This window comes from Rhizobium arsenicireducens, assembly GCF_964021225.1.
Genome location: NZ_CAXHYK020000001.1, coordinates 1,907,634 through 1,964,068 on the forward strand (window position 1 = coordinate 1,907,634; position 56,435 = coordinate 1,964,068).

Annotated in this window: 54 protein-coding genes, 1 tRNA gene and 1 pseudogene (2 of these 56 cut by a window edge); 27 read left to right on the forward strand and 29 right to left on the reverse strand. The window is 61.2% G+C overall.

The annotated features are described in order from the left end of the window. Positions 1–134, reverse strand: partial view of a cupin domain-containing protein gene (locus tag ACWPVA_RS09440; RefSeq protein WP_454287434.1) — the 5' portion only. The gene continues 211 nt to the left of window position 1, outside the view; the window shows 134 of its 345 coding nt (coding positions 1–134); its start codon is at positions 132–134; the stop codon falls past the left edge of the window. A gap of 56 nt (positions 135–190) precedes the next feature. Then, on the reverse strand, positions 191–1,474 hold the full coding sequence (locus ACWPVA_RS09445; protein WP_454287435.1) for an O-acetylhomoserine aminocarboxypropyltransferase: 1,284 nt from the start codon (positions 1,472–1,474) through the stop codon (positions 191–193). A 115-nt stretch (positions 1,475–1,589) separates the two neighbouring features. Here ACWPVA_RS09445 and ACWPVA_RS09450 point away from each other — a divergent pair, with 115 nt between their 5' ends. Next, a complete protein-coding gene (locus tag ACWPVA_RS09450) occupies positions 1,590–2,072 on the forward strand; it encodes a DUF6455 family protein (RefSeq protein ID WP_454287436.1) in 483 nt (160 codons plus the stop codon). Positions 2,073–2,090: 18 nt separating this feature from the next. Here the strand turns inward: ACWPVA_RS09450 and ACWPVA_RS09455 are convergent, their stop codons facing one another. Further along, positions 2,091–2,519 (reverse strand): CoA-binding protein, encoded by a 429-nt coding sequence (locus ACWPVA_RS09455; RefSeq protein WP_454289560.1) that lies wholly within the window; start codon positions 2,517–2,519, stop codon positions 2,091–2,093. A gap of 140 nt (positions 2,520–2,659) precedes the next feature. Here ACWPVA_RS09455 and ACWPVA_RS09460 point away from each other — a divergent pair, with 140 nt between their 5' ends. After that, a complete protein-coding gene (locus ACWPVA_RS09460) occupies positions 2,660–3,004 on the forward strand; it encodes a hypothetical protein (protein ID WP_454287437.1) in 345 nt (114 codons plus the stop codon). Positions 3,005–3,156: 152 nt separating this feature from the next. Here ACWPVA_RS09460 and ACWPVA_RS09465 read toward each other — a convergent pair whose 3' ends face one another. After that, positions 3,157–3,588 carry a VOC family protein gene (locus tag ACWPVA_RS09465; RefSeq protein ID WP_454287438.1) on the reverse strand — a complete coding sequence of 144 codons (432 nt, stop codon included), beginning with the start codon at positions 3,586–3,588 and terminating at the stop codon, positions 3,157–3,159. A gap of 176 nt (positions 3,589–3,764) precedes the next feature. Then, positions 3,765–4,595 (reverse strand): enoyl-CoA hydratase, encoded by an 831-nt coding sequence (locus ACWPVA_RS09470; protein WP_454287439.1) that lies wholly within the window; start codon positions 4,593–4,595, stop codon positions 3,765–3,767. A 90-nt stretch (positions 4,596–4,685) separates the two neighbouring features. On the opposite strand from ACWPVA_RS09470, the gene ACWPVA_RS09475 reads away from it, so the two are divergent. The 5 genes from ACWPVA_RS09475 (at position 4,686) to argC (ending at position 8,544) form a co-directional block, all read left to right on the forward strand. After that, the gene (locus ACWPVA_RS09475; RefSeq protein ID WP_454287440.1) at positions 4,686–5,111 is read left to right on the forward strand and encodes a PaaI family thioesterase; all 426 of its coding nucleotides are present in this window, start codon (positions 4,686–4,688) and stop codon (positions 5,109–5,111) included. 291 nt (positions 5,112–5,402) lie between these two features. Then, entirely contained in the window at positions 5,403–5,867 is a 465-nt protein-coding gene (gene rplM / locus ACWPVA_RS09480; protein ID WP_454287441.1) for a 50S ribosomal protein L13, read from the forward strand. After that, entirely contained in the window at positions 5,867–6,337 is a 471-nt protein-coding gene (rpsI, locus tag ACWPVA_RS09485) for a 30S ribosomal protein S9 (RefSeq protein WP_454287442.1), read from the forward strand. The genes rplM and rpsI overlap by 1 nt, the downstream gene beginning before the upstream one ends. Before the next feature lie 248 nt (positions 6,338–6,585). Next, on the forward strand, positions 6,586–7,539 hold the full coding sequence (gene speB / locus ACWPVA_RS09490; RefSeq protein ID WP_454287443.1) for an agmatinase: 954 nt from the start codon (positions 6,586–6,588) through the stop codon (positions 7,537–7,539). A gap of 69 nt (positions 7,540–7,608) precedes the next feature. Next, the gene (gene argC, locus ACWPVA_RS09495; RefSeq protein ID WP_454287444.1) at positions 7,609–8,544 is read left to right on the forward strand and encodes an N-acetyl-gamma-glutamyl-phosphate reductase; all 936 of its coding nucleotides are present in this window, start codon (positions 7,609–7,611) and stop codon (positions 8,542–8,544) included. A gap of 92 nt (positions 8,545–8,636) precedes the next feature. On the opposite strand, the gene ACWPVA_RS09500 is transcribed toward argC, so the two are convergent. Then, the gene (locus ACWPVA_RS09500; protein ID WP_454287445.1) at positions 8,637–9,740 is read right to left on the reverse strand and encodes a COX15/CtaA family protein; all 1,104 of its coding nucleotides are present in this window, start codon (positions 9,738–9,740) and stop codon (positions 8,637–8,639) included. A gap of 130 nt (positions 9,741–9,870) precedes the next feature. Here ACWPVA_RS09500 and ACWPVA_RS09505 point away from each other — a divergent pair, with 130 nt between their 5' ends. Beyond that, positions 9,871–10,080, forward strand: coding sequence for a DUF2842 domain-containing protein (locus ACWPVA_RS09505; RefSeq protein ID WP_454287446.1), 210 nt, complete (start codon positions 9,871–9,873; stop codon positions 10,078–10,080). Between the two features lie 243 nt (positions 10,081–10,323). Then, positions 10,324–11,502 (forward strand): GNAT family N-acetyltransferase, encoded by a 1,179-nt coding sequence (locus ACWPVA_RS09510; RefSeq protein ID WP_454287447.1) that lies wholly within the window; start codon positions 10,324–10,326, stop codon positions 11,500–11,502. Here ACWPVA_RS09510 and ACWPVA_RS09515 read toward each other — a convergent pair. Continuing rightward, a pseudogene (locus ACWPVA_RS09515) lies at positions 11,503–13,759 on the reverse strand (exopolysaccharide transport family protein). Between the two features lie 250 nt (positions 13,760–14,009). On the opposite strand from ACWPVA_RS09515, the gene ACWPVA_RS09520 reads away from it, so the two are divergent. Together ACWPVA_RS09520 and ACWPVA_RS09525 are read left to right on the forward strand one after the other, a co-directional pair. After that, entirely contained in the window at positions 14,010–14,540 is a 531-nt protein-coding gene (locus tag ACWPVA_RS09520) for a polysaccharide biosynthesis/export family protein (protein ID WP_454289561.1), read from the forward strand. Between the two features lie 3 nt (positions 14,541–14,543). Beyond that, the gene (locus ACWPVA_RS09525; RefSeq protein ID WP_454287448.1) at positions 14,544–15,686 is read left to right on the forward strand and encodes a glycosyltransferase family 4 protein; all 1,143 of its coding nucleotides are present in this window, start codon (positions 14,544–14,546) and stop codon (positions 15,684–15,686) included. 30 nt (positions 15,687–15,716) lie between these two features. On the opposite strand, the gene ftsH is transcribed toward ACWPVA_RS09525, so the two are convergent. Then, on the reverse strand, positions 15,717–17,543 hold the full coding sequence (ftsH, locus tag ACWPVA_RS09530; protein ID WP_454287449.1) for an ATP-dependent zinc metalloprotease FtsH: 1,827 nt from the start codon (positions 17,541–17,543) through the stop codon (positions 15,717–15,719). A gap of 225 nt (positions 17,544–17,768) precedes the next feature. Between ftsH and ACWPVA_RS09535 the strand changes: the two genes are divergently transcribed. From ACWPVA_RS09535 to ACWPVA_RS09555, 5 genes are all read left to right on the forward strand, one after another. Then, on the forward strand, positions 17,769–19,331 hold the full coding sequence (locus ACWPVA_RS09535; RefSeq protein WP_454287450.1) for an undecaprenyl-phosphate glucose phosphotransferase: 1,563 nt from the start codon (positions 17,769–17,771) through the stop codon (positions 19,329–19,331). After that, complete coding sequence (locus tag ACWPVA_RS09540) at positions 19,328–20,578, forward strand: O-antigen ligase family protein (protein WP_454287451.1); 1,251 nt, start codon at positions 19,328–19,330, stop codon at positions 20,576–20,578. Before ACWPVA_RS09535 ends, ACWPVA_RS09540 begins: the two co-directional genes overlap by 4 nt. Before the next feature lie 24 nt (positions 20,579–20,602). Continuing rightward, complete coding sequence (locus ACWPVA_RS09545) at positions 20,603–21,745, forward strand: glycosyltransferase (RefSeq protein WP_454287452.1); 1,143 nt, start codon at positions 20,603–20,605, stop codon at positions 21,743–21,745. Positions 21,746–21,776: 31 nt separating this feature from the next. Further along, positions 21,777–22,073 (forward strand): helix-turn-helix domain-containing protein, encoded by a 297-nt coding sequence (locus ACWPVA_RS09550; RefSeq protein WP_454287453.1) that lies wholly within the window; start codon positions 21,777–21,779, stop codon positions 22,071–22,073. A gap of 68 nt (positions 22,074–22,141) precedes the next feature. Further along, positions 22,142–22,291, forward strand: a complete 150-nt coding sequence (locus ACWPVA_RS09555) for a hypothetical protein (RefSeq protein WP_454287454.1) — start codon at positions 22,142–22,144, stop codon at positions 22,289–22,291. Between the two features lie 113 nt (positions 22,292–22,404). Here ACWPVA_RS09555 and ACWPVA_RS09560 read toward each other — a convergent pair whose 3' ends face one another. The 8 genes from ACWPVA_RS09560 to ACWPVA_RS09595 form a co-directional block, all read right to left on the reverse strand. Next, positions 22,405–23,427: an extracellular catalytic domain type 1 short-chain-length polyhydroxyalkanoate depolymerase gene (locus ACWPVA_RS09560; RefSeq protein WP_454287455.1), complete on the reverse strand. Its 1,023-nt coding sequence runs from the start codon at positions 23,425–23,427 to the stop codon at positions 22,405–22,407. Positions 23,428–23,645: 218 nt separating this feature from the next. Then, positions 23,646–23,722, reverse strand: a tRNA-Pro gene (locus ACWPVA_RS09565). A gap of 90 nt (positions 23,723–23,812) precedes the next feature. Further along, a complete protein-coding gene (locus ACWPVA_RS09570; protein WP_454289562.1) occupies positions 23,813–24,349 on the reverse strand; it encodes a MerR family transcriptional regulator in 537 nt (178 codons plus the stop codon). A 124-nt stretch (positions 24,350–24,473) separates the two neighbouring features. Next, positions 24,474–24,812, reverse strand: a complete 339-nt coding sequence (locus ACWPVA_RS09575; protein WP_454287456.1) for an integration host factor subunit alpha — start codon at positions 24,810–24,812, stop codon at positions 24,474–24,476. 108 nt (positions 24,813–24,920) lie between these two features. Continuing rightward, positions 24,921–25,892, reverse strand: a complete 972-nt coding sequence (locus tag ACWPVA_RS09580) for a beta-ketoacyl-ACP synthase III (RefSeq protein WP_454287457.1) — start codon at positions 25,890–25,892, stop codon at positions 24,921–24,923. 20 nt (positions 25,893–25,912) lie between these two features. Continuing rightward, complete coding sequence (gene plsX / locus ACWPVA_RS09585) at positions 25,913–26,959, reverse strand: phosphate acyltransferase PlsX (protein ID WP_454287458.1); 1,047 nt, start codon at positions 26,957–26,959, stop codon at positions 25,913–25,915. A 99-nt stretch (positions 26,960–27,058) separates the two neighbouring features. Continuing rightward, on the reverse strand, positions 27,059–27,622 hold the full coding sequence (locus tag ACWPVA_RS09590; RefSeq protein ID WP_454287459.1) for a YceD family protein: 564 nt from the start codon (positions 27,620–27,622) through the stop codon (positions 27,059–27,061). 1 nt (position 27,623) lies between these two features. Continuing rightward, positions 27,624–28,169, reverse strand: coding sequence for a ubiquinol-cytochrome C chaperone family protein (locus tag ACWPVA_RS09595; protein WP_454287460.1), 546 nt, complete (start codon positions 28,167–28,169; stop codon positions 27,624–27,626). Positions 28,170–28,434: 265 nt separating this feature from the next. On the opposite strand from ACWPVA_RS09595, the gene ACWPVA_RS09600 reads away from it, so the two are divergent. Next, the gene (locus tag ACWPVA_RS09600; protein WP_454287461.1) at positions 28,435–28,932 is read left to right on the forward strand and encodes an outer membrane protein assembly factor BamE; all 498 of its coding nucleotides are present in this window, start codon (positions 28,435–28,437) and stop codon (positions 28,930–28,932) included. An 81-nt stretch (positions 28,933–29,013) separates the two neighbouring features. On the opposite strand, the gene ACWPVA_RS09605 is transcribed toward ACWPVA_RS09600, so the two are convergent. The 4 genes from ACWPVA_RS09605 to ACWPVA_RS09620 all read right to left on the reverse strand — a co-directional run bounded on the left by ACWPVA_RS09605 (position 29,014) and on the right by ACWPVA_RS09620 (position 33,491). Continuing rightward, on the reverse strand, positions 29,014–31,152 hold the full coding sequence (locus ACWPVA_RS09605; protein WP_454287462.1) for a sodium-translocating pyrophosphatase: 2,139 nt from the start codon (positions 31,150–31,152) through the stop codon (positions 29,014–29,016). A 149-nt stretch (positions 31,153–31,301) separates the two neighbouring features. Further along, entirely contained in the window at positions 31,302–32,531 is a 1,230-nt protein-coding gene (locus ACWPVA_RS09610; RefSeq protein WP_454287463.1) for an MFS transporter, read from the reverse strand. Positions 32,532–32,547: 16 nt separating this feature from the next. Next, positions 32,548–33,027 carry a transcription antitermination factor NusB gene (nusB, locus tag ACWPVA_RS09615; RefSeq protein ID WP_454287464.1) on the reverse strand — a complete coding sequence of 160 codons (480 nt, stop codon included), beginning with the start codon at positions 33,025–33,027 and terminating at the stop codon, positions 32,548–32,550. 5 nt (positions 33,028–33,032) lie between these two features. Continuing rightward, the gene (locus ACWPVA_RS09620) at positions 33,033–33,491 is read right to left on the reverse strand and encodes a 6,7-dimethyl-8-ribityllumazine synthase (RefSeq protein WP_454287465.1); all 459 of its coding nucleotides are present in this window, start codon (positions 33,489–33,491) and stop codon (positions 33,033–33,035) included. A gap of 345 nt (positions 33,492–33,836) precedes the next feature. On the opposite strand from ACWPVA_RS09620, the gene ACWPVA_RS09625 reads away from it, so the two are divergent. Next, positions 33,837–34,742, forward strand: coding sequence for a hypothetical protein (locus ACWPVA_RS09625; RefSeq protein ID WP_454287466.1), 906 nt, complete (start codon positions 33,837–33,839; stop codon positions 34,740–34,742). Between the two features lie 68 nt (positions 34,743–34,810). Here the strand turns inward: ACWPVA_RS09625 and ribD are convergent, their stop codons facing one another. The 6 genes from ribD to ACWPVA_RS09655 all read right to left on the reverse strand — a co-directional run bounded on the left by ribD (position 34,811) and on the right by ACWPVA_RS09655 (position 40,721). Further along, positions 34,811–35,929, reverse strand: a complete 1,119-nt coding sequence (ribD, locus tag ACWPVA_RS09630) for a bifunctional diaminohydroxyphosphoribosylaminopyrimidine deaminase/5-amino-6-(5-phosphoribosylamino)uracil reductase RibD (protein WP_454287467.1) — start codon at positions 35,927–35,929, stop codon at positions 34,811–34,813. A gap of 3 nt (positions 35,930–35,932) precedes the next feature. Continuing rightward, on the reverse strand, positions 35,933–36,409 hold the full coding sequence (nrdR, locus tag ACWPVA_RS09635; protein ID WP_454287468.1) for a transcriptional regulator NrdR: 477 nt from the start codon (positions 36,407–36,409) through the stop codon (positions 35,933–35,935). Positions 36,410–36,418: 9 nt separating this feature from the next. Continuing rightward, positions 36,419–37,708 carry a serine hydroxymethyltransferase gene (gene glyA / locus ACWPVA_RS09640; protein WP_454287469.1) on the reverse strand — a complete coding sequence of 430 codons (1,290 nt, stop codon included), beginning with the start codon at positions 37,706–37,708 and terminating at the stop codon, positions 36,419–36,421. Between the two features lie 240 nt (positions 37,709–37,948). Beyond that, a complete protein-coding gene (locus ACWPVA_RS09645) occupies positions 37,949–39,277 on the reverse strand; it encodes a L,D-transpeptidase family protein (RefSeq protein ID WP_454287470.1) in 1,329 nt (442 codons plus the stop codon). Between the two features lie 368 nt (positions 39,278–39,645). After that, the gene (ldtR, locus tag ACWPVA_RS09650) at positions 39,646–40,155 is read right to left on the reverse strand and encodes a transcriptional regulator LdtR (protein ID WP_454287471.1); all 510 of its coding nucleotides are present in this window, start codon (positions 40,153–40,155) and stop codon (positions 39,646–39,648) included. 128 nt (positions 40,156–40,283) lie between these two features. Further along, a complete protein-coding gene (locus tag ACWPVA_RS09655; protein ID WP_454287472.1) occupies positions 40,284–40,721 on the reverse strand; it encodes a DUF6163 family protein in 438 nt (145 codons plus the stop codon). Between the two features lie 132 nt (positions 40,722–40,853). Here ACWPVA_RS09655 and hemB point away from each other — a divergent pair, with 132 nt between their 5' ends. From hemB to ACWPVA_RS09670, 3 genes are all read left to right on the forward strand, one after another. Next, positions 40,854–41,870, forward strand: coding sequence for a porphobilinogen synthase (gene hemB / locus ACWPVA_RS09660; protein WP_454287473.1), 1,017 nt, complete (start codon positions 40,854–40,856; stop codon positions 41,868–41,870). 75 nt (positions 41,871–41,945) lie between these two features. Continuing rightward, positions 41,946–42,404 carry an RDD family protein gene (locus tag ACWPVA_RS09665; protein ID WP_454287474.1) on the forward strand — a complete coding sequence of 153 codons (459 nt, stop codon included), beginning with the start codon at positions 41,946–41,948 and terminating at the stop codon, positions 42,402–42,404. 157 nt (positions 42,405–42,561) lie between these two features. After that, positions 42,562–43,338 carry an arginyltransferase gene (locus tag ACWPVA_RS09670; protein WP_454287475.1) on the forward strand — a complete coding sequence of 259 codons (777 nt, stop codon included), beginning with the start codon at positions 42,562–42,564 and terminating at the stop codon, positions 43,336–43,338. A gap of 38 nt (positions 43,339–43,376) precedes the next feature. Here the strand turns inward: ACWPVA_RS09670 and ACWPVA_RS09675 are convergent, their stop codons facing one another. Both ACWPVA_RS09675 and parC read right to left on the reverse strand, forming a co-directional pair. Next, on the reverse strand, positions 43,377–44,477 hold the full coding sequence (locus ACWPVA_RS09675) for an Acg family FMN-binding oxidoreductase (RefSeq protein ID WP_454287476.1): 1,101 nt from the start codon (positions 44,475–44,477) through the stop codon (positions 43,377–43,379). Between the two features lie 135 nt (positions 44,478–44,612). Further along, positions 44,613–46,889, reverse strand: coding sequence for a DNA topoisomerase IV subunit A (gene parC / locus ACWPVA_RS09680; protein WP_454287477.1), 2,277 nt, complete (start codon positions 46,887–46,889; stop codon positions 44,613–44,615). Positions 46,890–47,096: 207 nt separating this feature from the next. On the opposite strand from parC, the gene ACWPVA_RS09685 reads away from it, so the two are divergent. The 3 genes from ACWPVA_RS09685 (at position 47,097) to ACWPVA_RS09695 (ending at position 50,889) form a co-directional block, all read left to right on the forward strand. Then, complete coding sequence (locus ACWPVA_RS09685) at positions 47,097–48,290, forward strand: hypothetical protein (RefSeq protein ID WP_454287478.1); 1,194 nt, start codon at positions 47,097–47,099, stop codon at positions 48,288–48,290. Between the two features lie 149 nt (positions 48,291–48,439). After that, entirely contained in the window at positions 48,440–49,864 is a 1,425-nt protein-coding gene (locus ACWPVA_RS09690) for a cytochrome P450 (protein WP_454287479.1), read from the forward strand. Continuing rightward, a complete protein-coding gene (locus ACWPVA_RS09695) occupies positions 49,861–50,889 on the forward strand; it encodes a lysophospholipid acyltransferase family protein (protein ID WP_454287480.1) in 1,029 nt (342 codons plus the stop codon). The genes ACWPVA_RS09690 and ACWPVA_RS09695 overlap by 4 nt, the downstream gene beginning before the upstream one ends. A 95-nt stretch (positions 50,890–50,984) precedes the next feature. On the opposite strand, the gene aspS is transcribed toward ACWPVA_RS09695, so the two are convergent. Next, positions 50,985–52,775, reverse strand: a complete 1,791-nt coding sequence (gene aspS, locus ACWPVA_RS09700) for an aspartate--tRNA ligase (RefSeq protein ID WP_454287481.1) — start codon at positions 52,773–52,775, stop codon at positions 50,985–50,987. Positions 52,776–53,036: 261 nt separating this feature from the next. Here aspS and ACWPVA_RS09705 point away from each other — a divergent pair, with 261 nt between their 5' ends. The 3 genes from ACWPVA_RS09705 to rnd form a co-directional block, all read left to right on the forward strand. After that, positions 53,037–54,272 carry an MFS transporter gene (locus tag ACWPVA_RS09705; RefSeq protein ID WP_454287482.1) on the forward strand — a complete coding sequence of 412 codons (1,236 nt, stop codon included), beginning with the start codon at positions 53,037–53,039 and terminating at the stop codon, positions 54,270–54,272. Positions 54,273–54,406: 134 nt separating this feature from the next. After that, on the forward strand, positions 54,407–55,315 hold the full coding sequence (locus tag ACWPVA_RS09710) for an MBL fold metallo-hydrolase (RefSeq protein WP_454287483.1): 909 nt from the start codon (positions 54,407–54,409) through the stop codon (positions 55,313–55,315). Positions 55,316–55,443: 128 nt separating this feature from the next. Further along, positions 55,444–56,435, forward strand: partial view of a ribonuclease D gene (gene rnd, locus ACWPVA_RS09715; RefSeq protein ID WP_454287484.1) — the 5' portion only. It continues 154 nt past the right edge of the window; the window shows 992 of its 1,146 coding nt (coding positions 1–992); its start codon is at positions 55,444–55,446; its stop codon lies beyond the right edge, outside the window.

Consider the following 56,435-nt stretch of genomic DNA (forward strand, 5'->3'; position numbering starts at 1 on the left):
GCATAGATGCCGCCCGGCGCCTCCTCCATGTTCCATGTGGTGAAACGCGGATTGCCGGAGATCAGCCGGTCGGCGGCGGGGGCGCCCTCCTCCGGTTCGACCGTCGCGGGATCGAAATTCAGGTGGTGCAACATGCTCGCTCCTCGGCGCCGCGGCCAAGCGGGGCTGCGGCGCTCGTTCGGTTGACCGATCAGACCTTGGCGAGCGATTGCTCGAGATCGCCGATGATGTCTTCCGGATCCTCGATGCCGATCGACAGGCGGACCACGTCTGGCCCGGCGCCGGCGGCGATCTGCTGGGCCTCGGTCAACTGAGCATGGGTGGTGGAGGCCGGATGGATGACGAGCGAACGGGTATCGCCGATATTGGCGAGGTGGGAGAAGAGCTGCAGACCTTCGACCAGCGCCTTGCCGGCGGCATAGCCGCCCTTGACGCCGAAGGTGAAGACGGCGCCGGCGCCCTTCGGCGAATAGCGCTTTTGCAACGCGTGGTTCGGGTCGCTGTCGAGGCCGGCATAGTTCACCCAGGCGACCTTCGGATGCTGCTTCAGCCAGGTGGCGACCTTAAGCGCATTGTCGCAATGCCGCTGCATCCTGAGCGGCAGCGTTTCGATGCCGGTCAGCAGGAGGAAGGCATTCATCGGCGCAATGGCCGGACCGAGGTCACGCAAGCCCAACACGCGGCAGGCGATGGCGAAGGCGAAATTGCCGAAGGCCTGATGCAGGACAACGCCCGAATATTCCGGCCGCGGTTCGGACAGCATCGGGAACTTGCCAGAGACCGACCAGTCGAAGGTGCCGCCGTCGACGATGATGCCGCCCATGGAATTACCGTGGCCACCGAGGAATTTCGTGGCAGAATGCACGACGATATCGGCGCCATGCTCCAGCGGGCGCAGCAGATAGGGACTTGCCATGGTATTGTCGACGATCAGCGGCAACCCGTGCTGCTTGGCGACTTCGGAAATGGCGGCGATGTCGACGAAGGTGCCGCCCGGATTGGCGAGGCTCTCGATGAAAATGGCGCGGGTCCGGTCATCGATCTGCTCGGCGAAGCTGTCCGGGTCGGCCGGATCGGCCCAGCGCACCTGCCAACCGAAATTCTTGAAGGCGTGACCGAACTGGTTGATCGAGCCGCCATAGAGCTTCTTGGCCGCGACGAAGTTGTCCCCTGGCTGCATCAGCGTGTGGAACACGAGCATCTGCGCAGCATGGCCGGAGGCGACGGCAAGCGCCGCCGTGCCGCCTTCGAGGGCAGCGACACGCTCTTCGAGAACAGCCTGGGTCGGGTTCATGATGCGGGTATAGATATTGCCGAACTGCTTCAGGCCGAAGAGCGCCGCCGCATGGTCCGCATCGTTGAAGACATAGGCCGTCGTCTGGTAGATCGGCGTGGTGCGCGCACCGGTCGTGGGATCAGGTTGGGCTCCGGCATGCACTGACAAAGTCGCGAAACCTGGATTGTTCTTGGACATTCTTTGCCTCCACTCGAATTTTGTTGCAGCGATCATAGCGGCTTAAACAGTTATGTCAGCCCGCTTTTTTGCCGTCGATGTCAGGAGCTGAAGACCGGCGTATTGATCGAAATCAATGCAACGCTTGTGGTTGGCCCGCATTCTTCAAAAAGTGATCTGGAGGATGCTCATGAATACTCTCGTCAACGATCCGGCACGTACCGTGTTTACACGCTTGATGGACTGGTTTGCCAAAGGGTGGCAGAGCAGCGCGGAAGCTGACATGATTGCATCACTCGACGAGTTCACCATTCAAAGTATCGCGCATGATTGCGGGATTTCGCCCGATCATCTGATCGAACTGGCAAAGGCTGGACCACACGCAGCCGACGAAATGATCGAGATGATGAAGGCGCTCAATATTGATCCAGCCGAGGTCGAGTTGCGGTTGCGCAATCAGTTTCGCGACATGCAGATCACCTGCGCGCACTGCGCCTCCAAGGGCGAATGCCGCAAGGATCTGGCGACCGGCGCGGCTTCTGAGAATTTCGCACACTACTGCGGCAATGAGAGCGCACTCAACGCGTTGCGCGCCAATCCCGACTTCCTGCTCGGTTAAACATGCGAACGCCGCGCGCTAGAGGCCCATGCGCGGCATCTCGATGGCAGGGCAACGGTCCATCACGACCTTGATCCCGACAGCTTCGGCCTTCTTCGCGGCGAAGTCGTCGCGGACGGACAGTTGAGACCAGATCGCCTTTGGTCGAGGTTCGAGCGCGATCGCCTCATCGATGACTTCATGAAGGTATTCAGAGGCGCGAAACACATCGACCATGTCAATAGGCTCGGGAATATCCGCAAGATTTGCGTAGACGGTCTGGCCGAGAATTTCCTTTCCCGCCTGCCCGGGGTTCACCGGAATGACACGGAAGCCCTTGGACAGAAGGAACTTCATGACGCCGTAGCTAGGGCGGGCGAGATTGGGCGAGGCGCCGACAACAGCGATGGTTTTGGTTTCCTGCAGGATCCCGGAGAGATAGGCGGCATCATAGCGATCATGGTTGATTGTCATTGGATGGCCTCACGCAATTGAGCTTTTGCTAATAAGGAGTATGCTTGGATAGTTCTGCCTATTTGGGATACCAGGACGCGACTGCAAGTAGACAGGCATTTGAAACCGCAGTATTTCTACGGAAGGGTGCTATCATGAAAATCTTGTTGATTGCTCTGCCGGTGATGCTCGTCGCCACATCGGTCAATGCCATCCCGAAATATACCTCCACCCGAATGAGTTGCGAGCGTGTACAGGCGACCATCCGGCAGCACGGCGCGGTGATCCTGACCTATCCGTCGCTGCGGCAAAGAGGGCAAATGCTCTACGACACCTATGTCGCGAATCGACGCTTTTGTCGTCCCGGCGAGATTGTCGCGCGGGTTACAGTACCGAGTGCCGATCGGCCCTATTGTCCTGTATCGACGTGCAAGCCGGAAGACAGGAGCGGCCGAGACATGGGCAGGGACCGAGGCCCGAACGATCCGACGCGTCCGTGAGGCGTGTGCGGAACTGCGCTTCACACGCGGTTGACTGCAGCTTGGCCCACCCCTGGATTCCATTCTAACGAGCCGGAGGCCTAGGCCTGGAACGCCGCTCCCGCATCAGAAGGGCCAAACTGGTGGGTCGACAGCCCGGATTGCTATGGCGATCATTCCGGCAGCACGACGTGGCCGTGCTCATCCATCGGGAAGAAGGGATTGTGGGCCACCTCCCACAGGTGACCATCCGGGTCGGCAAAGTATCCGGAATAGCCGCCCCAGGACACCTTCTCCGGCGCTTTGACCAGTTTGGCGCCGCAGGAAACGGCAAACTTCATCACGGCATCGACGCCGGTCACACTGGAGACGTTATGGGCAAGGGTGACACCGGAAAATCCGGGCGCGGTGTTTTCGACCTCTGCGTCCCGGGCCAAAGCCTCGCGGCCAAAAAGCGCAAGCACGGTCCCCTTCAACTGGATGAAGGTCACGCCTTCCTGCGAGGCCGCAGATCTCTTCCATCCCAGCCGCTCATAGAATGCAGTGCTTGCCGCCACGTCGGCGACGCCGAGCGTAATGACCGAAATGCGCCGTTCAAGTGACATCGTCTCACCCCTAAAATTAAACAGACATCATGCTTTGTTCCGTGTTTGTATGCTTTTCATTCATGCAAATATTAGTATCGCCTCATGGTTGAGTTACCCAGGCCTGTGTCTACTAAAAAGACGATCGAGGACGGCGGTAGCCTCTACAAGCCCCAACCGGCTTCAGCCGACTGCGCTTACTCGCCGGTCCAAGTCGGATGCCGCTTGTCAAGAAAGGCGCTGATCCCCTCCGATGCGTCGCGGGCCAGCATGTTTTCGACCATGACGCGCGCGGCGTAGTCATAGGCCTCCTCAAGCGGCATTTCGATCTGGCGATAGAAGGCCTCCTTGCCGATCTGCAGCGTCAAGGGCGACTTGGACGCGATCACCGCGGCATATTTGCCAACGACCTGGGCAAGATACTGTTTGGGCACGATGCGGTTGACGAGACCGAAATCCTTTGCCGTCGAGGCATCGATCGTCTCTCCCGTCAGCAGCATCTCCATGGCCTGCTTGCGATGGGCGGCGCGGCTGACGGCGACCATTGGCGTGGAGCAGAACAGCCCGATGTTCACGCCCGGCGTACAGAAGGTCGAGGTGTCCGTGCAGATCGCCAGATCGCAGGACGCAACCAGTTGGCAGCCGGCGGCAGTGGCCAGTCCGTCGACCTCAGCAATCACCGGCTTCGGCAGGTGGGTGATCGCCAGCATCAGGTCGGCGCAGAGGCGCATGGTCTTTTCGAAGAAAGCACGACCGCGGTCCGGATCGGATCGGCGGGCCGTCATTTCCTTGAGGTCGTGGCCGGCGGAAAAGAGCTTTCCGGCGGCCCCCAGCACGATCACGCGCACCTCAGGATCATCGCCAGCCGCGGCGAGTTCGGCCATCAGGGCCTCCATCAGTGCGATGGACAGCACATTAGCGGGCGGATTGTTCAATGTGAGGCGCAACACGCCGTTGTCGAGCGAGGAGAGCACCGGCCCGGTGACCGCGTCACTACCGTCCTTCTTGAAAGATACGACTTCCGCCATTCTCGACCTCCCTGGGCGTTTGCACTTGCCTCAAAGCCTGCCATAAAACGCACACGCTTTGAAAGCCCATTCGAATAGAGACCCGACCTCATGCAACCGATCATGACCGCCGACGAGATCAATGCCTTTCTCGAAACGGACTTCCCTCAGATCCACACCGACGGTCGCGTCTTCCACGTGAGCGAAGTGGCACCCGGTCGCGTGACAATGACCTTCGACCCGGCAGAGCGCCACCTGCGACCGGGCGGCACGGTGTCGGGCCCGGCCATGTTCACGCTCGCGGACGTCGCGGCCTATGCCGCGGTGCTCGCCCATGTCGGCCCGGTGGCGCTTGCCGTCACTACAAGTCTCAACATCAACTTCCTGCGCCTCCCGAAACAGCAAGCGATCCGCTGCGAATGCCGGGTCCTGAAACTCGGCAAGCGGCTCGCCGTGATCGACGCCCTGCTGCTCCAGGCGGCAAGCGAGGAGCCGATTGCCCAGGCAACGGCCACATATTCAATTCCACCGCGCTGACCGATCCCACTCCGCCTCAAGCGCAAGAGGAGGCCTCTTGGTGCAAACCGGGGCGCGATATGATGCGGTAAAATATTACCACACCATCAAGTGGCTGTTTTTATGTAATAATTTCAGGACCCCGCCAGTTGACGCCCTCTTGACCGCAAAATACCCTCGGCTTATAAACCGTGCAGTCTGCGGGCCTTCGGGTCCGCTTTCTCTTTCACGCATTCAAGCGCGCGAAATCAAGCAACAAGAAACGCCCAGTTGGCCTCGTGCCGGTCGGGTCCCAAACGGAAAGTATCACTCATGTCTACCTTCGTTCAGAAGCCTGCAGAGGTGGAGAAGAAGTGGATCATCATCGACGCCGAAGGTCTCGTTGTTGGTCGCCTCGCCTCCCTCATCGCCATGCGCCTGCGTGGCAAGCACAAGGCCACCTACACCCCCCACGTTGACGACGGCGACAACGTCATCGTCATCAATGCCGAGAAGGTCGCGCTGACCGGCAAGAAGTACTCCGACAAGAAGTACTACTGGCACACCGGTTACCCGGGCGGCATCAAGGAGCGCACCGCGCGCCAGATCATCGAAGGCCGCTTCCCGGAGCGCGTCCTCGAGAAGGCCGTCGAGCGCATGATTCCGCGTGGCCCGCTCGGCCGTCGCCAGATGAAGAACCTGCGCGTCTATGCCGGTTCGAACCATCCCCATGAAGCCCAGCAGCCGGTCGCAGTCGACGTGGCCTCGCTGAACAGCAAGAACGTAAGGAGCGCCTGATGGCTGACCTCTCTTCCCTGAAGGATCTCGGCACGGCTGCTCCGGAAGCCTCTGCCCCGGTTCACGTCCGCAAGGTCGACGCTCAAGGCCGCTCCTATGCGACCGGCAAGCGCAAGAACGCCGTTGCCCGCGTCTGGGTCAAGCCCGGCACCGGCAAGATCACCGTCAACGGCCGCGACTTCCCGGTTTATTTCGCCCGTCCGGTGCTGCAGATGATCCTGAAGCAGCCGATCATCGCCGCTGCCCGCGACGGCCAGTTCGACGTCGTGGCCACGGTCACCGGCGGCGGTCTGTCCGGCCAGGCCGGTGCCGTTCGTCATGGCATCTCCAAGGCGCTGACCTATTTCGAGCCAGGCCTGCGCGGCGTGCTCAAGAAGGGCGGCTTCCTCACGCGCGACAGCCGCGTCGTCGAACGCAAGAAGTACGGCAAGGCCAAGGCCCGTCGTTCGTTCCAGTTCTCCAAGCGTTAATCGCTGGATACCGGAAACGGAAATCAAGGCGGGGCTTCGGCTCCGCCTTTTTCGATTCACGGCGCTCACCGGTTCGCGTTCACGCCTTCCATGAGCAGGCAACGCCTCGTACGACCTGACAATACAAGCGCGCCTATCGATCTATGCACGAGGCGTACAGCAGCCGGAAAAACCTCTGGCAATCGGTTGTCGCGGCCGTAATATTGCGCCGCACACCGGCAGCCACTGCTACAGGGGGAGACGATTTTATGGCCGAAAAGACCATCGACCACGCCATCACAGCGACGGACCTAAAATCGGCTGCGACCGATCCCACTCATGCCGGGGTGCTTTCCTTCATGCGGCGCCGCTACACGAAGTCGCTCGAGGGTGTGGACGCGGTGGTGTGGGGCATTCCCTTCGATGCGGCAACGTCCAACCGGCCCGGCGCGCGCTTCGGACCGCAGGCGATCCGACGGGCCTCGGCAATCTTCGACAATGATCCGCAATATCCCTTCGAACGCGACCTGTTTTCGGACATGGCGGTGATCGACTATGGCGATTGCCTGCTCGACTACGGCAATCACTGGCAGACACCGGACACGATCGAGACGGAGGCCGCGAAGATCCTTGCCGCCACAGAATTCCTGCTGACGCTTGGCGGCGACCACTTCGTGACCTGGCCACTGCTCAAGGCCCACGCCGCCAAACACGGACCGCTGGCGCTCGTGCAATTCGACGCGCATCAGGATACCTGGTACGACGACGGCAAGCGCATCGACCACGGCTCCTTCGTCGGCCGCGCGGTGCGCGACGGGTTGATCGACCCGGACCGCTCGATCCAGATCGGTATTCGCACCCATGCGCCTGAGGACTGCGGCATTCGCATCGTCTACGGTCACCAGGTGGAAGACATGCGGGCAGGCGACATCGCATCGCTGATCGTCAGCCATACCGGCGGCCTGCCGACCTATCTCACCTTCGACATCGACTGCCTCGACCCGGCCTTTGCTCCCGGCACCGGCACACCGGTGGCCGGAGGCCCATCAAGCGCGAAAATCCTCTCGGTGCTGCGCAGCCTCTACCAGCTCGACATTCGCGGCGCCGACGTCGTGGAGGTCGCTCCGGCCTACGACCATGCCGACATCACCGCCATTGCCGGAGCAACTGTCGCAATGTATATGCTGGGCCTCCACGCCGAGCGTCGGGCGCGCCAGCGTTGAGACTTTGATTCACCCCTTTGACAATCCGATTCCGAAAATCGACCCAAGCTCCTGACAGGAGAGGATAAAATGGCAGCGAAAATCTTCATCGACGGCGAACACGGCACCACGGGCCTGCAGATCCGCACGCGCATGGCCGGCCGCCGCGACGTCGAGCTGCTGTCGATCCCGGAAGCGGAACGGCGCAATGCCGCTCTGCGCGAAGACATGCTGAACAGCGCCGACATCGCCATTCTCTGCCTTCCCGACGATGCGTCGAAGGAGGCCGTCAAGATGGTTGCCGGCAACAACAAGGTGCGGATCATCGACACTTCGACCGCCTTCCGCGTCGCGCCGGACTGGGCCTATGGCTTTGCCGAAATGGACAAGGCGCAAGGCGACAAGATCCGCTCGGCGCGCTACGTCGCCAATCCCGGCTGCTATCCGACCGGCGCCATCGGGCTCATCCGGCCCCTGAGATCCGCTGGCATCCTGCCGGACGGCTATCCGGTCACGGTCAACGCCGTGTCCGGCTATACCGGCGGCGGCAAGCAACTGATTGCCCAGATGGAAGACACGAGCCATCCGGAGCACCTCGCCGCCAACAACTTCCTCTATGGCCTGACGCTGAAGCACAAGCATGTGCCGGAGATGACGGCCCACGGTCTGCTGGACCGGGCGCCGTTGTTTGCTCCTTCGGTCGGCCGCTTTGCCCAGGGCATGATCGTGCAACTGCCGCTTTTCCTCGAGGAACTCGCGGGTGGACATCAGACCGTCGAGAGCGTGCACGCCGCGCTTGCCACCCATTATGCAGGCCAGTCGATCGTCAGCGTCGTACCGCTTGAGGAAAGCGCCAATCTCGCACGCGTCGATGCCGAGGAACTTGTCGGCCAGGACACGATGAAACTCTACGTTTTCGGCACGCCGGGAGGCGCGCACGTCAATCTGGTTGCCGTGCTCGACAATCTCGGCAAGGGTGCGTCGGGCGCCGCCGTGCAAAATATGGATCTGATGCTCTCGGCCTGAGCACAATCATTGCTGCGAATGAAGACCGCGGAAGGCTCAGCCTTTCGCGGTTCTTTTGTGTCCTGACTTATTTTGGCGCCGTGCCCTCGTTGTCAGTCACGCTCCACGACAACGACTTCCGGCGCATAGGCCCCCAGGAATCCGCGCCAGTGAGCCACGGCAAAACCAAGCACGACAAGCGCGCCACCCTGGTGCGCAAGAGCGGCATGGAGCGGTACCTGCATAATCAAGGTCACGATCCCGAGCGTGGCCTGGAGCACGACCAGCATGAAAAGCAGGACGCTACGTCGGGCGTGGGTGGTACCCGGCGCATCACGCAGGCACTGTATCATGTGCCAGAGTGCCGCGATCAGCAGAACGTAGGCGCCGAGACGATGGACAAATTGTACGGTCTTCGGATTTTCGAACAGATTGAGCCAGGCGGGGCTCTGGACGAACAGGTCGCCCGGCACCAGTGCCCCGTCCATCAGCGGCCAGGTATTGTATGCTAGGCCGGCATCGAGACCGGCGACCAGCGCCCCGAGATAGATCTGGAAGATCGACAGAACGGCAAGCGTCGCCGCCCAACCGCGCGCGGAATTCGACGGAACCGGGTCGTCACTGTGCGGGGCAAGCGCACGCATGATCCACACACAGCCGGCAAAGATCAGGCAGGCGATAACGAGATGCGTGGCCAGCCTGTACTGGCTGACGTCAACGCGCTCGGCGAGGCCTGATGATACCATCCACCAGCCGATGAAGCCCTGGAAACCGCCCAGCGCCAGAAGACCCAGCAATGGCAGCTTGACACGGCTTTCGATCCGACCCGACACCCAGAAATAGAGAAAGGGCAGAGCAAAAACGAGACCGATGCCTCTGGCCAGCAAACGGTGGCCCCACTCCCACCAGAAGATCGTCTTGAACTCCTCGACCGTCATGCCTTTGTTGATCTGCTCGTATTGGGGAATGCGCTGATAAAGGGTGAACTCCTCTTCCCACTCCTGCGCCGAAAGCGGCGGGATCACGCCGTGAATCGGCTTCCATTCGGTGATCGACAGTCCTGATTCTGTCAGGCGCGTCGCTCCGCCGACCAGCACGAGACAGAAGAGGGTCAGCAGCACAACGCCCAGCCAGATACGGATCGCCCGACGGTTTCTCTCGAGGCGGTCAATCTTCTGGCGCAAGGCAAATTCGTCCACGGTCGTCGCACTTGTCATTCGTCATTCCTTGTTTCGGCTGTTGATTTGCATCACATGGCTGTGCAAAACAAGCCCGACTGTTTGCGGCAAGCGGTCGCGTCCCACGCTTGCGAAGTTCCCGCTTGAGCGCGGAGAAGGAAAATAGACGATGCCCCTCAGGTTGCGCAAATTCATCGGCACCATTCTCATCGTTTGTTTGGTCATTCTATACGCGATTCTCGCCACGACGATCGCATCGGCTTTTCTCGGCACGTCGCCTTGGTGGGTACACTTGCTCTATTTCCTGCTTTCCGGTCTGTTGTGGATCCTGCCGGCGATGCTGATCATCAAGTGGATGGCCGGCCCGATACGCAAATGACGGCATCGCCTGCCGGCAGACTTGCATGTCGTTAACCGGGCGATAACCGCATCTTGCAGTCGTCTGATAGTGGGGCTACGCTGCTAACCGATTTCCCGTCTCTTTCCGCTATGCTTTGCGCTCAGTTTCGTCCGTCGGAGAAAGACCGTGCAGACATCGCCGCTGGAATTTCGAAGCTCTGGAAGCGTGCCGACGCGGCTCAGCCGTAGCGACGCACCTGCTGCCAGCCTCAAGGAGGGCGGCATGACGATGGCCCAAGATCTCGAAATCCGTCTCTTCGATCGCATGGAGCCGCTGGAGGCCGATTGGCGCAAGCTCGAAGCTGAACCGGCCAATTCGCTGCATCAGGCCTATGACTGGTGCTGCGCCTGGACGAAGACCCATCACAATCCGCTGGCGATTATCCACGGACGCCGCAACGGCGAAACCGCCTTCATCCTGCCGCTCGAAATCGTCCAGAACAGCATGGTGCGGTGCGCGCAATTCATCGCCGCCCGGTTCAACAACATCAATAGCGGCCTGTTCTCTGCAGCATTTCGCGCCAATGCAGGCGCGACCGAGGCCGAGCAGATCAGGCATGCGCTGGTCACTCTGCTCTCGGGCAAGGCCGACCTTGTCTCGCTGGCCAATGTCGCGTTCGAATGGCGCGGCGAACGCCACCCGCTCTCCACCCTGCCCGCGATCGAGAACCAGAACCGCAGCTTCCAGCTGCCGCTATTGGGCGATTTCGAACTGACACTCGGGCAGCTGAACGCAAGACGACGCCGCAAGAAATTCCGCAGTCAATGCCGCAGGCTCGAAAGCACCGGCGGCTACCAGCACGTGATCGCCCGCACGGCCACCGAGAAGAGCGCGATGCTCAAGACCTTCTTCGAGCAGAAAGCGATCCGCTTTAAGGCGCTCGGTATTCCGAACGTCTTCCAACCGCGCGAAACGCAGGCCTTCTTCCGGATGCTGCTAGAGGTCGACAATAGCAGCCATGATACACCGCTCGAACTCCATGCAATCCAACTAAAAGGTGAGTTCAATGGCAGGATCGTGGCGATCGCCGGCATGTCGCGCAAAGCCGGTCATGTGATCTGCCAGTTCGGGTCGATCGATGATAGCGTCGTGAGCGATGTGAGCCCCGGCGAACTGCTATTCTGGCTGATGATCGAGCAAGGCTCTAACGACGGTGACACGCTATTCGACTTCGGCCTCGGCGACCAGGAGTACAAGCGTCGCTGGTGCACGATCGAAACCGTTCAGCACGACATCCTCATACCGATCAACCTGACCGGCAGGCTCGCGGCGATCGCCCAGCATGGCGTCACCTGGGCCAAGACCGTGATCAAAAGCAATCCGCATCTGTACGCGGTGATTCAACGGCTGAGGGCACGCGCCAACGAAGCGCCGGCCCGCCCGAGCGCCGCAGAAGACTGATCAGGCCGCGTCTCGGTTCGCTTTATCGCGTTCCTTGACCGCGCCGCCGCTCATCAAAACCAGATCTGAGTAGCCGACCCTCTCGAAGGCCGCCATAATGTCCACCAGTTCTTGCTGGTCCGGTTTTGGCGCCGAGAGAATGATCTCGTGGGCACCGTTGCGGCTGAGCCCCGCCACGCTCTCGGCATTGGCCGGTCCACACTCCACCAGCACAACATCGTAGACGTCCGCCAGCGCGTCGGCGATCATCGACAGGCGATCGGCGCCGCGCATGGCTTGGCGCACATCGGATTTCCCCTGCGGAATGACATCAGCGCCAGACAGCCGATCCGGATGGATCGCCTCGGAGAAGGTTACATTTCCGCAAAGCAAGTCCGTGATACCGGGCAGATCCTGGCGCGCGGCCATTAGCCGGGTCGGGCAAGCCGAGCCGGTCATGTCTATCAGTACAACCTTGCGGCCACGTTCATCGAGTTCGCGGACCAGCATCACGGTCGCGGTCGAGCCGTCGTCACCGGATGGGGAGATGGCAAAGGCAATGCGCACCCTGGACTCGATCAGGTAAGCCGCAACCGCTTCGATCGAGAACTCGTCCGGGGCAAGCGAGGGCTCGACCTCCGCCTCCGCCTCCGCCTCCGGCTCCGGCTCCGGCTCCGGCTCCAGTTCGAACGTCTTTTCCATATCGGCCACCAGATCGTCGTCCGCCTCGACGGCCAACAGGTTTGCCGGGATTGCCTTCGTTGCATCGGCCGAGGCAGCACGGGAAGACGGCTCAGCTCGAGCCGGACGCTCGATTGCCACCGCGACTTGACTGTCGCTGCCCGGTTCCAGCCTTGAGCTTGGCACGTTCGGGCCACCCGGGCGCAAAGCGCGACCGCTGAACAGTTCGGCAAGCATGACGATGACCGCACTCAACACCAATGTCGCGAGTGCAGCGACGATGGTGATCGGCAGAACCTTGGGGAAGCTTGGCTCACGCGGATCGACCGCGGTGGAGATGACCCGCGCATCCGCCGGGCTTGCATCCTTGCCGAGACGCGTCGTCGCTTCGCGGTAACGCGCAAGATAGGTCTCGAGCAACTGTCGTTGGGCTGTCGCTTCGCGCTCCAGCGCCTTCAGCTCGACCTCGTCAATGCTTGCCCGTGCACTGTCGGCCTTCATCGCATTCAACTGCTGGATCAACTGTGTCTCGCGCGAACGCGCGACATTGGCATCATTCTCAAGGCCCGCGGCGATCTTGATTGATTCCGACGTGATCTGCTCACGGATACCTACCAATTGTGATCGCAGCGCTACCATCTGCGGATGACGGTCGAGCAGTGTCGTCGACAGACTGGAAATCTGGCCGCGAATCTCCAACTCGCTGGACTTCAGGCGCTGGATCGCCTCGTTGCCGGTAATAGCCGCCAAGGTGTCCGTTGATTTGCCGGCCTTGATGGCATTGCGCACGTTTTCGGCCTTGGCCTCGGCATCCGCGCGCTCGGCGCGCACACGCGCCAGTTCGGCGGAAATGTCACTCAGTTGCTGCGAGGACAAGGTTGTCGTTTCATTGACCTGCATCAGGTCGGCGTTGCCACGGTATTCGGCGACCTTCTTCTCGGCCTCCCTCACCTTTTCCCGCAGATTGGCGATCTCCGGCTCCAGCCAGCGGGCCGCCTCCGTATTGCTGTCCAATTTGGCGCCGCTCTGCAAAGCGCGATAGACATTGGCAATTGCGTTGGGGATCGCGGCGGCGAGCTTCGGGTCCTTGGAGGTAAACTGGATGCCGATCACCCTGGATTTTTCGACCTGGTAGACCTGAAGCTTCTCCTGAAAGGCTTTCAATACCCGGTCTTCAGGCGCCATGTCGAGCGGGTTACTCTTCAACCCCAGCATGACGAGCAGATCAGACACCGGCGAGGGATTGGTGTCGGGATCGAATTCTTCGAAGCTCATAGAGTTTTAGGTCGCGTGCCACCTGCCGTATCAAGTCGATCGACTGCAGGACCTGCACCTGGCTGACGATGTTGAGTTCGTCGGACAGCGGCTCCGTGGGCGTCTGCACGTTCGTTTGCGTCGTGAAAGTCGGCTCGCGCGGCTCGATCAGGATGCGCGTCTCGGCGCTGTACTTGGGCGAAATCATGCTCGCGCCAACGAACGCCAGGCCGCCGACAAGCGCTGTCGCCGCCAGGATACGCACCTTGCGCCTCCACACGGCGTGAAACAGCTGTGCAAGGTCGATATCGACGTCCTGATGACCGTTGCCTACGCTCGACATTTTTAACTCCCGGAACAGTTCTCGCGAGAATCTAAAGGATCATGGTAACCCAAGCGTTAATCGGCCTCGCCACTCGAATAAACACCCGCCTGCGCGGGTAAATTCTACGCAAATGCCAAGCCACCGCCGCGCCTTTACCGACCGTTAACCCTAACTGAACGATAACACATGTTATTAAATTCACGCATTAGGAGCGCAACGGCGCATGTTACTGGTTGCCACAAGGGGAATAAAGTTGTTCGTCGTTGCGATGGTGATCGCGACGATGAGCGGCTGTGGGACCTACCGGCCGGCACCGAAGGCCTTCCACGAAGCAACCGTGCAGCCCTATAGCCTCGACAGCGGCGACAGGCTGCGGATCAGTGTCTTCGAGCAACAGAGCCTCACCAACACTTATACCGTCGACCAGGCCGGCTACATCGCCTTCCCGCTGATCGGTCAAGTGGCGGCACGGGGTTCGACCGTTGCAAAGCTTGAAGGCGTGATCGCCCAGAAGCTGAAGCAAGGCTTCCTCCGCGATCCCGACGTCACCATTGAAATCGACCGCTACCGCTCAATCTTCATCATGGGCGAAGTGGGTCAACCGGGCCAGTATTCCTATGTTCCGGGCATGACCGTGATGAATGCCATCGCCGTATCCGGCGGCTTCACGCCCCGCGCCAACCAGCACGATTTCGACATCACCCGTAACATCAACGGCAACATCCTCACCGGTCGTGTCCTGATCACCGACCCCATCCTGGCCGGCGACACGATCTACGTCCGCGAGCGGTTGTTCTGATCCATGCCCGATGGCACGCCGCTTCGCATCGTCCATTGCTTCCGATCTCCCGTGGGCGGCATTTTTCGCCATGTTCGGGACCTCGCGGAACACCATAGCCGGGCTGGCCACCAGGTTGGCATCCTGTGCGACAGCACGACCGGAGGGGAGCATGAGGATCGGCTGTTCGATCAGATCATGCCCTATCTCTCGCTCGGACTGCACCGCATGCCGATCGCCCGCTCAGTCGGCTTCGGCGATGTGACGGCACTCTACAAGAGTTATAAAGAAATCAAATCTTTGCGGCCGGATATCCTGCACGGTCACGGCGCCAAGGGCGGCGCTGTGGCGCGGATCATCGGCTCAGCCTTGCGGGCGAAAAGGTATCGCGTTGCCCGCTTCTATTCGCCCCACGGGGGCAGCCTGCATTTCAGCGCGACCTCCCTGACCGGCCGCGGGGTCTTCGCGGCGGAGCGGTTACTCGAGCGTCTGACCGATGCCATCGTCTTTGTCTGCAACTATGAGCTTGAGACCTACGCGGCCAAGATCGGAACACCGCACTGCACCCAACAGATGATCTACAACGGCCTCAGCGACCGCGATTTCGCCGTCATCCCGACCCGCTCCGACAGCGTCGATTTCATCTATGTCGGCATGTTGCGTGACCTCAAGGGGCCGGATGTCTTCATCGAAGCCTTTATCCAAACCGAGCGTCTGGTCGGGCATCCCTTGAGCGCGCTGATCATTGGCGACGGTCCCGATCGGGACAAATACCGCGAGACGATCGAGCAGCGCGGTTTCGGCCGGCGCATCGGCCTGCTTCCCGCCATGTCGGTCAAGAAAGCCTTTGCCATGTCCAACATCGTGATCGTGCCGTCCCGCGCCGAGGCTATGCCCTATATCGTGCTCGAGGCGCTTGCCGCCGGAAAATCGCTGATCGCGACGCGTGTCGGCGGCATACCGGAGGTACTGGGCATAGACAGCGATGCACTGGCGGAGCCCGGCGACGCACAGGACTTGGCCCGCGTTATGGCGCGGGCAATCACTACACCGGACTGGCATGGCGCCACCATGCCCGCGGCGGAAGCCTTCAAAGCCAAGTTCTCCTCTTCGACAATGGCAGCCCAGACTGCGGACCTCTACCGGGAACTTCTGGCCAGGCAATAGGCAGCGCGCCGCGCGGCTGCGCCCGAAGCCTTATTCGGCAGCACTCTTCGAAGGCCTCTCCACGCGCTTGAGCGGCGCATAGTCGTCCGGCGTCAGCGTCTCACGCTCCAGAAGCAGCTTTGCGCCCGTCTTCAACTCCTCAATCCGGCCCTCTAGTGCTTTCTTGGCCAGCTGGTAGGCCTCGTCGATCATCTTACGCACCGCGAGGTCGACCTCGCGGGCCGTCTCTTCGGAATAATCCTTCGGCCGCATCCGGAACTGGCCCTCGTCCAGCCATTGCTGCCGCTGAGGCTCGAGCACAGCCTGGCCGACCGATGCATCCATGCCGAAGCGGGTGACGATCTCGCGGGCGATATCGGTTACCTTGGCCAGATCGTCGGCGGCACCGGTCGAGATTTCGCCGAACACCAGATCCTCGGCAGCACGGCCGGCCAAAAGCACCATCATCCGGTCCTTGAGCTCTCCCGAAGTGATCAGAAAGCGATCCTCGGTTGGCCGTTGCAGGGTATAGCCAAGCGCACCGATGGAACGAGGAATGATCGACACCTTCTGCACGGGGTCGGCCGAGGGCAATCCGGCCGCCACGAGTGCATGGCCCATCTCGTGATAGGCGACGCGGCGGCGCTCGTCGGCGTTGAGGATACGACTGCGGCGTTCCGCGCCAGCGATGATGCGCTCGACAGCGGCAACGAAGTCCTCCATCGCCACCGTGCTTCCGCCACGACGTGTGGCAAGGATTGCCGCCTCGTTGATCAGGTTTGCGAGATCGGCTCCGGTGAAGCCGGGGGTCAGGCCGGCAATCTCGTCGACGCTGACGCTCGGCGCAATGGTGACGTCCTTCATGTGAACCTCAAGGATAGCCGCCCTGCCCTTCCGGTCTGGACGGTCTATCACCACCTGGCGGTCGAAACGACCGGCGCGCATCAGCGCCGGGTCGAGGATTTCCGGCCGGTTGGTCGCCGCGAGCAGTACGATGCCGACACGTGGATCGAAACCGTCAAGTTCGGCCAGCAGTTGGTTGAGCGTCTGCTCCTTCTCGTCATTGCCGCCCATGCCGCCGAACGAGTTGCGGGCACGGCCGAGCGCGTCGAGTTCATCGATGAAAATGATGCAGGGTGCTGCCTGACGGGCCTGCTCGAACAGGTCGCGCACGCGGGCTGCGCCGACGCCGACGAACATCTCGACAAATTCGGAACCCGATATCGAGAAGAACGGAACGCCCGCTTCCCCCGCAACGGCACGCGCCATCAAGGTCTTGCCGGTACCTGGCGGACCGACCAGCAGGATCCCCTTCGGGATACGCGCGCCAAGCCGGCCATAGAGGTCCTTGTTCTTGAGGAAGGAGACGATTTCCTGCAGTTCAGCCTCCGCCTCGTCTATGCCGGCGACATCGTCGAAGGTCACGCCCGTCTTGCGTTCGAGATAAATCTTGGCGCGCGACTTGCCGATGTTGATCAAGCCGCCCATGCCCTGCTTTTCGGCAATGCCCCGAAAAAAGAACGACCAGAGGGCGAAGAAGACGATGACCGGCAGAACCCAGGAGAGCAGCGAGGTCAGCCAGTTGCTGTCGGTCGCGCCCGTGATCTTGACACCGGCTTTTTCGAACAGGGCCGCGAATTCGGGGTCGACGCGATTGGCGATGAAATATTTGCGCCCGTCGACCGGTTCCTTGAACTCGCCTTCCACCCTGCTCTCGGTCAGCGTCACGGAAGCGATGCGGCCTTCGCCGACCATGCGCATCATGTCGCTGTAGCTCAGTTGGGTATAGTCGCGATAGCCGATCCAGGCCTGGAAGGCCATCAGGAGCGCGAAGGCGAAAAGGAAATAACTGAAGTTAAAGACGTGTTTCTTTTCCATTTACAAGCACCCTGTTGCGCATTGGCCAATCCGCCAAGCCACTACATGGCGCGATCCGTCTCATGGTTTACTATTCCGTGTCAAACCGGACAACCCGCGCGCACACGGGCTTCTCGTGCGGAATTGAGCCAATCTTGGCCGTCTGCTGCGCCTCGTATCTGAGTTCGCAAACGTTTCTTAGCAAGTTTTACGCTATGCTTTCTTGTCAACGCGTGGTGTATTAGAATGAACCAGATGGAAAAGCCCGAAAAGTTCGATATCGAAGGTTTGCGCCGAAGGCTATCGGAAGGCACCAAAGCCGACAAGGCAGGGTCGCCTGCGGGCGCCGAGGACGCGGAGATGAATCCGCTGGCCAAGCAGATCGCCAGGCAATTTCGCGAGGAAAACTATTCCCCGTCGATCGTTACCGGTCAGTTGCGACTGCTGGAATTCGTCAGTCTGTTCGGCATCGGACTTGCAGTCCACTTCTTCCTGTTGATCGATTCCTCTCCGAGACTATTGGCCGAACTCTTCCTAAGTCTGGCGGGCTCTTCGGTCGCCGTGCTGTTCCTGCAGATCTCCGACGGCTATCAGGTCTCGGCACTGCGCACACCGCTGCGCACGCTGCCGCGCATTGCCGGAAGTTGGACTGCAGCAACGGCGCTGATCGCGGTCGCCCTTTTCTTGTTCCGCCCGGGCGGTTTCGATTTTCGTGACTGGCTCGTCTCTTGGTACGGCTTTGGCCTCGCCTTTCTGTTCGTTGAGCGCAATCTCGTCGGCTTCGGCATCCGAAGATGGGCGCGCAACGGTATCATGGAGCGACGCGCCGTGGTGGTCGGCGGCGGAAAACCGGCCAAGGACCTGATTCGCGCACTCGAACAACAGCCGGACAACGACATCCGCATCTGCGGCATCTTCGACGACCGTGGTTCCGCCCGCTCGCCGGACGTCGTCGCAGGCTATCCGAAGCTCGGGACCATCGCCGAACTCGTCGAGTTCGCCCGGTTTGCCCATATCGACATGCTGATCATTTCGCTGCCGCTCTCTGCGGAGGATCGCATCCTGCACCTCCTCAAGATGCTCTGGGTCTTGCCCGTCGACATCCGGCTCGCGGCCCATTCCAATAGCCTACGCTTCCGTCCGCGCTCCTATTCGCATGTCGGTGCGGTACCGATGCTCGACATCCTCGACAAGCCGATCCGCGATTGGGATTCGGTTGCCAAACGGTGCTTCGACATCTTTTTCAGCATCATCGCGTTGCTATTGCTCTGGCCGGTGTTCATCGCGGCAGCGATCGCCGTCAAGACGACCTCCAAGGGGCCGGTGTTGTTCGTCCAGAAGCGCCATGGCTTCAACAACGAGGTCATCAACGTCCTGAAGTTCCGCTCGATGTATACCGAGATGAGCGACCCGACCGCGCGCCAGGCCGTCACCAAGGGCGATCCACGCGTGACCCCGGTCGGACGTTTCCTCCGCAAGTCCTCGATCGACGAACTACCGCAGATTTTCAACGTGCTGCGTGGCGATCTCTCGCTGGTCGGCCCGCGCCCGCATGCCGTCCTCGCACAGACCCATAACCGCAACTATAGCGAAGTCGTCGAGGGCTATTTCGCCCGCCACCGGGTCAAGCCCGGCGTTACCGGCTGGGCCCAGATCAACGGTTGGCGCGGCGAGATCGACAATGACGACAAGATCAAGTTCCGCACGGCCTACGACCTCTACTACATCGAAAACTGGTCGCTGCTGTTCGATCTGAAGATCCTGTTCCTCACGCCGTTCCGCCTGCTCAATACGGAAAACGCCTATTGAGCACGATCAACTCCCACCAACCGGTGCCCTTCAGGCCGCAGCTCGCGGCCCTGACGCTCTTCGGCTCGGCGCTGGTTGCCATAGGCGTCTTTCTCTCCGGCTTCGTGATGTCCGAGCCGGCACCTTACGAATTGCTGATGGTTGTGCAGGTCGCCGTCTGGTTTCTGCTGGGCCTGAAGATTTCGCGCGCCGTCGCGCCGCTTCTCGCGCTCCTGCTGACCTTCAATGTGGGCGGCATGTTGTCGCTGACCGTGATGAAGGATCTCGGCACGGGACCGATGTATCTGGCGGTCTCCACTTTCCTGGCGCTCACCGCCGTCTTCTTCGCAGCAATCATCGAGGAGCGCCACCAGCGCCTGCGGTTGATCTTCCACGCCTGGGTGGCGGCTGCAATCATCACGGCCCTCCTTGGTGTCCTCGGCTACTTTCAAGCCTTTCCGGGCGCAGAGGTCTTTACCCGCTACGACCGCGCCAAGGGCGCCTTCCAGGACCCCAACGTCTTCGGCCCCTTTCTGATCGCGCCCACTCTTTACCTTATGCATGGACTTCTGACCGGCAGGCTCCGCGAAGCGCCTTTCAAGGTAACGGGACTGCTCATCATCACGCTTGGCGTCTTCCTGTCGTTCTCGCGCGCCGCCTGGGCGCTGTTCCTGTTTTCAACCATCGCGCTCGTCTTGATCCTGCTGCTCAAGGAGCGCACGGGCGCCTTCCGCCTGAAAATCCTTCTCCTGTCGTTGACGGCCCTCGTATTGCTTGTCGTTGCGGTGGTCATCGCCTTGCAGTTCGAACAGGTCCGCAACCTGTTCCTCGACCGCACCACTCTGGTCAAGGAATATGATGCAGGCCCTCTCGGCCGTTTCGCCCGCCATCGCATCGGCTTCCTCATGGCCATGGAGAACCCGCTCGGCATTGGGCCCATGGTGTTTGGCCAGATCTTTTTCGAGGACGAGCACAATATCTGGCTGAAATCTTTGACCACTTATGGCTGGATCGGCTTTGTCTCTTACGTCACAATGATGGTCTGGACGCTGGCGATCGGCTTTCGTTACCTGCTGCGCGACCGGCCCTGGCAACCCTACCTGATGATCGCCTGGATCGTGATCATCGGACACGTGATCATCGGCAATGTCATCGACACCGACCACTGGCGGCATTTCTACCTGCTGCTCGGCATAGTCTGGGGCTGCGGCGCGCTGGAATGGCGCTACCAGCGAGCGCTGCGGCGTACCGTTGCCTCCCCTGCCTGACCCATGGGATCGAGCGAGAGCGCCTTGAGAATTCTGGAAGTCCTGGAACCGAGCGGCGGCGGATCCGGCCGCCATTTCGTCGATCTCTGCGCGGGCTTGAAGGCGCGCGGCCATGCGGTGACGGCGGTCTACTCTCCGGTCCGCGCCGAGGAACGTTTCGTGCGCGAACTCATGGCGCTCGATCTAGCCAAGGTGATCGCCCTGCCGATGCTGCGTGCCGTCGGTCCCAGGGATTACGCCGCCTGGAGAGCACTCGGCCACGTGATCCGTGAAGAGGGACCTTTCGACATCATTCATGGCCACAGTTCGAAGGCCGGCGCGTTGATCCGTCTTCGCCGGCCCGGTCGGCATGTGCCCCGCATCTATACGCCGCACGCCTTCCGCACCATGGACCCGACGCTGTCGTCGAAGGGCCGCCTGGTGTTCGGCCAGATCGAGGGCCTCCTGGGCCGTTACCTAACCGACCGGCTGATCTGTGTGTCCAAGAGCGAATACGACCATGCCCTCAGGCTCGGCATTCCCGAGAACAAGCTCACCGTCGTCGTGAATGGAGTAGGCGCTCCCCCCACGGGCCAGCGACAGGAGATCCGCAACCTCTTCGGCCTTCCCCAGGATGCCCTGGTGTTCGGCTTCATCGGCCGTCTATCCACCCAGAAGGCACCGGAACGCCTCATCGCAGCGTTTGCCGCAGTCGCTCGGAGCGCGCCCGAGGCGCGCCTCCTGATGATCGCAAGCGGAGAACTTGAAGCCGATGTACGCCACCAGATCGAAACCGCCGGCCTCACCGATCGCGTCGTCATCGATGCCGCCTTGCCCGGCTCGGCGGCCCTTCAGGCAATCGACGTGCTCGTCGTGACCAGCCGCTACGAAGCGATGTCCTACGTCATGCTTGAAGCGGCAGCTGCCGGCCTGCCGTTGATCCTCACCGATGTCGGCGGCACATCGAACGTACTCGATCACGACGTCAACGGGTTCATCGTGCCGAATACGGATGACACGGCGGCGCTTACCGCAGCCATGGCGAGGCTCTGCGACACAGCCACGCGAGCGCGCCTTGCCGCCGCAGCGAGCGGGCGCAGCGGTCGCTATGGCGTGGACGCCATGGTGGATCAGACCATCGACGTCTACCGGCAGGTGCTCGCAGGCAGAGGAGCGACGCGCGATTGATTTTTCCCGCGCATTCGTCATATTCCCTACCATGACTACACCAGCACAAATCCGCGCTGCCCGGGCGCTTCTCGGCTTGAGCGTCGACCAGGTTTCGGCAAAGAGCGGCGTATCCGCCTTTATGATCCTGCAGATCGAGGACGAAAAGGCCGACTCGCCCGACCAAGGGACCTTGCTCATGCTTCGGGGCGCCTTCGAGAAGGCCGGAATTGCCTTTCTCGGCGACGGGGATTGTCCACCTGGCGGCATGGGCGTAAGGCTTGTCGCACGCCACGATACCGGCGAAGGCCTGCGGCCGGAAAATCTCAACGCGACCAACGACGGCTGATCCAGCCTTCGCCACGGAACAAAATCGCGTCTGCCGGTTTGTTGCCCGTCACCAGATAGGAGCTACGCATGAATCGGAACAACGGTCTCTACTTCGCCATCGGCGCATTGGTCGTGGTGGTTATCGGCCTCGGTATCTACCTCTACCGTGAAGAGACAAAGCCCAAGGGCATCGAGATGACGATCGGCCGCGACGGTGTAACGATCCAGGAAAACTGAGCGCTCCGTACGGCGGCGATTTCGCCTGCAATGACTGCGAATTAGACATGACAAAGCCCGGTTTTCATCCCGGGCTTTTTTCGTGAAAACCTGGCGGGAAATTGGAAAGCGGTTCACCGCACCGCCATAAACGTCCGGCTGAGATGGCGCGGCGCACTGAGGGCACCTTCCAGCATGAAGGGCATGCTTTCCGCGGACGCCGTGGCGCGCTTCGCAACGACAGGCAGGCCATGGCCGAGGCCATCAAACAGGCAGAATTCTATCAGCGGCTTACCCCCCTCGTCGTGCCAGACTTTCGCGGCATGCCCGTCTATCATGACTTTCTTGCCCGCATCCTCGTCGAGGCCGTAGAGGTCCAGCCATTGCGCCAGTGTGGCACGCGCATTGGCGACGGTCACGACGCGGTCAGCAGTGCCGTGCCAAATCGACACCAACGGTCTCTTCTTGATCTCCGGTGATACTGCGCGCACCAGGTCGCCCCATTCCCGCGAGGAGCGGTTGACGCCGGAGTTCATCACCGAGAGCGCCGACATGGCGTCGCGCGCCGCACCGAACGGCAGGCCGGCGACGATCTGGCCGGCGGCAAACAATTCTGGATAAGTTGCGAGAAGAGCAGACGCCATGGCTCCGCCTGCTGAAAGACCCTGGACATAGATGCGGCTTCGGTCGGCATGATGCCGGTCGCAGGCATTGTCGATCATCTGGCGGACAGACATCAACTCGCCGCGATCGCGCGCGACCGCGCTCGGTCGGAACCAGTTAAAGCAGAGATTTGGATTATTTGACTTGCGTTGTTCGGGATAGAGCAGAACGAAGCCGTCCTTGCGTGCCAGCGCGCTCCAGCCACTGCCCTTATCGAAATCATCGGCAGTTTGCAGGCAGCCATGCAGCACGACGACGAGCGGCGCGCCTTTTCGCGCCTTTGGCGGCACGTATTCGAGCATGCGCAGATGGCCGGGATTCGTCCCGAACCCGGTCACCTCCTGCAAACGCGGGCGTACCGTGCGGGCCTTCTTCTTCCTTGTCGGCTCAGCAAGCGGCAACGGAATAGAAGGTATCGCCTTCAGGATCTTCTTTCGCAGCTTCTTCTGCTGCCCGAGGACGAAGGAAAACGGCATGGGAATCTTGAGGCGCATGAAAAAGGAATTCCTTCTCGAAAACTCGAAGTAGCACTCCCCGTCTAAAGCCCCGCCGCGCGCTCCGGTTCCCATCCGGCGGATTTAAACACCATATAGTGCTGCATTGCAGCATTCATAGGGCAACAAGCGCAGAGACCGCAACAAATCGACAGCCGTGCAGACGGCCGCTCAGGCTGATGTAACTTTATGATTTTGCTGGGATATCAAGAATTAATTGGTCGGGACGGCGTGATTCGAACACGCGACCCCTTGACCCCCAGTCAAGTGCGCTACCGGGCTGCGCTACGCCCCGACCTGCTTTTTCCAAAGCACGTTCTCCTTAATGGCAAGGCCCCGTGCACGCAAGGGGGAAAAGGAATGATTTTGCCAAGACCCTGGTCGCTTACCTTACCTGATCGAGAAGGCGCTTGCATTCCAGGAGATCGAACAGCGTCTCTTGGAGCAGGGCCCGGTCTTCCTTGCCGACTGAACTACCCTTGCCAGCGGAAATTTCCGGCATGTCGTCGTCGCTGCCACCGAATCCGAAGAACCGCCCGCTAGCCTTCACCTTTGGACGACCGACGATTTGATCCTCCTCTGGTAGGCCGAGCTTGGGCTCTTCTGTCTTCGCCGAACCTGCCGCAACGAGAGCCTCCATGGTGGCAATATCGCCGCTTGCCACCGCCATGACGAACTTATTGCCATTGGTCTTCAGAAGCTTCTGCACGCCTTTAATGGTGTAGCCCTGATCGTAGAGAAGGTGGCGGATGCCCTTCAGCAGTTCGATGTCGTCCGGGCGATAGTAGCGGCGACCCCCGCCACGCTTCAGCGGCTTTATCTGAAGAAAGCGCGTTTCCCAGAAGCGCAGCACGTGCTGGGGAAGATCGAGATCGTCCGCAACCTCGCTGATTGTGCGAAAGGCATCCGGGCTCTTTTCCAACTGCATCTTACCGCTCCTGCACAGGCATAGCGCGAACGCCGCAACTCGCGGCTATTTCAACGATTTGCACCGGAAATTTCAAGCTGCCCGAAAGGCTGAGCGAAGCGCTCCACGGTTTTCGTGGTCAGGCGACCGGATTCTGCGGCTTCTGCTTTGCCTTGCGCTGCAGGTGCGAACGCAGAATGCGCTGCTTGAGGACATTCGACGCCTTGAAGGTCATCACCCGCCGTGGCGAGATCGGCACTTCCTCGCCGGTCTTCGGATTGCGGCCGATTCGCTCGTTCTTCTGACGCACCTGGAAGGTCGCAAAAGAGGAAAGCTTGACCATTTCGCCACGCACGATCGCGTTGCAGATTTCATCGATCACCGTCTCGACCAATTCCGCCGACTCGGTTCGAGAGAGGCCCACCTTGCGAAAGACTGATTCCGCCAAATCCGCTCGCGTCACTGTCTTACCGGCCATGGCTCTCGTCCGCTTAAATCAATGATCTTGTTGAATTCGCCAGAGAGTATTGCCCTTGGGCTTGACGGTCAAGCGCTTGTTACAAATCCTCTATTTCGCGTCGTGCGACTACCAGCGTAGGAGTACGGCGCCCCAGGTGAAACCACCACCCATCGCCTCGAGCATAACCAGATCGCCCTTTTTGATGCGCCCGTCGCCAGCCGCAACGGAAAGCGCCAACGGAATGGACGCCGCCGAGGTATTGCCGTGCAGATCGACCGTGACGACGACCTTTTCCAGCGGAATGCCGAGCTTCTTCGCCGAGGCATCGATAATGCGGCGATTGGCCTGGTGCGGGACCAGCCAGTCGATGTCGTCGGCAGTCGTGTCGGTTGCGGTGAAGGCCGCCTCGATCACGTCGGTGATCATGCCGACCGCATGCTTGAAGACCTCACGTCCTTCCATACGCAGATGGCCCGCTGTTCCGGTCGTGGAGGGTCCGCCGTCGACATAGAGCTTGTCCTTGTGGATGCCGTCGGACCGCAACTGTGAACTCAAGACGCCGCGATCGGCGGTCGTTCCTTCGCCCGTGGCCGCTTCCAGAATGACAGCGCCGGCGCCGTCACCAAAGAGCACGCAGGTGGTGCGGTCCGTCCAGTCGAGGATGCGCGAGAAGGTTTCGGCGCCGATCACCAGGACGCGCCGAGCCATGCCGCAACGGATGTGCAGGTCGGCGGTCGAGATGGCGTATACGAAGCCTGAACAGACGGCCTGAATGTCGAAGGCAAAGCCGTGATGCATGCCGAGTCGGTTCTGAATGTTGACGGCGGTCGCCGGGAATGTGTTGTCCGGCGTCGAGGTCGCACAAATGATCAGGTCGATGTCCGCCACCGTGAGGCCCGCATTGTCGAGTGCCTTCTGCGCGGCTTCCGCGCCGAGCGAGGCGGTGGTCTCCCCCTCGCCGGCGACGTAGCGCTGGCGAATGCCCGTACGCTGCACGATCCACTCGTCGGAGGTGTCCACCGTCTCCTCCAATTCGCGATTGGTCACCACCCGCTTCGGGAGCGCCGCCCCAAAACCGCGAACAACAGAACGGATCATTTTCTTCCTAACCCCGTCGATCATGCCGCTTCCGGCCCCGCCGAAGACGGATGCCGTGCATGATAATTCTTCAGATCGTTTTCGATTTTCTGCGTCAGCCCATTGCGGGCCATGTCGTAGCCGACATCAATGGCGGCTGCGAAGCCTTCGGCATCAGTCCCGCCGTGGCTCTTGATGACGATACCGTTGAGACCCAGAAACACTCCGCCGTTCACTTTGCGCGGATCCATCTTCTCGCGCAACTGGTCGAAAGCGCCCTTCGCCAGCAGGTAGCCGATCTTGGCCAGCAGTGTACGAGACATCGCGGCGCGCAGGTATTCGGCAATCTGGCGAGCCGTGCCTTCGGCGGTCTTGAGCGCGATATTGCCGGTGAAGCCTTCGGTCACCACGACATCGACCGTGCCCTTGCCGAGATCGTCGCCCTCGACGAATCCGTAATAATCCATCGTATCGAGACCTGCCTCGCGCAACATGCGTCCAGCTTCCTTGACCTCTTCCTGGCCCTTGATTTCCTCAACCCCGACATTGAGCAGACCGACCAGGGGACGCTCGACTTCAAACAGCGCGCGCGCCATTGCGCCGCCCATCAGCGCGAAATCGAGGAGCTGCTGAGCGTCGGCCCCGATCGTCGCGCCGACGTCGAGCACAATGCTCTCGCCCGACAGCGTCGGCCAGATGGCGGCAATCGCCGGGCGTTCGATCGTTGCCATGGTGCGCAGGCAGAACTTGGCCATCGCCATCAACGCGCCGGTATTGCCTGCGGAGACGACGACATCGGCCTGGCCGGCCTTCACTGCCTCGATCGCGCGCCACATGGATGAGATGTAGCGGCCACGGCGCAGAGCCTGGCTCGGCTTCTCATCCATGCCGACGGCCACATCGCAATGATGGAAAACCGACTTTTCCTTGAGCTTTGGATATTGGGCAAGGAGCGGGAGGCAGCGCTCCTGCTGGCCAAAGAGAACGAACTGGATGTCGGGATGCCGCTCCAGCGCCTTGGCCGCACCGGGAATGACGACTTCGGGGCCGAAGTCGCCCCCCATGACGTCAAGAGAAATTCTGATCACCTATGCCTGGTCCTTCTTATTCGCTGCCCGGCGAAATTTCGGCCAAAATACCGGTTTCGCTGTACCGCACAACCCAATTCGCCGACGTTGTGACTGCGATCAGTCCTTTTTCCAGCCCTTCAGCACGGCAAAAGGCGACGGTGGCCGATCCTTGGCATCATCGCTCTCGATATGACCGGCAAAATGCGCGCCCGGCTTCTTCGGATAAGGATCGATGCCGAGGGCAGCAAATTCCGCGACCACCGCACCCGCGTCGATCGTGTCGCCGACGAAGGTCTCTGGCAGGTCGGGCCCGTCCGGATCGAGAACCATTTCGCCCGCCTCATCCGTGACAATCCGAGCGAGCTTCGAGCCCTCCGGAACGAAAATTTGATCGATCTCCTGCCTGATCTCGGAGACCACCGGCTCAAGCGTCACGACACAAGCCTGCACGATCTCGCCTTCGACCCGGCCCCAAATGCGGATGCCGTCCTTCTTCCAGCGATTGATCTGCAGATCGGCAGTGAGCCTATTGACCGCTTCCACCTGCCACAGTTCTCCGAGCGCAGCGCGCTCGCGCGCATCGGCCTCGACGTGCACCTGCACAGGATTGGCCGAGACATGGCCGACCTTGACCCGGTAGGAAAAAGCCGAGGCATCGGCATCCTTGTTGTGCGAAGTCATTTCAGAGCGAGCCTCCGGGAGGATCGAGCCGGACGGTGCCGGTCTCGACGATCTCCTCATTGAGGGCGTGGAGCCTGCGCTCTACGTCCATCATCCATTCGGCGAGACGGGCCATTTGCGGCGCGTCCTCACCCATCTCGGGATATATATTGCGCCGAAGGGCGGACGCCAACAGGTCAAGGTCAACTTTGTCGAGCGCGGCAGCATAGGACTCCAGCCGGCCGTAGAACATGCCGGCGAGCTTCTTCATCCGCTTCGGTACGCCCTGGTCGCCGATCCCCAGCTCCCTGATGGAATGATCAACGTCCTCGAAGAAGGCGTCGACGATTTCCTGCGCGATTTCCTGGCCGCTGCGTGCCGATTGGCGTGTACGGCGGAAATAGAGAATCAGGACGATCGACAGCATTTCGAAACGGCCCATGACCGTGTCGGGCATGCCGAGTTCGGCGTAAAATACGGGCGTCCGCGCGGTGGCGGTCAATGCCTCGTATTGACGCTCAACGATGAGCCGATTGTGCTTTTTCTGCCGGAAAAACCCGAATAGCATTCATTTCACCAAAAAGAACCGAGCGAACCGGTTCGTCTGCCCTGGGTCGTGTTGCATGATTGCGAAAGCTGGTTTACCGAAGCAGACGTGAATTGCAATGCCGTTTCTGCCGTCTGGCCCGATCCTTTGGGCCATCGCGGGGCAGCCGGCCGCTTCGTCCGGACAAGGTCAAAGCAGCTGAGGCTTCGACCCCGGAAAGGCCACAATGGTATGCGCATCAGATTGCGGCGACCCGGTCGGGTGGCCTCGTAGAGTCATTGGAGACGTGTGGTTGGAAATGCGGTATCTCGGATCGGACAGAAAAGTTCTCGGCTGCACTGCCCTCGCCCTCGCCCTTTCGGTAGCCAGCCTCTCCGGTTGCACCACCTCCGAGGTCTTCCATAACGGATATGTCGTCGACCAGGACGCGCTCGAACTGGTACCGGTCGGCTCAAGCCGCGAGCAGGTACTGCTATCGCTCGGCACCCCGTCGACCACAGCCACCTTCGACGGCGAGGTCTTCTATTACATTTCCCAGAAGCGCACCCGTTCGGTCGCCTTCATGAAACAGAAGCTGGTCGAACAACAGATCCTGGCGATCTATTTCGACAAGGACGGCGTCGTCGCCCAGCGCGCCAACTACACTATGAAGGACGGCAAAGTCTTCGACATGATCTCGCGCACGACGCCCACGGGTGGCAAGGATCTTACCTTCCTGCAGCAAATCCTCTCCGGCGGCGGCGGCGCGGCCAACAGCGTCAAGAACATCCTCGGCGGCCTGTAACAACTGCCCTCCAATAGACAAGAAAACCGCGGAAGCCTGCTCCCGCGGTTTTTTGTTTATCCAGCGATTGCTCGCCCGGCGTCAGCCGGCCAGAACGGCAAGCAGCAGCAGAGCAACGATATTGGTGATCTTGATCGCCGGGTTGACGGCCGGGCCTGCGGTATCCTTGTAGGGATCGCCGACGGTATCGCCCGTCACCGATGCCTTATGCGCGTCCGAGCCCTTCAGATGCTTGACACCGTCTTTGTCGACGAAGCCATCCTCGAAGCTCTTCTTGGCATTGTCCCAGGCACCACCGCCCGAGGTCATGGAAATCGCCACGAACAGGCCGTTGACGATGACGCCGAGCAGCGAGGCGCCGAGCGCCGCAAAGGCCGAGGCCTTGGAGCCCGAGAGCAGCAGCACGCCGAAATAGACGACGAGCGGAGCGAGGACCGGCAGCAGCGAGGGGACGATCATTTCCCGGATCGCAGCCTTGGTCAGAATGTCGACGGCGCGGCCGTAGTCCGGCTTGACCGTTCCCAGCATGATGCCTGGGTTTTCCCGGAACTGGCGGCGAACTTCCTCGACGATCGAACCGGCTGCACGACCGACCGCGGTCATGGCGATGCCACCGAACAGGTAGGGGATAAGACCGCCGAAGATCAGGCCGGCCACCACGTAAGGGTTTGACAGGCTGAACGAGATGTCGCCCATGTTGGCGAAGTACGGATATTTATCGCTGTTGGCGGCAAAGAACTGCAAGTCGTTGGAATAGGCGGCAAACAGCACCAGTGCGCCGAGACCTGCCGAACCAATCGCGTAGCCCTTGGTGACGGCCTTGGTCGTGTTGCCGACCGCATCGAGCGCATCAGTCGACTTGCGGACTTCGGACGGCAGGCCGGCCATTTCGGCAATGCCGCCGGCATTGTCGGTGACCGGACCGAAGGCGTCGAGCGCCACGATCATGCCGGCCAGGCCGAGCATGGTGGTGACAGCAATCGCCGTCCCGAACAGGCCGGCAAGCTGGTAGGTCGAGATGATCCCGCCGACGATGACGATCGCCGGGAGTGCCGTCGACTCCAGCGAGACGGCAAGGCCCTGGATCACGTTGGTGCCGTGGCCGGTGACGGAGGCCTGGGCGATCGAGTTGACCGGCCGCTTGTTGGTGCCGGTGTAGTATTCGGTGATGACGACGATTAGCGCGGTGACCACGAGGCCGAGAATGCCGCAGATGAACAGGTTCCAGCCGGTGATGTCCATGCCGGCGACGGTACCGATGGAACCCCAGCCGACGGTGAACGAGGTGGCCGCGGCGAGGCCTATGATCGAAAGCCCTCCGGTGACGATGAGGCCCTTGTAAAGGGCGCCCATGATCGAGCCATTGGTACCGAGCTTGACGAAGAAGGTACCAATGATCGAAGTGATGATGCAGGCGCCGCAAATGGCGAGCGGATAGACCATCACGCTTTCGAGGACCGGCGCACCGGCGAAGAAGATCGCTGCGAGCACCATCGTCGCGACGACCGTCACCGCATAGGTCTCGAACAGGTCGGCGGCCATGCCGGCGCAGTCGCCGACATTGTCGCCGACGTTGTCGGCAATCGTCGCCGGGTTGCGCGGATCGTCTTCCGGAATGCCGGCTTCGACCTTGCCGACCAGGTCGCCGCCGACGTCCGCGCCCTTGGTGAAGATGCCGCCGCCGAGACGGGCAAAAATCGAGATCAGCGAGGCACCAAAGCCGAGCGCGACGAGCGAGTTGATCACTTCGCGCGATCCGCCCTCATGGCCAAGCACCACGGTCAGGATATAGTAGTAGATCGACACGCCGAGCAGCGCGAGACCAGCCACCAGCATACCGGTGATGGCGCCCGACTTGAAGGCGATGTCGAGACCGGCGGCAAGGCTCTGTGACGAAGCCTGGGCGGTGCGAACATTGGCGCGGACCGAGACGTGCATGCCGATAAAGCCGGCAGCACCGGACAGAACCGCGCCGATCAGGAAGCCGATCGCTGCGGCAGCAGAAAGCAGCAACCAGGTTGCGATGAAGACGACGACGCCGACAATGGCAATGGTAAGGTACTGGCGCGCAAGGTAGGCCTGCGCCCCTTCACGAATATAACCCGCAATTTCCTGCATGCGAGCATTGCCCTGATCGGCGGCAAGCACCGAGCGCGTCGCCCAGACCGCATAGACCACTGAAAGCAAACCGCAAAATATGACGCCTAAAAGCACTGTCATTCGCAATACCTCCCGTATTGCCCGCGCCTCACTCCCCGCGGGCGGTGACGTCCGGCTCGGCCCCTCCTCCGGAAGCTGCCCGACTTGCGGCGAGATTGCGTTGCGGATTCCCTAACGTCAAGCCCCGGACGTATCGCAGGAAAAAGGCGTCAGCTACGCTCCTTGCGCGCGGCGGCACGCATTTGCAGGACGATCAGGATCAGGCAGACAATGGTCACGGGCCAGATCACGAGGTTCATCACGGACCAGCCGAAGGCCGAGAAGACCTTGCCCGAGGAAAAGGACGAAAGAGCCACGGTGCCAAACAGGATGATGTCGTGGAAACCCTGGACCTTGTCGGCCTCATGCGCGCGATAGCTCGAGGCGACGATCGCGGTTGCGCCGATGAAGCCGAAATTCCAGCCAATGCCGAGCAGCACCAGGGCGAGCCAGAAATTCCACAGCTCGACGCCCATATGCGCGACAATAGCGCAACTCATCAGGATCAGCAGACCAGCAGCGACGACCTTTTCGGTGCCGAAGCGCGAAATCAGCATGCCGGTGAAGAAGCTCGGCGCAAACATCGCGATGACGTGCCACTGGATACCGAGAGTGGCCAGATCGGAGGAAAAGCCGCAGCCGACGACCATGGCCAGCGGCGCGCCAGTCATCATGAAAGTCATCAGGGCGTAGGAACTGATGCCGCAGATCATACCCGTCGCAAAGCGCTGCGTCATGACGATCTCGCTCAGCGGACGCGCCGCCTCGCCATTGACGCCCGTTTTGGAGGAGGCGTCGGGCAGCTTGAGAAAGAAAAGCACGACGATGGCGAGCAGCATGAGCGGAACTAGGCCCATGAATGCACCAGCGAAGGTCACAGGCTCCATCCAATCCTTGAGCCAGATTGCCAGTTGCGGGCCGACGATGGCCGAAACAATGCCGCCGGCGAGGATCCAGGAAATCGCCTTGCCCTTGTAGAAGGTCGGCGACGCATCGGCGGCCGCGAAGCGGATCTTTTGGGTAAAGCCTCCGGAGAGACCGATCAGCAGAAGGCCGAAGGCGAAAAGCCAGAAATCGGAGCGGAAGAGAGCGAGTGCCGCCACGGCCCCGCCAATCGCCCCCATCAGCGCGCCGACCATGAAGCTTTCGCGCCGGCCGAGGAAGCGTGACGCCACGGCAACGACGATGGCGCCGAGCGCGACACCGACATTGAAGCCGGTGAGAGGCGCCGTCGCCAGCGATTTATCGGCGCCAAGCAACTGGAAGCCGGCCAGGCCGCCGACGGAGAAACTCAAGGGAGCCGCCGATCCGAGGATGGCTTGAGCGACCGTCAGGAGGGATACATTACGCTTGGCCGTGCGCAGTTGGCCGTCCAAACCTTGCGACTCGTGAGCGGCCATGACGTGTTTCCCGGAATTATTTCTTGGTGATGCCACGGACCTGCTTGGCGATCCGGTCGAGGACGGCGTTGACGAGCTTCGGCTCCTCGTCCTCGAAGAAGGCGCGAGCGATCTCGACATATTCGGTGACGATGACCGGAACCGGAACGTCCTTGCGCTCCAGCAATTCAAAGGTGCCGGCGCGCAGGATGGCTCGTACCGTCGAATCGATCCGCGAGAGCGCCCAGTCGTCCTGCAGGGCACCAGCGATCATCGGGTCTATAAGCGTCTGGTCACGCACCACGCCGGCGACGATCGAACGGAACCAGGAAGCATCCGCCTTGAGATAGGTATCGCCGTCGACTTCCTGCCCGAGGCGATGGGTCTCGTATTCGCTGACGACCTCCAGCACGCCGGTACCGCCAATATCCATCTGATACAGAGCCTGTACCGCTGCCAGGCGCGCGGCACCCCGCTGGTTGGCTGTCTTGACCGGCTGTTTGTCTTCCGTCGACATGTTCGTCAGTTACCCAGTTTCTTCTTGAGCGCAATCATCGTGAGCGCAGCGCGTGCGGCAAAACCGCCCTTATCCTTGTCTGAGCGGCGCGCGCGCGCCCAGGCCTGCTCTTCGTTTTCAACCGTCAGGATGCCGTTGCCGATCGCGAGGGATTCGGAAACCGCGAGATCCATCAGCGCGCGGGAGGACTCGTTCGAGACGATTTCGAAGTGATAGGTTTCTCCGCGGATGACCATGCCGAGCGCTACGAAGCCGTCATAGTGCACACCCTCTTCGTCGGCGGCATCAAGTGCTATCGAGATCGCCGGCGGGATTTCTAGGGCACCCGGCACGGTCACAACATCATAGGTCGCACCCGCTTCGTCGAGGGTTGCCTTGGCGCCATCAAGCAGGGCATCGGACATGTCGTCATAAAACCGAGCCTCAACGATCAGGAGATGCGGTGCAGATTTGTTCTTAGCCATGATCTCGACCCCGGTTTTCAGGAGAATTCGGCGCAATGCCGGATGAAGCGCGGTCAAACCACGGCGCACCGGGCTTGGCAAGTGTTTTTCCGCCAGAGCGCTTCGAAGGGGCCCGCGCTCCCTGCAAATGACAGCCGGATACCGTCCTTGTCACAGCCGGGGAACAAAAAACGCCAGCCAGTGTTCTACCGAGGACCGCCGCGTCGGGTCGTGGGCGGGAAACAAACTCGAATTCGGCAAGTCCGACAGGAGGTATATCATGGGTCGCGGTATTCTGCTTTGGTTTCTCGGGGTTCCGATCCCGCTCATCATTCTGATCATGCTGTTCTGGCGCTAGGAGGCAGGATGTCCATTCCCGTCGCGCCCTCCCCCGCGTTGATGCCGATCGAATCCTCGGCATCCGCAGTCTCCCTGAGGTCGATCTTCGCCGGTGCGCTTGCCGCTTCAGCCATCACCCTCATTCTCACCCTGATAGGTTCCGGCCTCGGCCTCACCATGGTCTCGCCTTGGGCAGGCGAGAGCGTCTCGCTTGAAGCCATCGGCTGGACCACCGTGGTCTGGCTGATCCTCGTCCAATGGCTGTCAGCCGGGTTCGGTGGCTACCTCACCGGTCGTTTGCGCACGAAATGGGTCGGCGTCCACACAGATGAGGTCTTCTTTCGCGACACGGCCCATGGTTTCCTGTCCTGGGCGCTTGCAACGCTTCTCGTTGTGGGTCTCCTCGGGTCTGTGTTCAGCTCCGTTGCGGGAACAGTCGCCAGCGCCACGGCTTCTGCGGCAAGCGCAGCCGGCGCCGCTGGCATTGCCTCCGCCTCGAGCACCCAGGACGAAGGGGCCGGTTTCTCGGTCAACTATTTCGCCGACGCCATCCTGCGCCCGGCCGATCCGGCAACTCCGCCCGCGGTACAGAGCGACGAACGTGTCACGGCAGAGGTGTCGCGGATCCTCGTCAATGGCGCCATTCGCGGGGAAATGCCGGCCGATGACCGCGCCTATCTGGATCGTGTCGTCGCGTCGCGGACCGGTCTTTCGGAAGCGGATGCGAAGGTCCGGGTTGACCAGACGCTGGCCAACATCGAGACGGCCAAAACCGAAGCTCAGGAAGCGGTGGACACCGCCAAGCAGGCGGCCACTGCCATGGCGCTCGCCGGAGCCGTTTCGCTCATGATTGGCGCCTTCATCGCCTCTGTAGCGGCAGCCCTGGGAGGCCGCCAGCGAGACGAGGAAGAAGACCTGATCGCTATGGTCTGAGATCATTGGCACCAGGAAAAGAGCAGAGCCCGGCTGTCGACGTAGCCGGGCTCTTTATTTTTGACGCATCAAGCTCGTTCAAAGACATCCAGTCGATCCGGTCCGAAGCGTAACGAGTGCAGGGCACGGAATGCCGGCGGAATTGATTCCAGTGTCACGGGCGCGGCGATTCCGTCGTCGCCCACGACCACATCACCTCGGTAGAACTGGATCTCATCGACAAGATCAGCGGCGAGGAAATCGGCGGCAACGCGCGCCCCGCCCTCGACGACGAGCGACGAAATGCCCCGACTGGCGAGGGCGAAAAGCAGGCTCTCGAGATTCGACGCTTCCAGCACCTCCACGCCCCTCGCCGCAAGCGCTGCTCGTCGCGTCGCCAGAGCGTCGACGCCTTGCCCGCCTTCGCCGCTTCTAGATACGGCCACTTGCGGCGCATCGCAGACAACGATCAGCGGAATATCCCGCGCTGTTTGCACGAGCTTCGAAGTTAATGGCAGAGCCAGATCGCGGTCGAGAACGATACGGACCGGAGAGCGTTGTTCCAGCCCTTCGAGACGAACGGTGAGCTCGGGATCATCGGCCCGTGCAGTGCCGATGCCGACAAGGATCGCATCTGTCTCGGCCCGCAGAAGCTGCACCTGACGTCGGGCGAGTGGTCCCGTAATGGCCACCTGGCCGTTGCCCTTCCGGCCGATCATGCCGTCGGCCGAAACGGCGAGCTTTAGAATCACATAGGGGCGGCCCTTCGTCTGGCGGGTGAGATAGCCCGCAAGTGCCCGGCGAGCCTCGGCCTCGAGAACTCCCATTGTCACCTCGATCCCGGCATCCTGCAACATCCGAAGGCCCCGGCCCGACACGCGCTCGTCCGGATCGGTGACCGCAACGACAGCGCGGGCGATACCCGCCGCGATAAATGCGTCGGCGCATGGTGGGGTCTTGCCGTGATGTGAACAGGGCTCAAGGCTGACATAGGCGGTCGCCCCCCTCGCCTGTTCGCCTGCTTCGGCCAGCGCCTGCGGCTCGGCATGCGGCCGGCCACCCTTGGCGGTAACACCACGGCCGACGATTACACCGTCCTTGACGATCAGGCAGCCGACTGAGGGATTGGTACCCGTTTGCCCAAGGTGACGCAGGGACAGTTCGATGGCCTCCGCCATGAAGCGCGCGTCATCTGCCGCTCCGGGCATGGTTCACTCCACGCCGCTATCGCGAGAGATCTTGGCGTTGATCTCAGCGATGACGTTCTCGAAATCCTCGGCATGGGAGAAGTCGCGATAGACCGAGGCGTAGCGCACGAAGCCCACATCGTCGAGGCTTTTCAGCGCCTCAAGCACCTGGATCCCTATCTCTTCCGAGGAGATTTCCGACTCGCCAGAGCTTTCCAGACGGCGGACGATACCGGATACCGCGCGCTCGATACGCTCATTGTCGACCGGCCGCTTTCTCAGTGCGATCTGGAAGGAACGCACCAGCTTGTTGCGGTCGAACAGGACCTTGCGGCCCGTCTTCTTGACCACCATCAGTTCACGCAGTTGAACGCGCTCGAAAGTGGTGAACCGTCCGCCGCAGTCCGGGCAGATGCGCCGCCGGCGGATGGAGGTATTATCCTCCGCCGGGCGCGAATCCTTGACCTGAGTGTCTTCCGAACCGCAGAACGGGCAGCGCATGCACTTTCCTTACATGTATGGATACATCGGGAAGCGCTCGGTGAGCTTGATCACCTTCTCGCGCACCGCTGCCTCGACAACGGCGTTGCCCTCATCGGAATTGGCGACTTTCAGGCCGTCAAGGACTTCGACAATGAGGTTGCCGATTTCCTTGAACTCGGCTTCCTTGAAGCCGCGGGTCGTACCGGCCGGCGTGCCGAGGCGTACCCCGGAGGTGACGAAGGGCTTTTCCGGATCGAAGGGGATGCCATTCTTGTTGCAGGTGACGTAGGCGCGGCCGAGGGCGGCTTCCGCACGCTTGCCGGTGGCGTTCTTCTTGCGAAGGTCGACGAGCATCAGATGGTTGTCGGTGCCGCCCGAAACGATGTCGAGGCCGCCGGCAACCAGCGTCTCGGACAGCGCCTTGGCGTTCTTGACGATCTGGGCGGCGTAGTCCTGGAACTCCGGCTGCAGCGCTTCGCCGAAGGCGACCGCCTTGGCGGCGATGACGTGCATCAGCGGACCGCCCTGGAGACCGGGGAAGACGGCCGAGTTGAACTTCTTCGCCAGATCTTCGTCATTGGTGAGGATCATGCCGCCGCGCGGACCACGCAGCGACTTGTGGGTCGTGGTGGTGGCGACGTGGCAATGCGGGAACGGCGACGGATGCTGGTTGCCGGCGACCAGGCCGGCGATGTGGGCCATGTCGACCATCAGCCAGGCGCCGACTTCATCGGCGATCTCGCGGAAGCGCTTCCAGTCCCAGATGCGGGAATAGGCGGTGCCGCCGGCGATGATGAGCTTCGGCTTGTGCTTGCGGGCGCTTTCGGCAACCGCGTCCATGTCCAGCAAGTTGTCGCCTTCGCGAACGCCGTAGGAGACGACGTTGAACCATTTGCCGGACATGTTGACCGGCGAACCATGCGTCAGGTGACCGCCCGAGTTGAGATCAAGGCCCATGAAGGTGTCGCCCGGCTGCAAGAGTGCCAGGAACACGGCCTGGTTCATCTGCGAGCCCGAGTTCGGCTGGACGTTGGCGAAGTTGACGCCGAACAGCTTCTTGGCGCGCTCGATCGCCAGTTCCTCGGCGATGTCGACGAACTGGCAGCCGCCGTAATAGCGCTTGCCCGGATAGCCCTCGGCATACTTGTTGGTCATGATCGAGCCCTGCGCCTCGAGAACGGCGCGCGACACGATGTTTTCCGAGGCGATCAGCTCGATCTCGTGACGCTGGCGACCCAGTTCCTTCTCGATCGCGCCGAAGATTTCCGGATCGGTGTCGGCAAGCGTACGGGAAAAGAAGGCATCGGTGTTCGACATGACTGTGGGCTCCTGACGGTTGATGCCAAGGGGTCTTAGCGCTCCGTCTCGGCAAGGGCAATACGGGACGCGACATTTGCGCATCAAACAGCGCTGCGGCCCTCACATCGTACGTCAGGTCTCTCCTGCAAGGCAGGCGGCGCCAAGGAGAGCATACAAAAGAGGCGGCGACACGCCGGATTCGCCGCCGCCTGTATTCCAGCGCAACCACCCTCGGGGCGGTCGCGCCTTTACGTTCATTTACTGCGGCAGGATATCATCCTCGACCGAACCGGCCGACGTTTCGACGCCGATATTGGTCTGGAGCGCAAGCTGTGCATTGCCGTCCACGGCATAAATGTCATCGCGGAACTGAACGATGTTGTCCATAGACGACCAGGCCGTGATGTAAACCCAGTGCACGCCAACTACGTCCGTCAACAATATCGGCGTGTTGAGGCGGGTCGCAATCACGCGTTCGATCTCCTGGCGGCTCCAGCCGGGTGTATTCTTCAGCAGCCACACGACAAGGTCGCGCACGTTCTGAACACGCACACAGCCCGACGACTCGAAGCGCATAAGCTTGTTGAATAGCCCTTGCTGCGGCGTATCGTGCATGTAGACCGCATGGCTGTTGTGGAAGTTCAGCTTGGTCGAAGACATCGCATTGATCTTGCCCGGGTCCTGACGGAACATCAGGTTCGGCGCCTTTTCCGCATTCCAGTCGATGGTCTCCGGAGCCACCTCGTTACCGCTTCCATCGATCAAACGGATTGCGTTACGAGACAGATAGGTCGGATCCTTGCGCATCAGCGGCATGATATCCTTTTGGATGATCGAGCGCGGGGCGGTCCAATAGGGGTTCAAGATGACTTCATGAATCTTTAAATCAAGGGTCGGCGACGGACGCGAAATCGAGCCGACGATCGCCGTGTTGCGCAGAGCGACCCGGTCGTCCTCAACAGCCTCGACGTAGGCGGCCGGGATATTGACCACGACATAGCGGCGCTCGAACTGCTTGTTCATCATGTCCTGCAGCCGCTGCTGGTTGACGTTCAACTGCATCAATCGCGTATCGGCCGGAACGTTAAGCGCCTTCAAGGTGAATTCGCCAAGCACGCCGTCCTGGGGCAATCCGTGGCGGGCCTGGAAGCGCTTCACGGCGCCATCGACATAGGAATCGAACGAGTTGGACATGCCCGCGGAGCGCGGCAGGTCACCCGAGATCATCAGGCGCTGGCGCAGCTGCTGCACCGACGGATCAATCGCGCCGATCTTGAGCTTGACCGATGGATTGACCTGCGGCCAGCCACCGTTTGCGACGATCGTCTGGTACTCGGTAATGGCCTGCTGAATGTAGATAAAGTTGTTGGCGCTCAGCATCGGCGTATTGGAGGTTACCGCAGCCGCAGTGCGCGATGCCTTGGCGTCGAACTGGTCATCCCAATTGCCCCGCTTCGGTGCACTGATCAGATCGTCAATGGCGGTCTGGGCGGCGGCGTGGCCGGCAATGGCTGCGGCACCAGCTGCTGCGGCACCTGTAAGGAGGGCGCGGCGCGACAAGGCAACGATTCCAGACTTATTCGACATTTTTCCTACCGTTTTCCAGATTGAACAATCCATGCCATTCTTTAGGGCAGCATGGTTAACAAAGGGACGATGAACGCCCTTCGCCGTGACAAACAGCGGCCTCCAGCCCCGAAGGACTGCAGCTTTTGCATGCATGGCGGGTCACATATCAATATGGCCAATTCGTGACTCGGGAACCCTGATCCGGTTCACGAACATGTCATGTAGGGACAGAAATCCAGGCGCGCTTAGGGGGGTGGAAACGTTCGCCCCGGTTGTTCGGCCGCTCACAACGCGAGCAGGCGCCACGGTGGCATTGCTGCCGCCTGACGCCATCTCGTGCTGCCGTATGACTGGAGGAAATACAGCAGAAACAGCTCTCTCGTGGATTAGAGACGATACATGATGCTGTCGTTCCAGAAGCGGTCAAGCCGCTGCAGCAGCTTGTTCATCTGGGTGAACTCGTCGGAACCGATGCCGCCGACCTTCTGGATCGAGCCGATGTGGCGCTCGTAGAGCTTGGCAACGGTCTCGGCGACTTCCTGGCCAGCGTCGGTCAGGCTGATGCGGACCGAGCGTCGGTCGATGCGTGAGCGCTGGTGGTTGATGAAGCCGAGATCAACAAGCTTCTTGACGTTGTAGGAAACGTTGGAGCCGAGATAGTAGCCACGCGAGCGCAGTTCGCCGGCGGTCAGCTCGGAATTGCCGATATTGAAAAGGAGCAGCGCCTGGATGGCATTGACGTCGTTGCGACCCTGACGTTCGAATTCGTCCTTGATGACGTCGAGAAGACGGCGGTGGAGACGTTCAACGAGATGCAGGGATTCGAGATAGAGATTCCGGATCGCGCCTTCCTGGGGATCGAGCGTTGCCGGCTGCGGCTTCATCTTGGTGTTCATGTCGGTCTGCCTCACTGTTTGGTGGCGGCTGTTGTTTTCTCCCGCCTTAATGAGGACCGTATCCAATGCGCATAAAATTCTATTTAAAACGCAGGCTTAACAGAGGCTTACTGAACGCGCACCTGCGATCAGGGTAAATCAACCCTTATCTCCTCGCCCTTGTGGCGCATTTCGAGCCAGAGCGCCAAGCGGAACACCACGTACACGAGAGCGACAAGCGCGTGCATCGTGATCGCCAGTTGGTTGTGCCCGAAGATGTCAGACCAAAGCCAGTACATGAGGACCTGTGCTCCCGCGCCGATCGCCCAGATGACCGCTCCCCAGGATGCAGCCATCCAAAGGCCAAGGGCAGCAACCGGGAAGAGGACGGCGAGGCTACTGCCGGCGACCTTCCAGGGCAGCTCGAGCAGGTCGAAGCGTGCCCGGCCGCCGAGCGAATAGCCGACGAGCATGGCCCAATATTGCAATGCGAACCAAAGGCAGGAGATTGCGACCATCCGCAGAAATACCACGAACAGAATTTCCGTCAGATTGCGCTTGGGCGCACTTTGAGAATCAGGTTCCATTGGGCGAGGATACCCGCAAGCACCATCTCCCCGCCAGCCACCGCCGCGACCAAGCGTCGTCTTCCGCTTTGGCAATCCCTGCCGTAAGTGCTATCCAGCCGCTACTCACGAGACACGAACGAGGACTCCGCCATGCAGGACAAGACACATCTGGTCGACGACATCACCGGTCACCGTCGGATGCGCCGCATCCGCAAGGCCGACTGGACGCGCCGCCTCGTGCAGGAAAACCGCCTGACCGTCGACGATCTGATCTGGCCGATCTTCATCATTCCGGGCGAAAACATCGTCGAACCGATCGCGGCCATGCCGGGCGTCAACCGCTTGACCGTCGACAAGGTCGTCGAAGCGGCCAAGGAAGCGGCCGATCTCGGCATACCCGCGCTGGCCACCTTTCCCAACGTGGAAATGCACTTGCGCGACGAGACGGGCTCGCAAATCCTCGCAGCCAACAACCTCATCAATCGCACCACTGCGGCGATCAAGAAGGCCGTGCCGAACATCGGCGTGATAACCGATGTAGCGCTCGATCCGTTCACCAGCCACGGCCATGATGGCATCCTGCGCGGCAACGAGATCGCCAACGACGAGACCGTCGACCAGATCGTCCGCGCTGCCGTGCTGCAGGCCGATGCCGGTTCCGACATCATCGCGCCCTCCGACATGATGGACGGCCGGATCGGCGCGATCCGCCGCGGCCTGGACGCCGCCGGCCACCATTCGGTCGGCATCATGTCCTACGCCACCAAGTTCGCCTCTTGCTATTACGGCCCCTATCGCGAGGCGATCTCCACCGGCGGACTCCTGAAAGGTGACAAGAAAAGCTACTATATCGACCCTGCCAACGGCACAGAAGCGATGCGCGACGCGGCCCTCGACGTAGAGGAAGGCGCTGACATGCTGATGGTAAAGCCAGGCCTGCCCTATCTCGACATCTGCTGGCGCATGAAGGAAGCCTTCGGGCTGCCGGTCTTTGCCTATCAGGTGTCAGGCGAATACGCGCAGATCAAGGCTGCGGCCGCCAATGGCTGGATCGATGGCGAACGGGCCATGCTCGAGACGCTCCTATGCTTCAAGCGCGCGGGATGTGACGGCATCCTAAGCTATTTTGCCATGGATGTCGCAAAATATCTGGCCAAACAGGGGTGAGGATCGGGCCGGTCGGATTGTATTTCTTCGCTTTCTCCCCATATCCATACTCCGAAACAAATGCGGGAGCCGACGATGACCCTCGATCCGAATCCGATTTACGCCGCACCGGACGACTGGCGCGCCTATAGTGGCGTGCTTTCGCGCCGCATCTTCGCTTTCCTCATCGACTACCTGATCGTCGCGGCACTCTGGGTCCCCGCAGCCGTTCTGGTATTCTTCGTTGGCGTGCTGACGTTGGGGCTCGGTTTCCTGCTTTACCCGATCCTCTTCTTCATTGTCGCCGGCCTATATTTCGGTATGTCGCTCGCGGGCGCCTCGCAAGCCACGCCCGGCATGAAGGCCATGGGCATTGCCATGGTTCGGCTGGACGGCCGACGGATCGATTTCGTTTTGGCAATCGCTCACCTGGCCTTGTTCTGGATCCTCAACTCGGTTGCAACTCCGTTCATCCTGCTCGCCGGCCTGTTTACCGAGCGGTCGCGCCTGGTGCACGACCTCCTGATCGGGACCGCCATAATCCGGACGGCCTGATCCGCTTGCAGCCGACCGATCGCCGTCCCGTCAAGGGCAGGCAAATGGGCGGCTTTCCACCGTCGGCGTCCTCGTCGGCGGAGCAGTGTTGACGTTTTCCAATCTTGCGCCATGCTATTATGATAATTCGTGGCGAAAGGCTTCCGATCGGCGGACGATGAACACCCAAGCTTCCCCTTCTCCGCAATTCTACCTCACTGCCCCGGCGCCGTGCCCATATCTGGCGGGCGAAATGGAGCGAAAGGTCTTCACCCATCTTGTCGGGCCGCGCGCCACAGAAATGAACGACCTGCTGACCCAAGGCGGATTCCGCCGGTCGCAGAACATCGCCTACCGTCCCGCCTGCGAGGGCTGCCGCGCCTGTGTATCGGTCCGCATTCTGGTGGACGAGTTCGAGCCGACCCGCTCCTTCAGGCGCGTGCAGGCAGAGAATCGCGACGTCGTGTCGACCGTTTTTCCCACCCAGCCCTCGACCGAGCAATTCTCACTGTTCCGTACCTACCTCGATCACCGTCATCAGCAGGGCGGCATGTCCGACATGTCGGCGCTCGACTATGCCATCATGGTCGAGGATACGCATGTCCAGACACGGGTGATCGAGTACCGGCTGCGAAGCCCGGGCGACGGCCTCAACCTCCAGCCCAAGGGCGAACTGATTGCTGTGGCGCTCTCCGACCTGATGAGCGACGGCCTGTCCATGGTCTATTCCTTCTTCAATCCGGCGATGGTCAAGCGATCGCTCGGGACATTGATGGTGCTCGACCATGTCAAGCGCGCCAAGACGCTCGGCCTGCCGCATGTCTATCTCGGTTACTGGGTCAGAGGTTCGCACAAGATGGACTACAAGAAACGCTTCCAACCGCAGGAGCATTTGACCAATCAGGGATGGGAACGATACCAGCCGAGCGATGTTGACCGTTCGGACCCGGAATGACGCCATGAAATCATGGCCTTCGCCTGCGAGCCTAAACGTCAGGTGGTGAGTACGGTATCCACCGGACGGCGCGGCGAATAGGGCATTGCCGGCGCACGACCGAAGCGCAGGACGATATCTGTCCTTCGCGCACCGAAGCCCGCCAGTGCGGCCATGTCATCCCGCAATTCCGCCACTTCGACCGGCTGGTTGACGAAGGCGGTCTTCAGGCCGAGCACGGTGGTAGTCAGGCAGAAGCGCTGGCAGGCGCGACCCACGGCGATCCAGCCAGCCGGCCCTTCGTTCCTCGCAGCAAAAACCGCGACACCGGCCGAGCTATCCATGTGACGCGCGTATTTGTCGGCTTCGCTGGCGGGTTTGAACGCCAGATCAAAGGCGATGGGCCCGAGCCATTCGGGCAATGGGGGATTGCCGCTTGCCGGCGCATAGAGCCCGTCGCCCCTCTTCATCGCCGCGGACGGACTGAATCGCAGCCAGTCCTTCAACTCCCGCAAGAACGCGGAGTCGGCCATCTGGAGATCGTTGCCGGCGATGACGATGTCGCGCACCTGATCGATGGTCGACCGCTCCGTGAGAAGAACGACGTCAACACCCTCGATCGCGGCGCTGTTCGACAGCCTTTCGAGATGATCGGAGGTCACCGGTCTTCCGTCATATTCACTGCGGGTTGACTGGCGCAAGGGAATGGCCTGAAACAGTTCAGCGACTGTCGGATCGGTCGTGCCGGGCTGCTGGGAGAAGGAAAAGGTCGCACCGCCCTCACCCTCGACCGCCACTTCGCCGGATCGACCCGTCGCTCTTGCTGCGATCGCCAGATTCTCGATCGCGCATCCGAGGCTGACATAGAGGTGATGATCATCCGGATCGACGACCGGCGTGCGTCGCGTAAAATCCGGCACGACCGCGATGGCTTGCGCGCTCTCGCGAAACAGCCAAGGCTGGGTGTTGTGCCCGCTGGCGGCAAGGGTGGCGTAGCGGATGAGATCGCGGGACGCAGCTGATGGCTTCAGCGGTTCTCGCAACTGCCTGGCGAAGCTAGTGTAGCGATCGGACGCCAGTCTCATTGACAGCATCGCACCCGCCCCGCCAACGGCCATGATCGCCGCACCACCTGTCAGTATCCCGCGCCGTGTCAGCATTGGCTGTCTCCTGAATATCCGCAGGAGAGCATAGAGCGGCAAGACGACACCGCGTTGACCGTGATCAATTTCGTGAGCCAGCGCGACGCGCTTCCTCAAGGATCACACCGTCGCGCTTTCCTGATCCGATCGGGATCAGCCGGAGAACTTGCCGCTTCGCGGGAAACCCTTCGGCACTGTTCGGCCGGCGGCTGCGCGGTCGCCCAGCCATTCGATCAGTTCGTCCTTGTTCTTGGTGAAGACGCGGGCCGCGCTGTCCTCCCAGGTCAGGCCGTCGGCCATGGCAAAGCACTTTATGTCGGCAATGCCGCCATCCTTGTAGCGCTGCAGGCGAACGCCCTTGCCGCGCGTCATTTCCGGGACCTGCTCCAGGGGGAAGACCACCATCTTGCGGTTCTCGCCGACCACTGCGACATGGTCGCCCGAGACCGGCACCACGAGTTTTGTCTCGTCCGGCATGCCGACATTCATCACCTGCTTGCCCTTGCGGGTATTGGCGACGATCTCGTTTTCGGCGACGATGAAGCCGTTTCCGGCGGTCGAGGCGATCAGAAGCTTCCGGTTCGGATCATGGACAAAGGCAGTCAGCACATCCTGATCATTCTCCATATCAATCATGATGCGAAGTGGCTCGCCGTGGCCGCGTCCGCCCGGCAGCTTGTCTCCGCCCAGCGTGTAGACCTTGCCGCCCGTGGTGATGAGCAGGATCTTGTCGGTGGTCTGCGCCGGGAACGCGACACGCAGCGCGTCGCCTTCCTTGAAGGTGAGGCTAGCCGTGTCCGACATGTGCCCCTTCAACGCACGGATCCAGCCCTTTTCGGAGATGACGACGGTGATCGGCTCCTTCTCGATCATCGCCTGCTGGATCGCCTCGACATCCGCGACCGGGGCATTGGAGAAGGTGGTCCGGCGCCGGCCGAGTTCGGTCGCCTTGGCATACTTCTTCTTGACCTCGCCGATCTCCCAGGAAACCGTCTGCCACTGCTTGTCGTCAGAGGCGAGCAGTGACTCGATTTCCGCCTTTTCCGCCGACAGGGCCTCATGCTCCTTGCGGATCTCGAACTCTTCGAGCTTGCGCAAGTTCCTGAGCCGCATGTTGAGGATGGCTTCGGCCTGGTTATCGGTCAGCGTGAACCGCTCGATCAGGAAGGGTTTCGGCTCGTCCTCCTCGCGGATGATGCGGATCACCTCGTCGAGATTGAGATAGGCGATGAGCAGACCGCCAAGAATCTCGAGACGCCGGTCGATCGCCGCCAGCCGGAACTTCGAACGCCGGACGAGCACGTCCTTGCGATGCGCCAGCCACTCGGACAGCACTTCGTTGAGGGCCATCACCCTCGGCACCTTGCCCTGGCTCAGCACGTTCATGTTGAGCGAGATGCGGCTCTCGAGCTCGGTCAGCTTGAACAGCGATTCCATCAGGATGGTCGGATCGACCGTACGGCTCTTTGGCACGAGCACGACACGGACGTCTTCGGCCGATTCGTCCCGGACGTCCTCCAGCAGCGGCAGGCGACGGGCGATCAGCAGTTCGGCGATTTTCTCGATCAGGCGCGACTTCTGCACCTGGAACGGGATCTGCGTGATGACAATCTGGTAGCCGCCGCGGCCGAGATCTTCCGTTTCCCACCGAGCGCGGACGCGGAAACCGCCGCGACCCGTGCGGTAGGTCTCGATCATGCTCTCGCGGCTTTCGACCACGATGCCGCCGGTCGGGAAGTCCGGCCCCTCTATGCCACCCTTCTGCGGATTGGCGGGATCGGCCAGCAATTCCTCGACGGTCGCGCCGGGATTCTTGATCATGTAGAGCGCCGCATCGCAGATCTCGTGCGCATTGTGCGGCGGGATCGACGTCGCCATGCCCACGGCGATACCAGAGGCACCGTTCGCCAGCAGGTTCGGGAAGGCACCTGGGAGAACGACCGGCTCGTCGTCTTCCTCGTTATAGGTCGGGCGGAAGTCGACCGCATCCTGATCGATGCCTTCGAGCAGCAACGCCGCGACGTCAGTCATGCGCGCTTCGGTATATCGGTAGGCCGCAGCCGAGTCGCCGTCGATATTGCCGAAATTGCCCTGCCCGTCGACGACCGGATAACGCTGGGAGAAATCCTGAGCCAGACGCACCAGCGCGTCGTAAACCGACTGGTCGCCGTGCGGGTGGAACTTACCGATGACGTCACCGACAATACGGGCGCATTTCTTGAAGGCCGAGTTCGGGCGGATGCCCATCTCGCTCATCGCGTGGATGATGCGCCGATGCACCGGCTTCAGCCCGTCGCGCACGTCGGGCAGCGCCCGGTGCATGATCGTCGACAAGGCATAGGCGAGATAACGCTCCTCGAGCGCCGCCTTCAGATCGATCGGTTGTATGTGGTCGCCGCCGTCACCGGGCGGAATAAGACTTTTCCCCATGGCTCTCAACTAGACGAGAACACCGTGAACAGCAAGGAATCCCGGCATTCTGGCTGTGGATTACCTGGAGTGTGACAAAGGCCACGGTCCGATGAGCGAACCGCCGCGACCTCAGGAAAGCAGTGGAAGTTTTCTTGCCTGTCCATATAAGGTTCGGGACAAGTGTGCCGCGCCCAGAGTTCTTCCAATCCGATGAAAGGATGCTTCATGACCCGATATCACTCCAAAAAACTCCTGCTGGCGAGCGCCGCGTTCGCCATTTTGTCCGGCCAGGCCTTCGCCCTCGATGGCCAGGATCTCCTCGCAAAGATCAATGCCGCCTATGCCGCCGGCAGCGGCGTCCTGAAGGCCGAATCGATCGAGGTCAACGGCAACGACGTTGTGCTCAAGGGCACGACCTTCACCGCCACCGGACCGCACAGAAAATCGTATATGCTCGGCAACCTCACGCTGCAGGACGTGACAGAGGAAGACGGCGGTGCCTATCACGTCGACCGCATCGAATTTCCCGAGATCAATGTCACCGAAGAAAAGAACAGCCTCAACGTCAAGGATCTCTATCTGGCAGGTGTGCGTGTGCCAGGCAACACGGCGAGCGAAGGCCTTTCCTCGATGATGGTCTATGAAGAAGCCCATAGCGGGCCGATCACGGTGACGACAGACGGCAAGCAGGTGTTCGCAATCAAAGAAGCGAGCGGCACCGTGACGCTCTCGGAAGACGAGAGTTCTCTTTCTTTCGAGGGTAGCGTGAGCGGCATCAACGCCGATCTCACCAGCCTCGAGGATGCGACAAGCAAGGATGCGATCAACGCGCTCGGCCTGCAGACCGTCAACGGTGAAGTCAGCGTCAGCGGCAGCTGGGAACCGGCGAGCGGCACGATCGATCTCGAGGAATATGCCTTCGACTTCGCCGACATCGGCCGCCTCTCCCTGTCCTTCGCGCTTAGCGGCTACACGCTGGATCTGGTCAAGCAGTTGCAGGAAACGGCCCGCACCATGCAGGCGGACCCGCAAAACGAGCAGGCCCAGCAGGCCGCCGGCATCGCCATGTTCGGACTGATGCAGCAGATGTCCTTCAAGAGCGCTCAGATCAGCTTCGAGGACGCCGGCATCACCAAGCGCGGTCTCGACTATGCCGGCAAGCAGCAGGGCTCGACCGGCGAACAGATGGCCCAGATGGTCAAGGGCCTGCTTCCGATCCTGCTGGCCCAGGCCAGGCTCGGCGCCCTCCAGAATGAAATCTCCGAAGCCGTCAACACCTTCATCGACGATCCGCAGAACATCACCATCACCGCGGAGCCGGAGAAGGACGTCCCCTTCCCGATGATCATGGGCGCTGCCATGGGCGCTCCGGAAAGCGTGCCGGAATTGCTCGGCGTCTCCGTCTCTGCGAACGATTGAAACTCGCGGAAAACAATCTCCGCGCCCGGCCGGCCTGTCCGGGCGCGACAGTATACCCCGTGCATGAGGATTGACCGGCGCGCAACTTGCGCTAAGGCTAGCCCACGGGATTTAGCGCCACAACGGCTCACTTTGCGGAACGGAACACCATGCTCGAATGGCTGCAACGCCCCGTCACCATCTCCGAAAAACTCGAAGGACACGACTTCGAGCCGGCCCATGCCGACTATTATGACGGCAAACCCAATCGGCCTCTCAGCTTGCTTTTGCAGGCACGAACCGACTTCCTGTCCGTCTGGCGGATCGGTGACTTCAAGGAGAAGGTCAGTTCAATCAGTATTCTGGGCCGACAGATCGTCCTGGTGAACTCGCCCGATCTGATCCGCCATGTCGTCGTCAATCGGCACGAGAACTTCGAGCGCAAATCGCCGCAGATGCGGCGTGCGCTCGAATATCTGCTGGGCGACGGCCTGTTCATTTCCGATGGCGAAACCTGGAAGCAGCGTCGTTCGCTGGTCAACGACATCGTTCACCGCAACCGCGTGCCAGCCTTCGGCCCGGTAATGGAAAAGACGGCGAGCGAGATGGTCGAACGCTGGAATTCCATGCCAGACGGCGCCGAGGTCAACGTGCTGCACGAAATGGCCGGGCTGACCGCCGAGATCATCTCCCGCAGCGTATTCGGCAACCAGCTCGGCCGCGAAAGCGCCGATGCCATCACGGACAGCTTCTCCAGCTACCAGTCGCTGATCGATTCGGTTAATCTCGGCTATTTCATCGGCTTTGACGAAGGCCTACCGGTCGTGCGGACGCCCTCGCTCCGCCGATCGGTCAAGCGTATCCACCGCATCATCGACAAGGTCGTCGAGGACCACCTCGCCGGCCATGGCGACCACAATTCCATGGTCGAACTGCTGATCCGCCGCCAGCAGCGCAACCCCGACCTCAACCTCGACATGGTGGCGCTGCGCAACGAGGCGGCAACCATCTTCATGGCAGGCCATGAAACGACGGCGGCCACCCTCACCTGGGCCTGGTACCTGCTGTCGCAGGCGACCTGGGTCGAGAAGGAAATACAGGACGAGATCGCCCGCGTCTGCGGCGACCGCGTGCCGACCATCGACGACGTGCCGAAGCTCGACTGGTGCGGCGCCGTGATCGAGGAAACGCTCCGGCTGTACCCGCCGGTGCCGATCCTTGCCCGCCAGGCCAAGGAGAAGGACCGGATCGGCGATGTCGACATTTCGCCCGCCTCGCTTGTCTTGATCGTGCCGTGGCTGCTGCACCGGACGCCGAGCCTGTTCGACAAGCCCCACCACTTCAAGCCGGAACGATTCCTGGGCGGCAATCGGCCAAAGCCCTACAGCTATATTCCCTTCGCCAGCGGACCGCGCGTCTGCCCCGGCCAGCATTTCGGCCAGACAGAAGCCGTCCTGTGCCTCGCCATCCTGGCGCAGAAGTTCAGCCTGAGGCTTCGCCAAGGCCACAAGGTCGAACCGCATTGCCGCCTGACACTGCGGCCCAAGGGGGGCTTGCCGGTGACCCTGCATCGCCGGGGGACTTCGAGCCGATGAGTGAGCAGGAGACGCCCGCCAAACTGGCAGCGGCAAGCGCAAAACCGGACATCGCCAAGCGCAAGGCCTGGCGGTTCAGCCGGCCCGATGCGCCGGGTTTTGCCGATTTCGTGGCAGGCGGCAAGAGGCGCAAGGCTTTCGTCAAATACTGGCTGACCGACAATGTGTGGAACGGCCTGCATCTTGCCGGCCATTATGGCATGAAGCTGATGCCGATGGATGTCTGTTCCAACTTCGGCGCCCGCCTCGGCGTCTTCGCCCTGCCCCGTTATCACAAGGTGGCGCAGAAACGGGCGCGGGCGACAATTGCCCAGCTCTGCCCGCACATGAGCGAGGCCCAGCGCGAAGCGCTCTACATCGAGAACTGCAAGGCACAAGGCCGGCTGATGACCGAGTTTTCGGTGGTCAACCGCATCGCCCGGCAGCCGGAGCGCATGGTGCTGCACAATCCGGAATATATCCAGGATGCGGCCAAGGCCGGCCCGATCATCATCGTCGGCATGCATCTCGGCAATTGGGAAATCGGCCCCATCATCCTGCGGCAGATCGGCGTACAGCCCTATACATTCTACGTTCCGCCGGTCGAGCGGGCCAAGGCCTGGATCGCCGAGCGGGTCCGCAGCAAGACCGGCCTTCGCTTCATTCCGCCCGGCATGCAGGGCATTCGCCCGGCGGTCAGCCTGCTCAAGAAGGGTGGGGTCGTCTCGGTCTTTGCTGACGAGGCCTTTGCCGGCAAGATCCGCGGACCGCTGTTCGGCCGAGAGCCGCATCTGGAAGGCAATATTGCCCTGACCATTCGCCTGGCGCGGATGACCGGGGCGACGATCTGCCCCTGGTACAATGTGCGCACGGGCGACGGCTTCCGCTTCGACGCCTATGCGCTGCCGCCATTCAAGTTGCCGCCAGAGGAAAAGCCAGGAGAGCGGCTGGCGGAAGACATCAGACTGTTGAATGCGGTGATCGAGCCGGTCGTTCTCGCCCATCTCGACCAGTGGTACTTCCTCGACAACGCCCTGCCGTCCTGATTCAAAACCCGCAAGCAACCCCTTGAACGATCATAGAAAACCCCGGCCGCAAACTACGACCGGGGTTTTCGGAAGACTACAGGTCAAAGGGCCGATCAGTCCTTCTTAGGCTGCGGCACGACGCGTAGCGCCAGTTCGCGCAGCTGCGTCGGGGTTGCCGGCGACGGGGCGTTCATCAGCAAGTCCTGGGCTTGCTGGTTCATCGGGAACAGCGAGATTTCGCGCAGGTTCTTCGCGCCGACGAGCAGCATGACCACGCGGTCGATCCCGAAGGCGCAACCACCGTGCGGAGGTGCACCATACTGGAAGGCGCGATAGAGGCCGCCGAAGCGCTCTTCAACGTCGGTCTGGCTGAGGCCCACCTTTTCGAAGGCCTTGACCATCAGTTCCGGCGACTGGTTACGGATCGAACCGGAGGCGATTTCGAAGCCGTTGCAGACCGCATCGTACTGATAGGCCTTGAGCGACAGCGGATCCTGGCTTTCGAGCGCCTCCAGACCACCCTGCGGCATCGAAAAGGGGTTGTGGGCGAAGTCGACCTTCTTTTCATCTTCGTTCCATTCGTAGAATGGGAAGTCGACGATCCAGCACAGCTCGAAACGGTCGCGGTCGACGAGATTCAGTTCCTCGCCGGCGCGGGTGCGGGCTTCCCCGGCAAACTTGTAGAACTTCGCCGGATCGCCGGCAACGAAGAAGCAGGCGTCGCCTTCTTCCAGACCGAGCTGCGTGCGGATCGCCTCAGTGCGCTCCTCGCCGATGTTCTTGGCGAGCGGGCCGGCGCCTTCGAGCACGGCGCCTTCCTGGCGCCAGAAGATATAACCGAGGCCCGGCTGGCCGGTCGACTGGGCCCAGGCGTTCATACGGTCGCAGAAGGCGCGCGAACCACCGGTCTTGGCCGGGATCGCCCAGACCTCGACCTTCGGGTTCGAGGCGATCATGTTGGCGAACACCTTGAAGCCGGAACCGGCGAAGTGCTCCGTCACGGCCTGCATTTCGATAGGGTTGCGCAGGTCTGGCTTGTCGGAGCCATACTTGCGGATCGCGACGTCATAGGGGATGCGCGGCCAGTTCTGGGTCACCGGCTTGCCTTCGGCAAACTGCTCGAACACCTGAGTCATGACCGGCTCGATGGTTTCCCAGATGTCTTCCTGCGTGACGAAACTCATTTCCATGTCGAGTTGGTAGAACTCGCCCGGCAGACGGTCGGCCCGCGGGTCTTCGTCGCGGAAGCAAGGTGCAATCTGGAAGTAGCGGTCGAAACCGGCAACCATCAGAAGCTGCTTATACACCTGCGGTGCCTGCGGCAGGGCAAAAAACTGGCCTTCATGGATACGGCTCGGAACGAGGAAGTCGCGTGCGCCTTCTGGCGACGATGCCGACAGGATCGGCGTGGTGTATTCCCCAAAACCGATATCGCCCATCCGGCGACGCATGTCGGAGATGATCTGGGTGCGCTTTACGATGTTCTTGTGCAGCGTCTCGCGGCGCAGATCGAGGAAGCGATACTTGAGGCGGACGTCTTCCGGATAATCCGGCTCGCCGAAAACCGGCAGCGGCAGTTCCTTGGCGGCCGAGAGAACTTCGATTTCCTGGGCGTAGAGTTCGATCTCGCCTGTTGGCATGGTCTTGTTGATGGTGTCATCGGTACGGGCCTTAACCAAGCCGTCGATGCGGATCACCCATTCGCCGCGCACAGTCTCGGCCAGCTTGAAGGCCGGGCTGTCCGGATCGGCCACCACCTGGGTGATGCCGTAGTGGTCACGCAGGTCGATGAAGAGCACGCCGCCATGGTCACGAACGCGATGAACCCAGCCGGAAAGCCGGACGGTGGAGCCGACATCGGACTTGCGAAGTGCGGCACAGGTGTGGCTGCGGTAACGGTGCATGGTTTTATCCTGCATATTCTTTGAAGGGTATCCGGCAAGGGCACGGAATCTTGGGCTTTAAATCGCGCGGACAAGCGCATGACACGCCCGATTTGTCAAGGCTGAAGGCGCTGCCGGCACCCGGCAACCACTGGAGTCAATCGATTTTCGTGATGGCTGCATTCACGACATGAACTGTTTTCAACACCCGACCACAGATACAAGATTACTGACACCCGGGAGGATCCCGAGTCGTGCTTCCGTTAGCCCAGATAGGCCTCCATGTCGCCGCTGCGTCCGCTCATCCCGCTGCTCATCACTGCCGGCATCCTGATCGGCGGAAACGGGTTGCAGGGCACGTTCATCTCGCTGCGCGCACTCGAGGAGGGCTTTTCGACCTCGATGATCGGCGTGGTCGGCACCGGCTACAATATCGGCTTTGCCATCGGCTGCATCTACGTCACCCGGCTGATCCGCGCGACCGGCCACATCCGCACGTTCTCGGCGCTCGCCGCCATCGCTTCAGCCGCCTCGATCCTGATGCTGCTGTTCATCGACCCGACCTCCTGGTTCCTCATGCGCCTCGTCCAGGGCATCTGCTTTGCAGGACTGTTCGCCGTGGTGGAAAGCTGGCTGAATGCCAAAGTCACCAATTCGAACCGTGCAAGGACCCTGTCGGTCTATCGCTTCGTCGATCTCGGCGCCGTCACGCTTGCCCAATATGCAATCCCGGCGGTCGGCATCGGCGGGTTCGAACTGTTCGTCATCATTTCCATGGCGCTCACTCTGTCGCTGGTGCCAATCTCGCTGACCGATCGCTCCAGCCCGGATGCGCCGGAAGACGTGCGCTTCGACATCCGCGTGCTGTGGAAGGTGTCGCCGCTGGCCACCGTCGGTTGTATCGTCGTCGGGCTCACCAACTCGAGCTTCCGCTCGCTCGGCCCGATCTATGCCGACGGAATAGGCATGTCGGTGACGGCGATCGCCACCTTCATGAGCGTCGGCATCTTCGCCGGGGTCGTGTTGCAATATCCGCTCGGGCACTATTCGGACAAGCTCGACCGCCGGTTGATCATCCTGATCGCCACCTTCGGCGCCTTTGCCGCCGGACTGTTCCTCGCCTTTTTCGCCGGCACCAATGCCTGGCTGAATTTCGCCGGCATATTCGCCTTCGGTGCCTTTGCAATGCCGCTCTATTCTCTCTGTTCCGCTCATGCCAACGACCATGCCGCGCCCGGCCAGCATGCCTTGGTTTCGGCCGGCACCCTGTTCTTCTGGTCCATCGGCGCGGTGATCGGGCCGCTGTTTGCCTCCTTCATGCTCGACCTGTTCGGGCCGCAGGCGCTGTTCATCTATATGGTCGTCGTGCTTTTCGGCTTCATGGCCTATACGCTGAGCCGCATGATGGTGCGCGAAGGCGTGCCGGCCTCGGAGCGGCGCATGGGCTTCCGCAACCTGCTGCGCACGTCGACTTTCTTCAACAAGCTCGCCGCACCGCCGTCCGACAAGGGCGAGTAAGGCTGCGGCTGATTGGCATTGCTGCGGATCGTCTGGGCCCACGACGCCGTTGACGGCTGGCAACGCGTCGCGCGGGGTGCAATAGTCTCGGCGTTCCATCATGCATCAGCGCAGACGCCACAAGGAGCCAAGCCTTGCCCACCAATCTTGCCGCCACAATGACCGTGCTCGAGCCCTATCCGGGCCTCTATGCCTATTACGACGGTCGGATCGCCGGAAAGCGACTCTGTTCCGAAGAAAAGAACTGGCTCGACGACGGCGCCTATTCGCTCGGCATCGCCACCTATGCGCTGGTCGCCGACCATGAGGCGATCCTCTACGACAGCCACACCTCGCTCGACCATGCCAGGGCGGTGCGCGACCATCTCGTAGGCTTGGGCGTCACCAGCATGCGCCTCGTGCTCAGCCACTGGCACACTGACCACATCGCCGGCAATGCGATTTTTGCCGATTGCGAGATCATCGCCAACCGCTTGACGGCAAAGACGCTGGTGGCGAACATCAAAACCCTTGCCCGCAAGACGCCGCCGATCAATCCCGTGGTCATGCCAAACCGGCTGTTCGACCGGCAGATGACCCTGACGCTCGGCGAGCGTACGATCGAGCTTCTGCAATTCAACATTCACAGCGCCGACGGCACCGTGCTCTTTCTGCCGGACGAGGGCATCCTGCTGGCCGGGGACACGCTGGAGGACACGATAACCTATGTTTCCGAGCCCGAGCATATCGCCATCCATATCGCCGAGTTGAACCGGCTGAAGACCCTACCGATCCGTCGCATCCTGCCCGATCACGGCGCGCGCGAACGGATCGCCTCCGGTGGCTATGAGCCCAGCCTCATCGACGCCAATCGCCACTACCTGCAGCGGTTGATCGATCGCGCCGAAGACCCCGCACTCGCCAACCTTTCCCTTCGCGACTTCGTGGCCGACGACATCGCCGCCGGGCATATTGTCTATTTCGAGCCGTATGAAGCGGTTCACCGCGCCAACATTGCCGAGGTGCGCAAAGCGCGTGGGATCGCCAGCGTAGATCCGGACTGACCTATCGAGAAAAGCGGAAAGCGGTATTGCGATGCTTTGCGAGGGCGCACAGCGGGGCCGATGATATTGACATCGCGGGTCGAAAGGGGAACTAAGGTTGATCCACTCTATTTTATGACTGAGCCCCAATGATCGAGACCACAGCCGCATTAGAAGAAGCCTGCCTCAAGCTGGCCCAATCGGATTTCATCACCATCGACACCGAGTTCCTGCGGGAAACGACGTTCTGGCCGGAACTCTGCCTGATCCAGATGGCCAGCCCCGATCTCGAAGTGATCGTCGATCCGCTGGCCAAGGGCCTCGACCTCGCGCCTTTCTTTGCGCTGATGGCCGACACCTCGGTGATCAAGGTCTTTCATGCCGCGCGGCAGGACATCGAAATTGTTTTCCACCTTGGCAACCTGATCCCGCATCCGATCTTCGACACCCAGGTCGCGGCCATGGTCTGCGGATTCGGGGACAGCGTCTCGTATGACCAGCTGGTGCAGAAGGTGAAGAACGTCCACATCGACAAGACCTCGCGCTTTACCGACTGGAGCCGCAGGCCGCTGTCGGAAAAACAGCTCGACTATGCGCTGGCTGATGTCACCCATCTGCGCGACGTCTATCTGAAGCTCAAGGAAGAGCTGGACCGCGAGGGTCGCGCCGGCTGGCTGACCGAGGAAATGGCCATCCTCGAATCCCGTGAGACCTATGACCTGCATCCGGACGACGCCTGGCAGCGGCTGAAGATGCGGCTGCGCAAGCCGCAGGAACTGGCCGTCATGCAATATGTCGCCGCCTGGCGAGAACGCGAGGCACGCAACCGTAACGTACCACGCTCCCGCGTGCTGAAAGACGACGCGATCTATGAAATCGCCCAGCAGCAGCCGAAAGACACGGAAGCGTTGGGGCGCCTGCGCACCATCCCCAAGGGTTGGGAACGCTCGGCTTCGGGTGCGGCGATCATCGAACAGGTCAATACCGCACTCGCCCTGCCGAAGACGGACATGCCGCATATCCATCGCCACAGCCACGCCCCCGAAGGCGCACAGGCGGCCGTCGAACTCTTGAAGGTCCTGCTGCGTCTCACCTCGGAAAAGCATGGCGTCGCATCCAAGGTGATCGCCAACAGCGAGGA

Bases quoted from the DNA above. Each gene is read 5' to 3' on its own strand.
- ACWPVA_RS09500 (WP_454287445.1), bottom strand. From the start codon at position 9,740: ATGACAAGTGCGACGACCGTGGACGAATTTGCCTTGCGCCAGAAGATT.
- ACWPVA_RS09520 (WP_454289561.1), top strand. From the start codon at position 14,010: ATGGTGATCGCGACGATGAGCGGCTGTGGGACCTACCGGCCGGCACCG.
- ACWPVA_RS09445 (WP_454287435.1), bottom strand. From the start codon at position 1,474: ATGTCCAAGAACAATCCAGGTTTCGCGACTTTGTCAGTGCATGCCGGA.
- ACWPVA_RS09550 (WP_454287453.1), top strand. From the start codon at position 21,777: ATGACTACACCAGCACAAATCCGCGCTGCCCGGGCGCTTCTCGGCTTG.
- rplM (WP_454287441.1), top strand. From the start codon at position 5,403: ATGTCTACCTTCGTTCAGAAGCCTGCAGAGGTGGAGAAGAAGTGGATC.
- ACWPVA_RS09670 (WP_454287475.1), top strand. From the start codon at position 42,562: ATGAACACCCAAGCTTCCCCTTCTCCGCAATTCTACCTCACTGCCCCG.
- ACWPVA_RS09525 (WP_454287448.1), top strand. From the start codon at position 14,544: ATGCCCGATGGCACGCCGCTTCGCATCGTCCATTGCTTCCGATCTCCC.
- ACWPVA_RS09590 (WP_454287459.1), bottom strand. From the start codon at position 27,622: ATGACTTCGCACAACAAGGATGCCGATGCCTCGGCTTTTTCCTACCGG.
- glyA (WP_454287469.1), bottom strand. From the start codon at position 37,708: ATGTCGAACACCGATGCCTTCTTTTCCCGTACGCTTGCCGACACCGAT.
- ACWPVA_RS09645 (WP_454287470.1), bottom strand. From the start codon at position 39,277: ATGTCGAATAAGTCTGGAATCGTTGCCTTGTCGCGCCGCGCCCTCCTT.
- speB (WP_454287443.1), top strand. From the start codon at position 6,586: ATGGCCGAAAAGACCATCGACCACGCCATCACAGCGACGGACCTAAAA.
- ACWPVA_RS09510 (WP_454287447.1), top strand. From the start codon at position 10,324: ATGACGATGGCCCAAGATCTCGAAATCCGTCTCTTCGATCGCATGGAG.
- ACWPVA_RS09460 (WP_454287437.1), top strand. From the start codon at position 2,660: ATGAAAATCTTGTTGATTGCTCTGCCGGTGATGCTCGTCGCCACATCG.
- ACWPVA_RS09620 (WP_454287465.1), bottom strand. From the start codon at position 33,491: ATGGCTAAGAACAAATCTGCACCGCATCTCCTGATCGTTGAGGCTCGG.
- ACWPVA_RS09505 (WP_454287446.1), top strand. From the start codon at position 9,871: ATGCCCCTCAGGTTGCGCAAATTCATCGGCACCATTCTCATCGTTTGT.
- ACWPVA_RS09695 (WP_454287480.1), top strand. From the start codon at position 49,861: ATGAGTGAGCAGGAGACGCCCGCCAAACTGGCAGCGGCAAGCGCAAAA.
- ACWPVA_RS09470 (WP_454287439.1), bottom strand. From the start codon at position 4,595: ATGGCGGAAGTCGTATCTTTCAAGAAGGACGGTAGTGACGCGGTCACC.
- nusB (WP_454287464.1), bottom strand. From the start codon at position 33,027: ATGTCGACGGAAGACAAACAGCCGGTCAAGACAGCCAACCAGCGGGGT.
- rpsI (WP_454287442.1), top strand. From the start codon at position 5,867: ATGGCTGACCTCTCTTCCCTGAAGGATCTCGGCACGGCTGCTCCGGAA.
- ribD (WP_454287467.1), bottom strand. From the start codon at position 35,929: ATGCCCGGAGCGGCAGATGACGCGCGCTTCATGGCGGAGGCCATCGAA.
- ACWPVA_RS09580 (WP_454287457.1), bottom strand. From the start codon at position 25,892: ATGATCCGTTCTGTTGTTCGCGGTTTTGGGGCGGCGCTCCCGAAGCGG.
- ACWPVA_RS09705 (WP_454287482.1), top strand. From the start codon at position 53,037: ATGTCGCCGCTGCGTCCGCTCATCCCGCTGCTCATCACTGCCGGCATC.
- ldtR (WP_454287471.1), bottom strand. From the start codon at position 40,155: ATGAACACCAAGATGAAGCCGCAGCCGGCAACGCTCGATCCCCAGGAA.
- ACWPVA_RS09665 (WP_454287474.1), top strand. From the start codon at position 41,946: ATGACCCTCGATCCGAATCCGATTTACGCCGCACCGGACGACTGGCGC.
- ACWPVA_RS09685 (WP_454287478.1), top strand. From the start codon at position 47,097: ATGACCCGATATCACTCCAAAAAACTCCTGCTGGCGAGCGCCGCGTTC.
- argC (WP_454287444.1), top strand. From the start codon at position 7,609: ATGGCAGCGAAAATCTTCATCGACGGCGAACACGGCACCACGGGCCTG.
- ACWPVA_RS09555 (WP_454287454.1), top strand. From the start codon at position 22,142: ATGAATCGGAACAACGGTCTCTACTTCGCCATCGGCGCATTGGTCGTG.
- ACWPVA_RS09610 (WP_454287463.1), bottom strand. From the start codon at position 32,531: ATGGCCGCTCACGAGTCGCAAGGTTTGGACGGCCAACTGCGCACGGCC.
- parC (WP_454287477.1), bottom strand. From the start codon at position 46,889: ATGGGGAAAAGTCTTATTCCGCCCGGTGACGGCGGCGACCACATACAA.
- ACWPVA_RS09575 (WP_454287456.1), bottom strand. From the start codon at position 24,812: ATGGCCGGTAAGACAGTGACGCGAGCGGATTTGGCGGAATCAGTCTTT.
- ACWPVA_RS09605 (WP_454287462.1), bottom strand. From the start codon at position 31,152: ATGACAGTGCTTTTAGGCGTCATATTTTGCGGTTTGCTTTCAGTGGTC.
- aspS (WP_454287481.1), bottom strand. From the start codon at position 52,775: ATGCACCGTTACCGCAGCCACACCTGTGCCGCACTTCGCAAGTCCGAT.
- ACWPVA_RS09595 (WP_454287460.1), bottom strand. From the start codon at position 28,169: ATGCTATTCGGGTTTTTCCGGCAGAAAAAGCACAATCGGCTCATCGTT.
- ACWPVA_RS09625 (WP_454287466.1), top strand. From the start codon at position 33,837: ATGTCCATTCCCGTCGCGCCCTCCCCCGCGTTGATGCCGATCGAATCC.
- hemB (WP_454287473.1), top strand. From the start codon at position 40,854: ATGCAGGACAAGACACATCTGGTCGACGACATCACCGGTCACCGTCGG.
- ACWPVA_RS09655 (WP_454287472.1), bottom strand. From the start codon at position 40,721: ATGGAACCTGATTCTCAAAGTGCGCCCAAGCGCAATCTGACGGAAATT.
- ACWPVA_RS09535 (WP_454287450.1), top strand. From the start codon at position 17,769: ATGAACCAGATGGAAAAGCCCGAAAAGTTCGATATCGAAGGTTTGCGC.
- ACWPVA_RS09560 (WP_454287455.1), bottom strand. From the start codon at position 23,427: ATGCGCCTCAAGATTCCCATGCCGTTTTCCTTCGTCCTCGGGCAGCAG.
- ACWPVA_RS09675 (WP_454287476.1), bottom strand. From the start codon at position 44,477: ATGCTGACACGGCGCGGGATACTGACAGGTGGTGCGGCGATCATGGCC.
- ftsH (WP_454287449.1), bottom strand. From the start codon at position 17,543: ATGGAAAAGAAACACGTCTTTAACTTCAGTTATTTCCTTTTCGCCTTC.
- ACWPVA_RS09450 (WP_454287436.1), top strand. From the start codon at position 1,590: ATGCAACGCTTGTGGTTGGCCCGCATTCTTCAAAAAGTGATCTGGAGG.
- ACWPVA_RS09465 (WP_454287438.1), bottom strand. From the start codon at position 3,588: ATGTCACTTGAACGGCGCATTTCGGTCATTACGCTCGGCGTCGCCGAC.
- nrdR (WP_454287468.1), bottom strand. From the start codon at position 36,409: ATGCGCTGCCCGTTCTGCGGTTCGGAAGACACTCAGGTCAAGGATTCG.
- ACWPVA_RS09475 (WP_454287440.1), top strand. From the start codon at position 4,686: ATGCAACCGATCATGACCGCCGACGAGATCAATGCCTTTCTCGAAACG.
- ACWPVA_RS09690 (WP_454287479.1), top strand. From the start codon at position 48,440: ATGCTCGAATGGCTGCAACGCCCCGTCACCATCTCCGAAAAACTCGAA.